Raw genomic sequence first — 42,997 nt, 5'->3', positions numbered from 1 at the left:
AAGACAGTCTTAAGTGACTGTCTTTTTTTGTTTTTCTCATACAAATGATTCCAATGTTAATTAGCGACCTCTGTAAATACAAAACACCTCATCCCAATTCCAACGATCATAATAACTACTAGCCATAGTTAATTGTTTTATCCACATAACCCCGGTTTTATCATCTGACTTAAATACAGTGGCAAAATATTTATTGGTCCTTATCCAAACAAGTGTATCACCTATATAATGTGGAGCAAAATCTCCTTCTTGTCTATTCGGGAAAGTGACCTGATTCTGCTGACCAGAAGAAAGAGTAATTTGATAAATACTCGGCAGTGGCCTTTTATTTAAATCTGCATGTGTGTCTTCTATGGCGCGGGAGACATAAATAACCTTGTTGTTTTTCCATGAAATGTCTCTATCTACATATCCTTTTGGGGTAAGTAGGATTTTTTTCAGAGAAAGGACATCAGCAACCTCTACCTGCTTATTCAGATTGGCTTCCCTTCCAACGCCCTTAACATACCCAAGAATATTTTTCGAAGGGGCCCATTGAAACCATTCTTCCTCTTTTAACATATTGACTATCCTCTGAAAGGCTCGTCCATCCTCAGATAACAAACATAATGTATTACTATCAGCTGATAAAGACGCAGTCGGAATTAATAAAAAACTAAGCCATTTTCCATCGAATGACCATTTAAATGGACTTGTACTGACATAGTATTCAGCTTCATTAACAGGAATAGTGTAAAATGGCTTAACTATAGGTTTGGTTGTTCGAAGGGTAATCTGTGATAAGATGAGATCCGAATGAATCTGTTGACTTATCTTTTGCGAAATTAGCATTCCATGACCATTTGGAAGCCAAGCGGAATTTTCAATATTTTCCGCTATTTCTGAAATTAAAAAGGGAATTGCAGGATCGAGGTGAAGCACGTATAATTCTTTATTAATTATAAAACTTATTCGATTATTATTCGGGGACCATTGGAAGTTGTTATCCACATTGGCTTTAACCTTAAAGTGATTATTCATTTTTGAGTTATACAACCAAAGCTCAAACACCCTGTCTTTTTTATTTCCTTTTAAATAGGCGATCCAATTACCATCATGAGACCACTTAGGATAGCTTATCTGCTCTCCAATGGTAACCTGCTGTTCCTTATCTCCCGTTTTAATCCATAAATCGTGATTACGGATAAAAGCTGCTTTTAACTCTTTAGACGTGTTTTGGGCGTAAGCAGTGTGACATGTGGGAATAATAATAACGAAGAGCATTAAAACTAGAATATTTTTTAACAAAGAAAACCCTCCTTTTTATATAGTGTGTACAGAAATTAGAAAGAGGTTTTGATATGAGCAAAAAGAAACTGCAATTTGAGGTACAAGAAAATGAAAGTATTGAGGATTGCTTGAATAGGATGAAACAGCAGGGATATGCTCCCATCAGGCGTACGGAAAAGCCAATTTTTCAAGAGGTAAAAAATGCCGGTGAAACCATTTATGAACCTATAGGTCGTCAAATTGTCTTTGAGGCAAGATTAATTGAGTAAAACACGAACATTATAGTTGTATTTAAAAATAATGTTCGACAAATTTGTTGACATACTAAGGTGATGGTTGGTAAGATAAAGCTATCAGATCAAACAACAATTTTTACCCTCGTATATCCATGGGAATATGGCCCATAAGTTTCTACCCAATAACCGTAAATTATTGGACTATGAGGGAAAGTCAATATGTTCGGATAAGGGCTTGTCCCTTTATTTTCCTTGCGTCTTCATGCCCGGACAAATGGCTTTCTCTTACAACGAGAAGCTATTTGTTACGGGCATTTTATTTTGCCTTATAAAGGGGGATCTAGAATGACTATACTTGTTGGTGTCATCATGGGAAGCAAATCGGATTGGGAAACCATGAAATATACATGTGAAGTTTTAGACCAGTTAGAGGTCGCCTATGAAAAAAAGGTCGTTTCCGCACATCGTACACCAGATTTAATGTTCACATATGCAGAAGAAGCTAGAAACAGAGGGTTAAAGGTGATTATCGCAGGAGCCGGCGGTGCGGCACATCTTCCTGGAATGGTTGCAGCCAAAACAACCTTGCCGGTCATTGGGGTTCCTGTTCAAACCCAAGCGTTAAAGGGGATAGATTCCCTGCTGTCCATCGTCCAAATGCCGGGCGGTGTGCCGGTTGCCACTGTGGCAATTGGAAAAGCTGGTGCAGTCAATGCGGGATTGCTAGCTGCACAAATTATCGCAACGGTAGACCAAGAACTTGCCGGCAGATTAGAGGCCAGAAGAGAAGCCACTAAACAAGAGGTATTGGAAAGTAGTGATCAACTTGGATAAGCAGACCATTTTACCAGGTGCAACGATTGGAATCATCGGTGGAGGGCAGCTTGGGAGAATGATGGCTTTGGCAGCAAGAGCACAAGGCTTCAGAATTGCGGTTTTAGAACCGTCATCGGATTCCCCGTGCGGACAAATCGCAGATATAGAAGTGATCGGTGCCTACGATGACCGCGAGGCAATCAGCCGTTTGGCTGAAGTGAGTGATGTCATAACGTATGAATTTGAAAATATAGATGCGGATACGTTAAGCTGGATTTGTGAACAAGCCTATGTACCGCAGGGGCCAAAGCTGCTCACAATCACGCAGGATCGGATTAAGGAGAAGGCAACCATCCAACAAGCAGGTGTGGAGGTGGCACCATACGCAGTCATTAGAACCTCTAAGGATTTATTTTTAGAAATAAACGAGATTGGGTATCCGGCTGTGTTAAAGACGTCGAGAGGCGGCTATGATGGAAAGGGCCAGCTCGTCATTAGAGAAGAGCTGGACTTAGAGAAGGCAGAGCCTCTTCTAGCGCATGGTGACTGTGTGTTAGAGAAATGGATTCCTTTTGAAAAAGAAATATCAGTTATTGTGACACGAAGGCTGGATGGGGAAACAGCTATTTTTCCAGTAGCTGAAAACATTCATAAGGAAAATATCTTGCACAAAACGATCGTTCCGGCGCGAATTTCGGAGGCAACTGAGTTAGATGCGATTCAAAAGGCAAAGCAAATTGCGGATTCGCTAGAGCTTGTTGGGACACTGGCTGTCGAGATGTTCGTGAACAGCGATGGTACCATTTTTATTAATGAGTTGGCACCACGGCCTCATAATTCCGGCCATTATACAATTGAGGCCTGTGAGACGTCGCAGTTCGAGCAGCATATCCGGGCTATATGCCATTGGCCTTTAGGAAGTACAGAGTTGTTAAAACCGGCCGTAATGGTCAACCTATTAGGTGAGCATCTCGAGGACCTGTATAAGGAAATTCCGGACATGAATGGCTGGAAAGTTCATTTGTACGGCAAGAAGGAAGCTAAGGTTAAACGCAAAATGGGCCATGTGACTATTTTACGTGAGAACGTAGAGACGGCTCTTAAGGAAATTGATGAAAGCAGCATCTGGGAAACTGCTAAACAAAAGATCGGGGGATAAATGAATGATTGATCGTTATACAAGACCAGAAATGGGAGCTATTTGGACGGAGGAAAATCGTTTTAATGCCTGGCTTGAGGTAGAAATACTTGCCTGTGAAGCATGGGCTGAGCTAGGGGAAATTCCTAAGGAAGATGTAAAGAAATTACGTGAAAATGCTTCTTTCAATATTGACAGAATCAAAGAAATTGAAGAAGAAACAAGACATGATGTAGTGGCATTTACCCGCGCGGTTTCGGAAACATTAGGCGAAGAACGGAAATGGGTGCATTATGGCTTAACTTCAACAGACGTGGTGGATACGGCGTTATCTTATCTCTTAAAACAGGCTAACGAAATCTTATTGAAAGATATCGAAAACTTTATTGAAATCCTAAAAAATAAAGCCATTGAACATAAATTTACGGTTATGATGGGCCGGACACATGGGGTTCATGCTGAACCAACCACTTTTGGTTTAAAGCTTGCATTATGGTATGAAGAAATGAAGCGCAACCTTGAGCGTTTTAAACAGGCAGCTGCAGGAGTTGAATTTGGTAAGATTTCCGGTGCGGTCGGGACCTATGCAAACATTAATCCATTTGTAGAGCAATATGTTTGTGAGAAATTAGGCACCAGCCCCGCGCCAATCTCAACACAAACCTTACAGCGTGACCGTCATGCCCACTATATGTCTACGCTAGCTCTGATTGCGACATCAATTGAAAAGTTCGCGGTTGAAGTTCGCGGCCTGCAAAAGAGTGAGACACGCGAGGTGGAGGAGTTCTTTGCAAAGGGTCAAAAGGGTTCTTCGGCAATGCCGCATAAACGGAATCCAATTGGTTCAGAGAACATGACAGGATTGGCACGCGTGATTCGCGGCTATATGATGACTGCTTATGAAAATGTGCCGCTATGGCATGAGCGCGATATTTCACATTCGTCTGCAGAGCGGATTATCCTTCCGGATGCGACGATTGCATTGAACTATATGTTAAACCGCTTTGGTAACATTGTTAAAAATTTAACGGTGTTCCCAGAGAATATGAAACGCAATATGGATCGTACTTTAGGGTTGATTTACTCTCAGCGTGTCCTATTGGCTTTAATTGATAAGGGGTTATCACGTGAAGAAGCTTATGATACCGTACAGCCAAAAGCGATGGAAGCATGGGAGAAACAAGTTCCATTCCGCGGTTTAATTGAGACGGAGAATAAGATTACTTCATTGCTTTCACCAGAAGAGATTGCTGATTGCTTTAACTATAACTATCATCTTCAGCATGTGGATACAATATTTGACCGCTTAGGGTTGAACGGATAAAAAAGTGGATAGGAAGGGAGCAAAGATCAGCCCTTCCTATATCCCGAAGATTCCCAATATTAAGAATAGAGGTGCGTTAGGATGAGTGAAATGCTTTACGAGGGAAAAGCTAAAAAGATTTTTACAACCGACGATGAACAAGTTGTACTGGTTCAATATAAAGATTCTGCAACTGCTTTTAACGGTCAAAAGAAGGCGACTATTACTGGAAAAGGCCGATTGAATAACGAGATTACTAGTTTGTTATTTTTAAAGCTGAAAGAGCAAGGCATTGACTCGCACTTTATCAAGCGAGTTTCAGAAACCGAGCAGCTGGTGAAGAGAGTAACGATTATTCCTCTTGAAGTTGTTGTACGCAATGTCGCAGCAGGAACACTTTCTAATCGTTTAGGAATCGAGGAAGGAAAAGAACTGTCTACACCACTCGTTGAATTTTATCTTAAAGACGATGCTTTGGGCGACCCGCTTGTGACAGTGGATCATATTCTCGAACTAAAAGCAGCAACCGTCAAGGAACTTGAAATCCTAAAGAATAAAGCACTTGAAATCAATACAATTTTATCAAGCTTTTTCAATGAGCTCGGGATTCGCTTAATCGACTTTAAGCTCGAGTTCGGCAAAGACAATGAAGGGCAAATTTTACTTGCCGATGAGATTTCTCCAGATACCTGCAGACTGTGGGATAAAGAAACCAATGAAAAGCTCGATAAGGATGTATTCCGCCGGGATTTAGGAAGTTTAACAGAAGCCTATGAAACTATTTTAGCGAAATTGGGAGGACATCAGCATGTATAAAGTAAAGGTATATGTAACATTAAGAGAGAGTGTATTAGATCCACAAGGTAAAGCCGTAACTCATTCCTTACATTCTTTAAACTATAAGCAAGTAACAGATGTCCGTATCGGAAAATTCATGGAGTTAACGATTGAAAAATCAGATCGTGACATTAATGAAGTCGTTAATGAAATCTGTACGAACCTATTAGCCAATCCGGTTATTGAAGATTACCGTTATGAAGTAGAGGAGTGTGTGACACAGTGAAGTTTGCGGTGATCGTATTCCCAGGATCGAATTGTGACGTTGATATGTTTCATGCGATTAAGGATGAGCTTGGCGAAGAAGTGGAATATGTTTGGCATGATGCCGATAACCTAGACGAGTTTGACGCCATTTTGCTGCCTGGAGGTTTCTCTTTTGGTGACTACCTGCGCACAGGCGCGATTGCCCGTTTTAGCCCCGTGATGAAAGAGGTAGTAAAAGCAGCGGAGGCCGGGAAGCCAGTCCTTGGTGTTTGTAATGGATTTCAGATTCTTCTTGAAGCAGGATTGCTTCCGGGGGGAATGAGACGGAACGAAAGCCTATCGTTCATTTGTAAACCAGTTGAGTTAAAGGTGGAAAACAATCAGACGATGTTTACAAACGCATATGGCGAAGGGGAAAGCATCATGATCCCTGTCGCGCATGGAGAAGGAAATTATTATTGTGACGAAGAAACACTAGCTAAACTGAAAGCAAACAACCAAATTGCTTTTACCTATAATCAGAATCCGAACGGAAGTCTTGCGGATATTGCAGGAATCACTAATGAAAAAGGCAATGTCCTAGGAATGATGCCGCACCCGGAAAGAGCGGTTGATGAATTATTGGGCGGTGCCGATGGTTTAAAAATGTTTCAATCGATTGTAAAAGCTTGGAGGGAAGCACATGTTGTCAACGCTTGAACCAAATCCTACTCAGATCAAAGCAGAAAAAGTATATCAGCAAATGGGTTTGTCCGACGAAGAATTTGCACTGATTGAAAACATTCTTGGACGTACACCAAACTATACCGAAACAGGTCTTTTCTCGGTCATGTGGTCGGAACATTGCAGTTATAAAAATTCAAAACCTATTCTAAAAAAATTCCCTATTACAGGTGAACGGGTACTTCAAGGACCAGGGGAAGGCGCAGGGATCGTCGATATCGGTGACGAGCAGGCGGTTGTTTTTAAGATTGAGAGTCATAATCATCCATCCGCAATTGAGCCTTACCAAGGTGCAGCAACAGGTGTAGGCGGTATTATTCGTGATGTTTTCTCGATGGGAGCCCGTCCAATTGCAATGTTGAACTCACTGCGTTTTGGAGAACTAGATTCAGCCCGCGTACGCTATTTATTCAAAGAGGTTGTTGCTGGGATTGCCGGCTATGGTAACTGTATCGGTATTCCGACGGTTGGCGGAGAGATTCAGTTTGATCCATGCTATGAAGGAAATCCACTAGTTAACGCGATGTGTGTTGGACTCATTGACCATAAGGACATTAAAAAAGGCCAGGCACACGGTGAGGGCAATACGGTTATGTACGTAGGAGCAAAAACAGGACGCGACGGAATTCATGGTGCCACTTTTGCTTCTGAAGAATTAACGGAACAATCTAATGAGGACCGTCCAGCCGTTCAGGTTGGTGACCCATTTATGGAAAAGCTTCTGTTAGAAGCATGTCTAGAATTGATTCATTCTGATGCGCTAGTTGGTATTCAAGATATGGGTGCAGCAGGACTTATCAGTTCGTCTGCGGAAATGGCCAGCAAAGCTGGAATGGGACTTGAGATGAATTTGGACTTAGTTCCACAGCGGGAAACAGGCATGACTGCTTACGAAATGATGCTGTCTGAATCCCAAGAACGTATGTTGATTGTTGTTAAAAAAGGCAGAGAGCAAGAAATCGTTGATCTTTTTGAAAAGTACGGATTAGAGGCAGTAGGTATTGGGACTGTAACTAGCGATAAACAGGTTCGCCTTTTCCATAAAGGAGAGATCGTGGCAGATGTTCCAGCTGATGCATTAGCGGAAGATGCACCGGTTTATCACAAGCCATCTAAAGAACCAAGCTATTTCGCAGAATTCCAAGCAATGGAAAATGAAGTTCCTCAAGTGGACGATTTGAAAGAAACATTAGTAAGTCTTTTAAGCCAGTCAACAGTAGCTAGCAAGGAATGGGTTTATGAGCAGTATGACTATATGGTACGTACCAATACAGTTGTTGCTCCAGGATCAGATGCAGCAGTTGTAAGAATCCGCGGCACACGAAAAGCACTGGCGATGACAACGGATTGTAATTCACGTTATGTCTATTTGGATCCGGAAGTAGGCGGGAAAATTGCCGTAGCTGAAGCAGCACGTAATATTGTATGTTCTGGTGCAGAGCCTTTAGCGATTACAGATAACCTAAATTTTGGTAACCCGGAAAAGCCAGAAGTGTTCTGGCAGATTGAAAAAGCAGCCGATGGCATGAGCGAAGCCTGCCGTGTCCTTGAGACACCAGTTATCGGAGGAAACGTTTCTTTATATAACGAAACTAGTGGAACCGCGATCTATCCAACACCTGTAGTAGGAATGGTTGGTTTAGTAACGGATCTTGACCATATTACAACACAGCATTTCAAACAAAACGGCGACCTTATTTATCTAGTAGGGGAAACGAAGGACGAATTCGGCGGCAGTGAGCTTCAAAAGCTTCTGAACGGACGTGTATTCGGAAAGGCTCCTGAACTAGATGTAACAGTGGAAAAGGAAAGACAAAATCAAGTGCTTGCGGCAATCCGCACAGGAGTCGTGCAATCTGCTCATGACCTATCTGAAGGTGGTTTAGCGGTTGCGCTAGCTGAAAGTCTTTTCGCAAATGAAAAGCTGGGAGCAGAAGTATCGATTGTAGGAAATTCAGTCTCTGCTTTATTCAGTGAGACTCAATCACGTTTCTTATTGACTGTAAAACCAGAACATAAAGATGAGTTTGAAAGATTAGTAGAAGCAGTGCAGATTGGTACTGTCACTGAAACCTCAATATTGGAAATCAAAAATGCTGATGCATCTGTACTTAAAGCATCGGTGGCAGAACTGAAGGCTGCCTGGAAAGGAGCAATCCCATGCTGCCTGAAATAAAGGGATTAAACGAAGAGTGCGGTATCTTTGGTGTCTTTGGACACCAGGATGCTGCACAGTTAACCTATTACGGACTTCATAGCTTGCAGCACCGCGGCCAAGAAGGAACCGGCATTGTTGTTTCCGATGGAAAAAAGCTTACAGGTGTAAAAGGCGAAGGGCTAGTATCGGAAATTTTTACTACTGAAGCAATGAAGGACTTAGAAGGCAGTGCTGCCATCGGTCACGTTCGTTATGCTACGGCAGGCGGCGGAGGCTACGAAAACGTCCAGCCGCTCCTATTTCATTCGCAAACCGGAAGTCTTGCGCTTGCCCATAATGGTAATCTTGTTAATGCTAATTCCCTAAAGTACCAGCTTGAATCCCAGGGAAGTATTTTTCAAACAAGCTCTGATACAGAGGTTTTGGCTCATCTTATTAGAAGAAGCGGTTATCCTCATTTGAAGGATCAAGTAAAAAACGCTTTATCGATGTTAAAGGGTGCTTACGCGTATTTAATCATGACAGAAACAGAGCTTATGGTTGCTCTTGATCCACATGGTTTACGTCCTCTGTCCCTTGGCTGCCTTGGGGATGCTTATGTTGTGGCATCAGAAACCTGTGCCTTTGATGTAATTGGCGTTGAATATATCCGTGATATTATGCCGGGTGAACTTTTAATTATTAATGAAAATGGTTTAACATCTGAGCGGTTTGCCATCAGTACCACAAAAGCGATTTGTACGATGGAATATATTTATTTTTCAAGACCTGATAGTAACATCCAAGGAATCAATGTTCATACAGCCCGTAAAAATATGGGGAAACAATTAGCAGTGGAAGCACCATTTGAAGCGGATGTTGTGACCGGGGTTCCTGATTCTAGTATTTCAGCAGCCATCGGCTATGCAGAAGCAACAGGGATTCCGTATGAAATGGGATTAATTAAAAATAAATATGTCGGCAGAACCTTTATCCAGCCGTCGCAATCACTTCGGGAGCAAGGGGTAAAAATGAAGCTTTCCGCGGTCCGCGGTGTTGTTGAAGGAAAGCGTGTAGTCATGGTGGATGACTCAATTGTACGCGGAACAACGAGCAGACGAATTGTGAACCTGTTGAAGGAAGCCGGAGCAACAGAGGTTCATGTTGTGATCAGTTCACCACCGATTAAAAATCCATGTTTTTATGGCATTGACACATCGACAAAAGAGGAATTAATTGCCTCTGATAAAAGCGTTGAGCAAATTAGAGAACTGATTGGTGCAGATTCATTAACCTTTATTAGTGTCGAAGGGATGATGAAGGCACTTGGCCAGGAAGGAACGAATGGCTATTGCCTCGGTTGCTTCACTGGGAATTATCCAACAGAGATTTATCCTGATACATTACAATACTATTATCAAAAATAAGGTGGGGAACAGCATGGCTAAAGCATATGAAGAGGCTGGCGTAAATATTGAAGCGGGCTATGAGGCTGTTTCACGAATGAAAAAGCATGTCCAAAGAACAGCTCGGGCCGGTGTTATTGGCGGATTGGGCGGTTTTGGCGGCATGTTTGATTTATCATCACTGCAATTAAAGGAGCCGGTATTGGTGTCAGGCACCGATGGAGTGGGCACGAAGCTGATGATTGCGTTTTGGATGGATAAACATGATACGATTGGGATTGATGCAGTGGCTATGTGTGTGAACGATATCGTTGTTCAAGGGGCAGAGCCATTGTTCTTTTTAGATTATATTGCGTGTGGAAAAGCCGAGCCTGAAAAAATTGAGGCCATTGTAAAAGGTATTTCCGACGGCTGCGAGCAGGCTGGATGTGCTCTGATTGGCGGCGAAACAGCTGAAATGCCGGGCTTATACAGCCAAAACGAGTACGATCTTGCGGGTTTTACGGTTGGAGCTTGTGAAAAATCACAGTTAATTACAGGTGAAACCATCCAGGCTGGAGATGTTCTGATTGGTTTAGCTTCAAGCGGTATTCATAGTAATGGTTATTCCCTTGTACGTAAAGTTTTTAATAATTGGTCATTGCTAGATTTTGTTGATGAGCTCGGCTGTACACTAGGTGAAGAGTTATTAAAACCTACGAAAATTTACGTTAAACCAATTCTTTCAGCATTGAAAAAGTTCCCGTTAAAAGGTATGGCCCATATTACCGGAGGCGGTTTTATCGAAAACATCCCGCGGATGCTGCCTGAGGGTCTTGGGGCAAAGATAGATGAAAAAAGCTGGCCGATTCCACCAGTGTTTCAATTGATTTCTTCTCATGGGCAAGTTGACTATGCGGAGATGTATAATATTTTTAACATGGGCGTTGGAATGGTCATCGCAGTAGATAGTGAAATTGCCTCCGATGTGCTTCAGCATTTCGAACAGTGCGGTGAAAAAGCGTATCAAATCGGTGTTGTGACGGATCAGGCTGGGATTGAGATTAAGGGCCAAGGTGGACGGCTATGAAAAAAATAGCAGTGTTTGCCTCTGGTAATGGGAGTAATTTCCAAGCTGTCATCGATGTAGTCAAGTCAGGCGAACTAGAGACGGAAATTTCCCTGTTAGTCTGTGACAAACCAGGTGCCTATGCGGTAGAACGTGCCAATGCAGCGAAAATCCCAAGCTTTATTTTCCAAGCAAAGGACTATACTAGTAAGGAAGCATATGAGCAAGCCATTTTAACAGAATTAAAGAGATATGATGTGGATTTCATTGTTCTTGCAGGATACATGCGCTTGATAGGCTCAACCTTGCTAGGTGCCTATCAAGGCCGGATCGTCAATATTCATCCATCACTGCTTCCAGCTTTTCCAGGTAAAGATGCAATCGGTCAGGCGCTGGCAGCCAAAGCAATGTGGAGCGGGGTCACCATTCATTATGTGGATGAAGGGATGGATACGGGTCCCATTATTATTCAAGAACGTGTAAGATTGGAAGAAAATGAAACAAGAGACAGCCTGCAAAAGAAAATACAGCAAATCGAACACAAACTATATCCAGAGATACTTCAAATGCTATTAACACAAGGAGATGTAATCAATGTCACAAAAGCGCGCGCTAATTAGTGTATCTGATAAAAATGGAATTACCGACTTTGCGAAAGAACTGGTAAGCCTAGGGTTTGAATTGATCTCAACCGGCGGTACCAAAAAGGCTCTTCAAGAGCAGGGAATCCCTGTACTTAGTGTTAGTGATGTAACAGGTTTTCCGGAAATTTTAGAAGGCCGTGTAAAAACGTTAAATCCATTTATCCATGGCGGCTTACTTTCTAAGCATGATAATCCTGATCATTTAAAACAGCTAGACGAGCACGGAATTCAGCCTATTCAACTAGTTTGCGTCAATCTTTATCCATTCCAGCAAACAATCGCAAAACCAGATGTTACGGTAGCAGATGCGATTGAAAACATTGATATTGGCGGTCCTTCTATGCTGCGCGCTTCAGCTAAAAACCATCAATATTTAACGGTTGTCGTTGATCCTGCAGATTATGCAACGGTTATTGAGGAGTTTAAAGCAGACGGTACAACGACGCTTGAAACAAGAAGAAAGCTGGCAGCGAAGGTATTCCGTCATACAGCCGCTTATGATGCTTTAATAGCTGAATACATGACAAACCTTGCACAAGAAGAAACACCTGAAACCTTAACGGTTACATATGACCTTAAGCAGACACTTCGTTACGGAGAAAATCCGCATCAGAAAGCTGCTTTTTACAGAAAGCCGTTAGGTTCAACTTTCTCAATTGCCAATGCCGTTCAGCTTCATGGAAAAGAACTTTCATACAACAATATCAATGATGCTGATGCTGCTTTGCAAATCGTAAAAGAATTCTCAGAACCTGCAGCTGTAGCGGTTAAGCATATGAATCCATGTGGTGTTGGAACTGGTCAAACCGGCTTTGAAGCATTTACAAAAGCATTTGCAGCTGATCCTGTTTCCATTTTTGGCGGCATTATTGCCTTTAACCGTGAAGTAGACGCTGAAACAGCAGGTAAGCTTCATGAAATTTTCTTAGAAATTATCATTGCGCCATCTTTCTCAGAGGAAGCATTAGCGATTTTAACAGGAAAAAAGAATCTTCGTCTGCTAACGATTCCGTTTAATGATGTAAAAAAACCTGAGTTGAAAATGACGACAATTGAAGGCGGATTACTTGTTCAAGAACAAGACCGTTATTCATTAGAGGATGCTACGATCACTGTTCCAACAAAGAGACAACCAACTGAAGAAGAGTGGGAAGCTCTAAAACTTGGCTGGAAAGTGGTTAAACACGTAAAATCCAATGCCATTGTTGTTTCAAGTAAAGACATGACGCTTGGGGTTGGCGCGGGTCAAATGAACCGCGTTGGTTCAGCGGAGATTGCTCTTAAGCAGGCGGGTGAAAAAGCAGAAGGAGCGGCCCTTGCGTCTGATGCCTTCTTCCCAATGAATGATACCGTTGAAGTGGCAGCAAAAGCAGGAATTACTGCCATTATTCAGCCTGGTGGATCGATTAAGGATGCTGATTCGATTAAAAAAGCAGACGAATACGGAATCGCCATGGTGTTTACGGGCGTTAGACACTTTAAACATTAAAATGAGGTGTAATGGATGAAGGTACTAATCATTGGCCGTGGCGGACGCGAGCATGCGATCTGCCGAAAGGTCAGCGAAAGCACGTTGGTTGAAAAGGTATTTGTTGCTCCAGGTAACGCTGGAATGGTAGATGTGGCGGAATTGATTGCGCTTGAGGAATCACAGCATGATGAGCTTATTGCCTTTGCGAAAGAGCAAGAGGTAGGCTTAACGATTATCGGACCGGAAGTTCCTTTACTTGAAGGGCTATCCGATAAATTTGAGGCAGCTGGTTTGGCTGTGTTCGGACCGCGGAAGGCAGCAGCAGAGATTGAGGGAAGCAAGTCCTTTGCTAAGGATTTAATGAAAAAATATCATATTCCTACTGCAGATTATGCTGTTTTTACCTCGATTGATGAGGCGCGTAATTATATCCAGGAAAAAGGCGCTCCGATTGTGATTAAAGCAGACGGGTTGGCTGCGGGAAAAGGTGTAACGGTTGCCATGACTTTAGAGGAAGCTCTAGCGAGTGTGGAAGAGATGCTCGTTGGTGCGAAATTTGGAGCGGCTTCTTCAAGTGTTGTGGTTGAAGAGTTTTTAGACGGCGAGGAATTTTCGTTGATGGCTTTCGTGAATGGGGAAGTAGTCATCCCGCTTGAAATCGCTCAGGATCATAAACGCGCGTATGATGGCGACCAAGGTCCAAATACTGGTGGAATGGGTGCTTACTCTCCAGTTCCGCAAATCGGTGAGGACACGGTAGCAACTGCTGTTGAGACGGTTTTGATTCCAGCAGCAAAAGCAATGGTTCAAGAGGGACGCAGTTTCTGTGGGATTTTATATGCTGGGTTAATCAAAACGGCAGCAGGTCCAAAAGTAATTGAGTTTAATGCCCGTTTCGGCGACCCGGAAACACAGGTTATTTTACCAAGGCTGCAATCTGATTTGGTTCAGGTAATCTTAGCTCTTTTGAATGGGGAGCGACCAGAACTTGAATGGGACCCGCAGGCAATGGTTGGTGTAGTTGTTGCGGCAAAAGGGTATCCTGGGGACTACGAAAAGGGTGCTGTACTCAAGGGATTAGCAGATTTTTCTGAGGAAGTTTATACCTTCCATGCGGGCACGGTTCAAAATGACGCAGGTGAGTTTTTGACAGCAGGCGGCCGGGTGCTTCTTGTTGGAGGCAAGGCTGAGACTCTTGCTGATGCACAAGCGAAGGTTTATGTGGAGTTAGAGAAATTGGATTGTGATGGCGCCTTTTATCGCAGGGATATTGGTGCGAAGGCGATTGTATCGGTGGTTCGCTAAATTTTGATAGAATAGGGAATGTCCGCATGAAAGGTTCATGCGGACATTTGTCATGACATTGCCCCTTAAGGTAATCGTGATGCTTTTAGGAAATTGAATAGATGTATCATTGCCCTAAAAGAAGAAAACAAGACACTATTAGGTAAATAAAGGTAAGTTAAATAACCAAAAACGATAAAAAGAGCTCCCGAGGTCAATGAATTGACCACGAAAACTCCCAATGAAGTTCAAGTCGGATTATAAGGCACATCCAAATCCGCTAACCCTTCCGTCTCAACCGTCCGATCAGTCGCATTCTGATGCTCTTTCACCATATCCGACCACCGTTCACATAAAGCCGTCACAGGACAATAGCGGACAATTCCCTCAGCAACCTTCATCGCGCCACAGAAAGCAGCCAACAGATAAGAATCCCTCCAAGGGCGCTTGACCATCTTTGAAGTGCTCCAAGCCACAATCGTTAATCCAAAAGTAATCCGAATTAATGCATTCAAAATCCCAATGTTTGGTGTAATTTTCAACCTGTTCACTCCTTCACAACATTTTTACAATTTTTATCAATACTTTACTGCTTTAAAAAGTAAAATATGTTAAGATAAGTATCAAAGAACTTTTGTAAGGGCTTTCTTTATTGTTAAATCAACTTATTATTATTATATAGATAGTTTTTTAGAGGAGGGACATGGTATGCTGGAACAACGCTACCGCTGGAAAAACAAACAATTACGCATGCATGTATCCGTTTTAGAAGGGAAAACATCCCCAACAATATTATTGAAAAATGCACTGTACTTAAATCAGACCTTTCGCCAATGGATGAGAGCGAACATCTGGATTTATGAAGACCGCATTGTTTATGTTGGCGATAATATGCCTTCTTATATCGAAAACTGTGAAATCATTGATTGCACCAATGAAATCATTGTACCAGGATACATTGAACCACATGCACATCCATTTCAATTATATAATCCCCTGACATTAGCCGCCTATGCATCCCAATTTGGAACGACGACGCTAATTAATGATAATATGGCGCTAATTTTACATTTAGAAAAAAGGGAAGCGTTTTCATTACTAAGAGATCTTCGCTCAATCCCAACTTCCATGTATTGGTGGGGCCGGTTTGATTCACAAACCGAATTAATGAATGAAGAAGAGATTTTTTCACATAGTAATGTAAAGGCCTGGCTTGAGCACGATGCAGTCCTTCAAGGCGGCGAATTAACAGGCTGGCCAAAACTCCTTGATGGCGATGATATGATGCTTCATTGGATTCAGGAAGCCAAACGGATGCGTAAGCAAATCGAAGGACATTTTCCTGGTGCTTCCGAAAAAACATTAGCAAAAATGATGCTGCTAGGGGCCGATAGTGACCATGAGGCCATGACCGGTGAAGAAGTTTACAGCAGGCTTATGCAAGGCTATATGGTTTCATTACGCTATTCATCGATTCGGCCTGACCTTCCAGAGATCTTAGATGATATGAAACGGTTAGGAATCGAGGCCTATGACCGGCTCATGTTTAATACAGATGGTTCCTCCTCCACCTTTTACGAGCAAGGGATTATCGACCAAATGATTCGAATTGCGATCGAAAAGGGAGTTCCCGTTATAGATGCCTATAATATGGCAACCGTAAATATTGCACGATACTATAAAATTGAACATCTTCATGGGGCGATTGCAACCGGACGTATAGCCAACATTAACTTCCTATCAAGTATTGAAAATCCAACACCGGTCTCTGTTTTAGCCAAAGGTAAATGGGTAAAGCGAGACGGTGTTAAAGTGGAAGGAATGTATGGTGAAATTAACTGGAATGAATATGGATTTAAACCAATGGAAATGGATTGGCAGTTATCGCTTGACGACCTGCAATTTTCCATGCCGTTCGGAATCAAGATGGAGAACTCCGTCATCATGAAACCTTATTCCATCTCAATAGATGCTTCGGCAGACCAACTGCCAGAAGAGTCAGATGAATGTTATTTTATGCTGGTTGACCGATATGGGAAATGGAGAATAAACACGCTTTTAAAGGGATTTGCAACAAACCTGTCAGCTCTTGCCAGCTCTTATTCTAATACCGGAGATATTATTTTAATTGGAAAAAACAGGCATGATATCATAAACGCTTTTAATAGAATGAAAGAATTGGGCGGGGGAATTGTGATGATGGAGGACGGTCAAGTAATTTGTGAAGTACCTCTAAACTTAAGTGGAATCATGTCTAGCATACCCATTGAAAAATTAATAGAACAAGAGAAAACATTATTAAAAGAATTGAAAGAACGCGACTATAAATTTTCAGATCCGATATATAGTCTTGCCTTTTTCTCAGCTACACATTTACCATACATTCGAATCACCCAGCAAGGAATGTATGATGTTATGAACAAATCAGTACTCTTTCCGTCTATAATGCGTTAAACTGTAAGTAAGTAAAGAGTTAAAGCGTGAAAGTGATTTCGGAAAATGGATAAAATAGGGGTGTTCATTTCATGAAAAAATGGGCTGTTGCCGTGGCAGCTTTCCTTGTACTACTTTCAGGGTGTTCCAGTAAGGAAACGGTAAAAAGACCTGTTAAGGAACAAAAACCGGATACGAAACATGAGAATAAACCAGAAAATGTGGCAAAAGCCGACCCTTATTTTTATCCGTTAACAGGTATTGGTACTAATACGAAACCAGATCAACGTGCTGTTGCTGTTATGGTCAATAATCATCCAAAAGCAAGACCCCAATCAGGGCTGAACAAAGCTGACATTGTTTACGAGGTTCTGGCTGAGGGTGATATTACCCGTTTCCTGGCTGTGTTTCAGAGTGAGAGACCAACAAATATTGGTCCTGTAAGAAGTGCTCGGGATTATTATATTAACCTGGCCAAAGGTTTAAATGCTCTCTACATTGCACATGGGTACAGTCCAGAGGCCAAACAATTACTCGAAAGAAACTATGTAGATAATTTAAACGGGATGGTATATGATGGTACATTATTTAAGCGATCTAGCTCGAGAAAACCGCCTCATAACTCCTATATCACTTATGACAACATTTTAAAAGGTGCTGAGCAAAAAGGATATACGATGAAAAACAGTCCGCCTGCTTTCACTTTTTACTCAGTGGAAGAGAGCAAAAAAATAACGGGGCAAGCGGCTAAGTCAGTCAGCATCACTTATTCAAAGACAGGAACTTTTAATTCAAAATTTGAGTTTGATCAAACACTCGGAAAATATAAGCGTTTCTCCGCCGGAGAGCAAACCGTAGATTTGGAAACAGGTGACCCGATATTACTTGACAATGTTTTCATAATAGAAGCGGTGCACAAGCTCATTGATTCATATGGTCTGAGAGATATTGACTTAGAGTCGGGGGGGAAAGCCTATTTGCTCCAAATGGGCAAAGTGAACGAGGTAGAATGGGCTAATAAGGATGGAAGAATTGTTCCGATAAAAAATGGAGTAGAAATACCATTCGTACAAGGGCACACGTGGGTCAATGTTGTTCCGGCCAACCCTGGACTGCATACAAGTATTTCAATTCATGCACAATAAACATTCCAATAAAGGAGTAAAGAATATGCAAATTAATAAATTACGTGGAAAAGAGCTTGATCAATTATTTCAAGCTGTACTTTCCTTACAAGATCTCGAAGAATGCTATCGCTTTTTTGATGATTTATGCACGATTAATGAAATTCAATCGTTAGCACAGCGTTTAGATGTAGCAAGAATGCTGCGCGAAGGAAACACCTATCATAAAATTGAAACTGAAACAGGGGCAAGCACAGCAACCATCTCAAGGGTAAAACGCTGTTTAAATTTTGGCAATGATACTTATGAAATGGTACTTGAACGCATTAAGGAAGAAAGTAAAGCTGAAAAAGAATAAAACAAACCGGAGACAAAAATCTTCGGTTTTTCTTTTTGTATCGGCTCTCAGGAGCAGTTGGATATGATTTCTATCATAAGATTTATGGTTTTCTTTTTTTATTACAAACGGCTAATGCTATAATGGTGTAATGGAAAGATGAATGGAGGATTCCTTCAATGTATGATATTCGCGAGTGGCGGCATGTCTTTAAACTCGATCCTAATAAAGAAATAACAGATGACCAATTAGAAACAATCTGCGAATCAGGGACAGATGCAGTGATTGTGGGCGGGACAGACGGAGTGACACTCGAAAATGTCCTCGATTTAATGGCAAGAATCCGCCGTTATACCGTTCCATGTGTCCTTGAAGTGTCTAGTATAGAGAGCGTAACACCAGGATTTGATCTTTATTTTATCCCAACCATTTTAAATAGCCGGGATCCTAAATGGATTACAGGTCTGCATCATCAAGCCGTTAAGGAATTTGGAGAAGTCATGGATTGGAACGAATTCTTTATGGAAGGCTACTGTATCTTAAACGAGGATTGTAAGGCGGCAAAGCTGACTAAAGCGGATGCCGATTTAACAGTCGAGGATGTTAAGGCATACGCGATGATGGCTGAAAAAATGTACCATCTCCCAATCTTCTATTTAGAATATAGCGGTAAATATGGTGATCCGGTAGTAGCAGCTGCAGCGAAAAAGGTGCTAGAGAAAACAACGCTTTTCTATGGGGGCGGCATCACAAGCTTTGAACAAGCAGCCGAAATGGCCAAGTATGCCGATGTGATTGTCGTCGGAAACGTGATTTATGAAGATTTCCAAAAGGCCCTTGAAACTGTAAAGGCAGTTCGATAGAAATTTGCTTCACAATGATAAAAACGCTAAAATAAAAATAAGAACAAATGTTTGTAACGGTGGTGGAATAAGTGCAATTTTTAACAGATAAGCTTCTAAACGGACTTAATCCGGAGCAGCAAAGTGCTGTTAAGGCAACTGACGGTCCACTTCTTCTAATGGCAGGTGCCGGAAGTGGTAAAACAAGAGTATTAACGCATCGAATTGCGTATTTATTAGTGGAAAAACGTGTAAACCCTTATAACATTCTAGCAATCACTTTCACAAATAAAGCAGCAAGAGAAATGAAGGAACGTATTGCTAAAATGATGGGCGGAGCGGCTGAGGAAATATGGATATCCACTTTCCACTCGATGTGTGTAAGGATTTTACGGCGCGATATCGATCGAATGGGCTTTAACCGAAACTTTACCATTCTAGATACAACTGACCAACAATCAGTGATAAAAGGGATCCTCAAAAATAAAAATCTTGATCCGAAAAAAAATGATCCTCGTGCAATCTTAGGATCCATCAGTTCAGCCAAAAACGAACTCATTGGTCCGGAAGAATATGAAAAAACTGCCGGGGGTTATTTTGAACAAACGGTAAGTGAAGTTTATAAAGACTATCAAAAGCAGCTTAGAAAAAACCAAGCGCTCGATTTTGATGACTTAATTATGATGACGATTCAATTATTTCAGCGGGTTCCGGAAGTTCTTGAATATTATCAGCGCAAGTTTCAATATATTCACGTCGATGAATATCAGGATACAAACCGGGCGCAGTATATGCTGGTAAAAATGCTTGCCAGCAGGTTCCGTAATCTTTGTGTTGTCGGTGATTCCGATCAGTCCATCTATAGATGGCGCGGCGCCGATATTGCCAATATCTTATCCTTTGAAAAAGACTATCCGAATGCAACAGTTATTCTTCTCGAACAGAACTACCGTTCAACTAAACGGATTCTTCTAGCGGCCAATAAGGTAATTGAAAATAACCTAAACCGTAAAAAGAAAAATCTTTGGACGGAAAATCCGGAAGGAAACAAGCTTGTCTATTACCGTGCAGATAGTGAGCAAGGCGAAGCACAGTTCGTAGCTGGAAAAATTAAAGAAATAACGCGCGATAAAAACTATCAACTATCCGACATTGCGATTCTTTATCGGACTAACGCACAGTCCCGTGTAATGGAGGAAGTACTTTTAAAATCAAATATTGATTATTCTATTGTCGGCGGAATCAAGTTCTATGACAGAAAAGAAATCAAAGACATGCTTGCCTATTTACGTTTAATCTCTAATCCAGACGATGACATCAGCTTGCGGCGTGTGATTAATGTTCCGAAACGCGGGATTGGTTCGAGCTCAGTAGATAAAATTGCCGACTTTGCAGCAATGCATGATATTTCTTTATATCAGGCTTTAGAGTCAGTCGAATTGCTTGGATTGAGCCCCAAAATTACAAAAGCCGCAGCTCAGTTTCGTGATTTGATTCGTAACTATACGAATATGCAGGAATTCCTATCCGTAACAGAATTAGTTGAAGAAGTTCTAGATAAATCAGGATATAGGGAAATGCTGAAGGCAGAAAAATCAATTGAGGCTCAAAGCCGACTCGAAAACCTTGAGGAATTATTATCGGTAACGAAAAATTTTGAGGACGCAAGTGATGATAAAACTCTAGTCGCCTTCTTAACAGATTTGGCGCTTGTTGCTGATATTGATTCACTTGATGAGGATGGGGAAAAGGTTGACTCCATTACCCTCATGACATTGCACTCCGCAAAAGGACTAGAATTCCCAGTTGTCTTCTTAATTGGAATGGAAGAAGGCGTATTCCCGCATAGCCGTTCCTTGATGGAAGAAGCCGAAATGGAGGAAGAACGCCGTCTTGCTTACGTAGGCATTACAAGGGCAGAACAGACCTTATTTTTAACTAATGCCCAAATGAGAACTTTGTATGGTAGAACAAGTATGAACCCTGCCTCTAGGTTTATCTCGGAAATTCCCGAGGATTTAATTGACGGCGAAGTACCGGAACAACGGACGGGCAGTTCTTTTGGCTCCGGCGGAAGATCATCCGGCGGAAGATCATTTGGATCTTCAGGAACCTCGTTTGGCTCCTCAGGTACTTCATTTGGTTCGCCAAGGAGTACGTTTACCACGCCAACTACACCAAGAAAACCTGTCATGCGTCCTGTTTCCGCAGCATCTGGCGGAGAGGATATCGGCTGGAAGGTTGGCGATAAAGCTGAACACGGTAAGTGGGGGACTGGGACAGTTGTTAGTGTAAAAGGACAGGGTGAGGGAATAGAGCTGGATATTGCTTTTCCAAGTCCTGTGGGGATTAAGCGTCTATTAGCTAAATTTGCGCCAATTACTAAGGCGTAAGGCTTGCTTGGATAATTTGAGATTACCTTTGTGAAAGGGCTGAATATATGGATCTTCAAACCGCTGCGAAAAAAAACGAGGAAATAAGAGGCCTCTTAAATCAATATGGTTATGAATACTATGTGTTGGACAATCCTTCGGTACCTGATGCCGAATACGACAAGCTCATGCAGGAGCTGTTAGAGCTGGAGGAAAAGTACCCAGAGCTAAAAACACCTGATTCTCCGTCGGTCCGTGTCGGCGGTCCGGTCCTTGATCTATTTGAAAAGGTGGAGCATCGTTCACCGATGTTAAGTTTGGGCAATGCCTTCAACGAGGAAGACCTAAGGGATTTTGACCGCAGAGTCCGTCAAGCTGTAGGCGGCAATATTTCTTATGTTGCTGAATTGAAAATTGATGGACTTGCTGTTTCATTGCGTTATGAAAATGGTTTATTTGTTCAAGGGGCAACCCGCGGCGACGGTACCATTGGGGAAGATATAACGGCAAATCTAAAAACGATAAAATCCATCCCGCTTCGTCTGCGGGAAAATGTTTCGCTTGAGGTGCGCGGTGAGGCCTACATGCCAAAGCGTTCGTTTGAAGCATTGAATCAACTGCGGGAAGAACGCCGCGAGGAGCTGTTTGCCAACCCAAGAAATGCGGCAGCTGGATCCCTTCGTCAGCTTGATCCCAAAATAGCGGCATCAAGAAAACTCGATGTGTTTTTATATGGGATTGGCAATTCCGGTCAAACCGGGGTGGTAACCCATAGTGAAGGGCTTGATTATTTAGATCATCTTGGCTTTAAAACCAATAAAGAGCGCAGAAAATGTGCATCGATTGAAGATGTTATTGAGTTTGTTAACAGCTGGGTTGATAAGCGTCCGCACCTTCCATATGAAATTGATGGAATTGTTATTAAGGTAGATTCTCTAGAACAGCAGGCCGAGCTTGGTACCACGGCCAAAAGTCCGCGCTGGGCCATCGCTTTTAAGTTTCCAGCTGAAGAAGTGGTGACGACTCTTTTAGAGATTGAGTTAAGTGTAGGGAGAACCGGTGTCATTACGCCGACAGCTATTCTCGAGCCTGTTAAAGTAGCAGGAACAACCGTACAGAGGGCTTCCTTGCATAATGAGGATTTAATCCGTGAAAAGGATATTAAAATCGGTGATAAAGTGGTTGTGAAAAAAGCAGGCGATATCATTCCGGAAGTGGTTAATGTTCTGGCAGACCAGCGAACAGGTGATGAAGTAGATTTTCACATGCCAACACATTGTCCAGAGTGTGAAAGTGAACTTGTGCGTCTAGAAGGGGAAGTAGCCCTCAGGTGTATTAACCCGAAATGTCCTGCACAAATACGCGAAGGATTGATTCATTTTGTTTCCCGTGATGCCATGAACATTGAGGGTCTTGGAGAAAAGGTGATCAGTCAGCTTTTTGCTGAAAAATTAATTGGTGATGTTGCGGATATATATAAACTAACACGTGAACAGCTCTTAGCCTTGGAAAGAATGGGTGAAAAGTCTGTCACCAATTTGCTAAAAGCGATTGAAGCCTCCAAAGCTAATTCTCTTGAAAAGCTGTTATTTGGACTAGGTATCCGCCATGTTGGAGCGAAGGCTGCAAAAACACTCGCCCAACAATTTATGACCATGGAAAAATTAGCCAAGGCCGACAAAATGGAGTTAATCAGTATCAATGAAATCGGAGATAAGATGGCTGACTCGATTGTGTCATTTTTTGAACAAGAGGAAGCGATGGAGCTTATAAACGAGTTAACGGCGGCTGGCGTTAATATGGAATATAAAGGGGCAAGACCTATTTCTGTAGAAGAATCAGACAGTGTGTTTGCTGGGAAAACGGTTGTCCTTACAGGGAAACTGGAGCAGTTATCCCGAAATGAAGCGAAGGAAAAGATTGAAGCCCTTGGCGGTAATGTCGCTGGAAGTGTTAGTAAAAAAACACATCTCGTCATCGCGGGTGAAGATGCGGGTTCTAAGTTAACGAAAGCACAAGAACTGGGTATCGAAGTGTGGGACGAGGAGAGGCTTTTAGTAGAATTAAATAAATAAGAGGTGGATCGACGTGAGAAAAATCTCATTGCTCGCTCTCTCCATGGTCTTTTTGCTTAGTGCTTGTGCACCTAATTTCCAAAAGCAAAATGAAACAGTTCAAACAAAGGTGAAGACAACGGGGAAAGCGATTATTCCTAAATATAATATCTCGAATAATTATTACCGGACGATCCTGCCATTTGAACCGGGGGAAGCGCGCGGATTAGTGGTTAACAATATTAATACAAGATATGACTTAAATGAATTTGAAATGGGCTTGATGAGAATCGCCCAGAACAGTTTTGACACGGATAAGTATTATTTTCAAGAGGGCCAGCAAATTAAGGCAGCGACCATAAAACAGTGGTTAAGCCGTCAGTATACGGCTGCACAGCTTAAGGAAAATAATATGAAAGCAGCGGACAATATTGGTTTAAATCCAGTCAATACCAGTCCGGCTGGGAGTCCGCCTTCAAGCCCGGTTTATCTTGCTCATATCTTAGAACATGATTATCTAACAAAAGACGATAAGGGTAATGTGTCTCTTGCAGGAATCACGATTGGTCTGGCATTAAACTCGATTTACTATTATAAATTACAATCAGACGGCGATACCCTAGAGAAAAAAATTCCGTTTGCAGAAATGGAACAGGAAGGCAAGAAAATGGCCGCAGAAGTAGTAAAACGTATTCGGTCCATGAAGAATTTAGGTAATATCCCAATCACAATTGCTTTATTTGAACAGCAAAGTAAAACATCAGTCGTACCAGGCAACTTTTTCACGTATTCAACGGTGGATCAAGGAAGCTCCGATCTTAATAGCTGGGAAAAGGTTGATGAAAAATACTACTTGTTCCCTTCTACCGACGCTGAAAATGACCATCGTGATGATACGATTGCCTTTCTTAACTTTAAACAAGATGTAGAGGAATACTTTCCTAATTATAATGGGGTGATTGGCAAGGCCTTTTATGTAGGTGACCAACTGCAGGACTTGAGTATCACTATTCCAATTCAATTTTATGGAAAGACAGAGGGGATTGGTTTTACCCAATATGTGACGGGGCTTGTGATGGAGCATTTCCCTAAATATCTTTCTGTTTCGGTTAGTGTAACGTCCGTGGATGGTCCTGAGGCACTCATTGTCAAAAAGGCTGATGCAACGGAACCATTTGTCTATATCTATCAATAAGACCTAGCTTTTTGCTGGGTCTTTTTCAATTTTTAAAGAGATAAGTCCATCTAAGTCTACGTTCATTGTAGTTCCTAATCATTCTTAATCATGTTAGAATGATTCTGTATGTAACCGTTTTAATACATAGGAGGGGTTAGAAATGATACAGCCATACAAGCATGAACCGTTTACTGATTTTTCAGTGGAAGATAACCGTCAGGCCTATCTACAAGCATTAAAAACAGTAGAAGGTTATTTGGGGCAAGATTATCCTCTAGTCATTGGCGGAGAAAAAATCACAACAGAAGAAAAAATCATTTCCTATAATCCAGCAAATAAAGAAGAAGTAATTGGCCAGGTTTCAAAGGCTAACCAAGAGCTTGCGGAAAAAGCCATGCAAGCGGCGGTAGAAGCATTTAAAACTTGGAAAAAAACAAAACCTGAAGTGCGCGCTGATGTCCTCTTTAAGGCAGCATCAATTATTCGCCGCCGTAAGCATGAGTTTTCAGCTTTAATGACAAAAGAAGCAGGTAAGCCATGGAAAGAAGCCGATGCAGATACGGCTGAAGGAATTGACTTCCTTGAGTATTACGGACGGCAAATGCTGTCTTTAAAAGGTGGGGTTCCTGTACAAAGCCGAGCGAATGAATTCAATCGCTATGATTATATTCCACTTGGTGTCGGCATTATTATTTCACCATGGAACTTTCCATTTGCCATTATGGCAGGAACAACTGTTGCAGCCATTGTCTCAGGCAATACCGTTTTATTAAAGCCAGCATCTACCACTCCAATTATCGCAGCCAAATTTGTTGAAGTAATGGAGGAAGCAGGCCTGCCAAAAGGAGTTTTAAATTTTGTTCCAGGCAGTGGGGCTGAAGTAGGCGATTATTTGGTTGACCATAAAGATACTCGATTCATCAGCTTTACAGGCTCTCGTGATGTGGGTCTTCGTATCTTCGAACGTTCATCTAAATTAAGCCCCGGTCAAATTTGGATGAAACGCTTAATTGCAGAAATGGGCGGAAAAGATACCATTGTTGTCGATAAAGAGGCGGACCTCGAGCTTGCAGCCCAATCCATCGTTGCTGGAGCATTCGGTTTTTCTGGCCAAAAATGTTCTGCATGTTCTCGAGCAGTAGTCGTTGAGGATGTATATGAACAAGTATTAAATCGTGTTGTCGAGTTAACCAATCAATTAACAATAGGAAATCCTGCTGAGCAAGGCAATTTCATGGGGCCTGTTATCGACAACAATGCATATAAAAAAATCCTTGAGTATATTGAAATTGGGAAACAAGAAGGTAAGTTGCTGACTGGCGGCGAAGGTGATAATTCAAAAGGATATTTCATCAAGCCAACTGTTTTTGCAGAACTTTCCCCTACATCCCGAATTATGCAGGAAGAAATCTTTGGCCCAGTGGTTGGGTTTACTAAAGCAAAGGATTTCACAGAAGCAATTGATATTGCCAACAATACGGAATATGGCTTAACTGGGGCCGTTATTACTAATAACCGCGCCCACTTAGAACAGGCTCGTGAAGACTTTCATGTTGGTAACCTTTATTTCAACCGTTCATGTACAGGTGCCATTGTTGGCTACCAGCCATTCGGCGGTTTCAATATGTCTGGTACTGACTCGAAAGCAGGCGGACCTGATTACTTGCTTCTTCATATGCAAGCGAAAACAACTTCAGAAATGTATTAGTTCAAACAAAAGAATGAACGAACCCCTTCTCTAAGTGAGGAGGGGTTTTTTTCCTTGAATTGTCATAAATTAATGGATAGCGATAACAATATGTTTTATAGGACATTTTAAAAGTGTTATCTATTGCTAATAGCAATATACCTAATAAAGACAACGAAAGAATTTTATGTAAAATTTTATACCCGCTATGATAATATTAAGAAAACAAGATGAAAAGGAAACATTTATAAAATGAAATACGTCATTAATAAAGAGCATATTTTAAAATGTCATCACTAAAAAGACCTAGTTAGTATATCGTCTTCTTGGAGGTTTTGGACCTTTGATCCCATTATATTTGTTTCATGTTACAGCAGTACCGCATAGTGAGAGCTTGCTTTGGACCTTTCTATCATGTAATGCATTTGTCGTCATCTCTGGTATTGTCTTTATGTATAAGCTGTTTACGCAAAAAAAGGTAAAGATAGCTGGTATTCTTTTTGGAATGGCATTAGCGATAAATTATATCTTAATAGCCATAATTGGAGACCCTTTTGACCTGTTAGGATAATTTGAATGAACCGAAGTTGTATCTGAAAGCAAACTTCACTAAGTGCCTGATTAATGGAACAAAATACAGATAAAAGCTTGAGAGGGGATGAAATATTGAAATATTACCGTTTGTGGGTCCTTGCTTTTTTATTAAAATTTATTGGGTCGGCTTGGGATGCATCTTATCATTTTAAATATTTATTTGAAGAATACTCTATTCCCCATATTGTTAATACCATGGGTTTTGCCTTAGGGGGCATCCTGTTATTTAAGGAGTGGAGACACTCTACTTACATGGACGGTTTTTCAAGGAATCTCATTACGATCGGATATGGGCTGTTTCTTATCGGTATTCCCCTTGATTTTACCTACCATATTGCCTATGGGATCGATTTAACGACCTGGAGTCCAACTCATTTTATTTACTATATTGCCACAGACATCATGATATTTGGTGTATGGCATGGATATAATTTGTATACATGGCATACAGTACCGACATGGAAGTCAATGCATACGTGGTTTATGATGTTCTTGCTTGAATGCTTGTTGTTTCCGAATATGCAGCAGGAAAATGGAGCGATCTCTTATGACCAATACATGCATGGAAAATCGATTGCTTCGAAGGAAATTCTTGAGTTAATCTCTGACCCCGCATCACAAATCTTTGGCGGAATCCCAGTATATGTGTATCCGATTTATTCTGTCTTAATGGTAGGGCTATTAACGGTTGTGACGATTCGTATATTACGTGATTTTACTATTCCATTTATGGGAGCCCTGTTATACATTTGTTTAAGATTTATTGGAAAAGCTATCTTTGCAGCAGTAGAATATCCTACCTCCTACGTACCGATGACAATTATCCTAATTCCACTGGCCTTTCTATTGTTTAGAAGAACCAACTGGCTCGCTGGACTCATTGGCAGTTTTGCCTATTTTCTCAGCCTTTTTGCCATTCACAAGTCTGGAATCCTTATCACACCACCGTTGGAATTATGGGAGCTAGCCCCTGTGCTCCTAATCGGCATATTAGTACCCGTCATCAATGCCATCATCAACCCCCATTTCGCACTAAGAAAAAATAAACAACCTGCATAACGTAAAAAGGGTGCCTGTCACCCTTTTTTGTTTTGGACGTTTTATTACAGTGGGTATGGTAGATATGGTAGTCTCTCACAATTGGGCATTTACATTTACTAGAAATGTCATAATTAACGTGTGAGATGTGATGAACGTCACAATTTTTTAGGGGTGTTCCCTTTACAATCTATCTATAGAGAAAAACTATTAAGTGAAAATTAAACACATTATTATTAACTATAAAGGAGCCAACCAGATATGAAGAAACTAGTAATGATTGGTAACGGAATGGCTGGAGTAAGGACCATTGAAGAAATTCTTAAACTGAATACCGAGCAATTTGAGATTACCATCTTTGGGGAAGAGCCGCATCCAAACTACAATCGTATTAAATTATCAAATATTCTTCAGGGTAACACAAACTTTGATGATATTATTATCAATCCGCTTGAGTGGTACAAAGAAAATAATATCCAGTTGTACACAGGAGAAGCCATTGTAAGCATCGATGTAGAAAGTAAGCGTGTCATCAGTGATCAAGGTCGAGAAGTTGAGTATGATGAACTCATTATTGCAACAGGATCTAATTCATTTATTTTGCCTATTCCCGGTGCAGACAAAATCGGTGTAACGGGTTTTCGTGATATCAAAGATTGTGAAATGATGATCAAATCAGCAGGCCAATACCAAAAGGCTGTTGTTATTGGCGGCGGGCTGCTTGGACTTGAAGCAGCAAGAGGGCTCCTAAACCTTGGCATGAAAGTCGATGTTGTCCACCTTATGCCGCATCTCATGGAACGCCAGCTTGACCCAATCGCCTCTTCTTTACTTAAAACAGAGCTAGAATCACAAGGCATGAACTTCTTTATGGAGAAACAAACCGTTGGAATTTTAGGCGATGAGCGTGTAACAGGACTTCGTTTTAAAGATGGTTCTGAAGTCGAAGCCGATCTGGTTGTTATGGCGATTGGAATTAAGTCGAACATACAAGTTGCAAAAGACAGCGGCATCTATGTGAACCGCGGTATTGTTGTGAATGACTATATGGAAACAAGTGTCCCTCATGTATACGCAGTCGGCGAATGTGCGGAACACAGAGAAATTGTTTATGGCCTAGTTGCCCCATTATATGAACAAGGAAAAATCCTTGCCAGTCATATTTGCGGAATCGAATCGAAACCATATGAAGGTTCTGTGACTGGTACACAGCTAAAAGTTGCTGGCGTGGACCTATTCTCTGCAGGTGAAATTTTTGAAGATGGCACTACTAAATCTATTATGGTTTACAATGAGTACGAGGGACTCTATAAACGAGTACTAACTAGAAACAACACAATAGTAGGAATTGTCCTTTATGGTGATACAAAAGATAGTACTAGATTATATAGAATGCTGACCAAAAAAGAAGATATCAGCGGGGTTTCTATTTTCCATACAGAATGTACTGGAGAAAGCAGCACGGACGATATTGCATCTATGCCAAATGATGAGTTAGTCTGCGGCTGTAACGGTGTCACAAAGGGCGCGATTGTCGAAGCAATCCAAACACAAGGCCTAACAACACTAGACCAAGTAAGCCATTGCACTAACGCGGGCCGTTCTTGCGGACGCTGTAAACCAATGGTCAGCCAAATTCTTGCCCATTCATTAGGTGATCAGTTTGATGCGGCCGCAGCTCAGAAAACAAGCATTTGCGGATGTACTACAGTAAGCCGTGAGGAATTGGTAGCTGAAATCAAGGAAAAAGGACTAACAAATGTAAAAGAGGTCATGAACGTACTTGATTGGAATAATACGGAAGGTTGTACGAAATGCCGTCCGGCGATCAACTATTATCTTGGCATGATTCATATGGATGAATATAAGGATGACCGTGATTCCCGTCTCGTGAATGAGAAGATGCATGCTAATATTCAGAAGGATGGAACGTATTCTGTTGTTCCAAGAATGTATGGCGGTGTCACAACCGCAGCAGATTTGAAAAAAATAGCTGAAGTTGCTGAAAAGTATAACGTTCCTTTAGTAAAATTAACGGGTGGACAACGAATCGGTTTGTTCGGTGTGAAAAAAGAAGACCTTCCGGCGATGTGGGAGGAGTTGGATATGCCATCTGGTTATGCTTACGGAAAAACACTAAGAACGGTTAAGACTTGCGTTGGAGCACAATTCTGCCGCTATGGTACACAAGATTCAATGGCACTTGGCATCAAGCTGGAAAAGAAATTTGAACGTCTGGATACACCACATAAAGTGAAAATGGGCGTATCTGCATGTCCAAGAAACTGTTCAGAGGCAGGTATCAAGGATATCGGCTTCGTCGGAATTGATGGAGGCTGGGAAATCTATGTCGCTGGTAACGGCGGTGTTGACCTTCGGGCCGGCGATCTGCTATGTACCGTGAAAACAGAAGAAGAAGTAATGGAAATGACAAGTGCTTACCTCCAGTATTACCGCGAAACAGCTAACTATTTGGAGCGGACCTCTAAATGGGTTGAGCGGATGGGACTGGATCATGTCAAGGAAGTATTGGCGGACGAGGAAACACGTAGAGGCTTGAACGATAGAATGGATCAAACCTTAAAAAAATATATTGAGCCATGGAATGAAGCAGTTCAAAATGAAGAAATAAAGGATAAATATTATACTAGACATAACATTTCAGTCGGGAGTGAATCCAAATGATCGAAACTATCACTCGAATTCCAGTAGCACATTATAAAAATGTAAAAGCAAGAGCTGGGTATTCTATCAAAGTTGACACGACAGAAGTAGCTCTATTTAAAACAACAACTGGTCAGGTTTATGCATTAGAAAACCGCAGCCCCCATCCAAAGGGCGGGGTCCTTTCTGAAGGTCTGATCAGCGGCGAATATGTGTATTGTCCGGTCTATGATTGGAAAATCTCATTAGTAGATGGAAAGGTTCAGGCTCCTGATGAAGGTCAGGTGAGAACCTTTAAGGTAGAAGTCAAAGAAGATATCATTTTTATAGTTTTATAAAAAGGGAAGGAAGGCTGCAGCAGGATGAAAACAGGAAAAGTATTTTTAGTAGGAGCAGGACCAGGAGATGTGGGTTTAATCACAATAAAAGGATTAGAGGCGATTAAGCAAGCCGAGGTCATACTTTATGACCGGCTTGCCAATCCCAAGCTATTAGAATACGCCGGCAGTGATTGTGAGTTCATCTATTGCGGAAAGCTGCCTGACCGTCATACCTTGCGCCAAGAGAGCATTAATGATTTCCTAGTGAAAAAGGCATTAGCAGGAAAGATCGTGGTGCGGTTAAAAGGCGGAGATCCGGGCGTATTTGGCAGAGTAGGTGAGGAAGCAGCTGCCCTGGCTGAATACCAAATTCCTTTTGAAATCGTTCCTGGCATTTCATCGGGGATTGCAGCCCCCCTTTATGCAGGAATTCCTGTCACCCATCGTGAGCATGCGGAATCCTTCGCGGTCGTTACTGCCCATGACAAATCTCAGGATGGAAAGCCGCTCCTTGATTGGGAAGGACTTTCCAGAGGTGTGGACACGATTGCCTTTTACATGGGGGTTGGGAATTTACCGTTTATTTGTGAAAATCTCATCAAATATGGGAAGCCTTCCTCTACACCGGTGATATTAATTCACTGGGGTACCTTTGGCCGGCAAAAAACGTTGCAAGGAACATTAGCTAATATTTCCGAGAAAGTGCTAAAGGCAAAGTTCAGCAATCCATCGATTATTTTGGTTGGAGACGTTATCTCTCTTCGTGAAAAAATAAGCTGGTTTGAGAAAAAGCCTTTGTATGGCCGGCAAATTTTGTTAGCACGGACAAGTTCAAGCCCAAGTGAATTAGCAAAGGAATTACTTGTACAAGGGGCAGATGTAATTGAGTTTCCAAAATGGAAAGTAACAAGGATACCGCTTGATCTCCGAAGGGTTACTAGCTTTGAAAAAATATTATTTACATCACCTGAAAATGCGGCAGAATTTTTTGCGGCTGTTATTGAACAGAAAATTGATGTTCGCAACATACGTGCGGAACTCTTTGCGATGTCTAGCAAAACGTTAAAGGCATTACGTGAGCGAGGATTGATCGGGAAACTGGCTTCGGAGATTGTCGACTCAGAAAAAATGCTGATTGTCGGTGATACTCAATTATTACAGACAAACTTTCATAAAGCAGAGGTTATGGTAACAAGCAACAAGGAGTTGGATCGCCAATTCCTGCCGATTTTTCAACGAATGCTTAAGGAAGCACAGATCAATACGATGATTTTCCCAAGCAGTGCCTCCGTTAAACCGTTTATGACAGCATTAGCAGAATGTGATATAAATGCATGGCAGCTGTTGAATGGTAAGCAGGTAATCGCTATGGGAGAATTAACGCAATCAGCTGCGATAAATGCTGGGCTTGGTTCTCCCGAGGTGCCAGTCAGCCCTTCGAAGGAAGCGTTAGTAAACTATTTGGTAGAGCATCCATTACAGGGAGTAGAGGAATGAGGACAAACTATCCGATTATGTTACAACTTGATACGAAAAAAGTAGTAGTGATCGGCGGCGGCAGGGTGGCCGAGCGAAAGGTTCGAGGTCTGCTTGGCACGGGGGCTCAGGTGGTGGTGATCAGCCCGGAAGCTACAGGAGAAATCCAAACCCTTTTTCTAGATGGAAAAATTGTATGGGAAAAAAAGTTTTTTTCAGCGGAAGACCTTCGGGGTGCGGCTCTTATCTTTGCAGCAACTGACGATAAGGACATCAATCAATCCGTAAAATCCTTGGCCGAGAAGCAACAACTGGTGACGGTTGCCGATGACCCGGACATTTCCGATTTTCATCTGCCAGCACATGTGCAGCGGGGTCGGTTAAGTATAGCGGTATCGACTGGAGGGGCAAGTCCAACACTTGCCAAGAAATTACGCGCGGAGTTAGAAAAGATATTTGATGAACGATATGAAGAATACCTTGAATTTCTTTTTACCGCGCGGCAATGGATTCTGAAGGAAGTGAAAGATCCAGCTTTAAAAAGAAAATTACTAACAGCAATGGTTAGCGAGGATTTTTTAAACAGTCAAAATCGCGCGGAGGATTTCCAGCGTTTATATGAGGAATTAAAGTAAAAGCGGGTGCCTTTTTTAAAGGCACTCGTTTTTTTGTCGTGGGCAGGAAAATATACCTATTGAATAAACGTATAGATATCAAGGTTTTGCTCCGTTCTATAAAAGTTACCCCTATAAGTGCAGGGGATAATTACCTATTTTTAAAAATTTTCAGAAAAAATGGTTCCCTTTTCCAAAATACTGTTATATAATACAAAACGAAGGTAAGTACTGTATTATAACAAAGAGGTGAACGAGTACATGTCGACGCAAACTACAGGTATTGAAGTAGTTGGGGCTTTAAAAGCCCAGTATGATGAGATTTTGACACCCGGGGCATTAAACTTAATCGAAGAGTTAGAGCGTAAATTTGGTCACCGCAGAATCGAACTGTTGCAGTACAGGGATAAACGCCAAGAGGAAATGAATAAAGGCAAGCTTCCTGATTTTCTTCCTGAAACCAAGCATATCCGGAACAGTGATTGGACAGTGGCGCCGCTGCCAAAGGATCTCCAAGATCGCCGGGTAGAAATAACCGGGCCGACTGACCGCAAAATGGTCATTAATGCGTTAAACTCAGGTGCAAAATTGTTCATGGCTGATTTTGAGGATGCCACATCACCGACATGGGAAAGTATCATTGAAGGACAGATCAACTTAAGAGATGCGATAAACCGGACAATATCGTTTGAAAATCCAAATGGAAAAACATATGAGCTTAAGGAAGAAACAGCGGTTCTCATCGTTAGACCACGAGGGCTGCATCTCGAAGAAAAACATGTGCTCTTAGATGGCAAGCCCATCTCTGGAAGCTTTTTCGATTTTGGAATCTACTTTTTCCATAATGTAAAAACATTGCTTGCAAACGGTTCAGGCCCCTACTTTTATCTGCCAAAGCTTGAGAGTCACTTAGAAGCACGGCTTTGGAACGACGTATTTGTGTATACACAGGAGAAGCTGGGGATTCCTCAAGGAACCATCAAAGCAACGGTATTGATAGAAACTATTTTAGCTGCGTTTGAAATGGATGAAATTCTTTATGAGTTAAGGGAACACTCCGCAGGATTAAATTGCGGACGCTGGGATTATATTTTCAGCTATATTAAAAAGCTTCGCCATCAAAAGGAAGTTATATTACCGGATCGCTCGCAAGTAACGATGACTTCACCGTTTATGCGTTCCTATTCACTATTAACAATTCAAACTTGTCATCGCCGCAAGGCACCAGCAATGGGTGGGATGGCCGCGCAAATACCGATAAAAAATAATCCGCAGGCCAATGAGGAAGCGTTTGCTAGTGTTCGTGCCGATAAGGAACGAGAGGCCCGTGATGGTCATGATGGAACATGGGTTGCACATCCAGGACTAGTGCCGGTGGCGATGGAAGTATTCAACCGTGAAATGCCAACGCCGAACCAAATCCATACTGCTAAACAGCAGAAGGTAACAATTACAGCACAGGATTTACTAGAAGTACCAAACGGCACAATTACGGAAGCAGGAGTCCGTACAAACATCAATGTTGGCATTCAATATGTGGCATCCTGGTTAAATGGCAGAGGTGCTGCCCCAATCCATAATTTGATGGAGGACGCAGCAACGGCTGAAATCTCACGTGCACAGCTGTGGCAATGGATCCGCCATCCAAAAGGTATCTTAGACGACGGCAGAAAAGTGACTGCCGAAATGTATGAGCAATTAAAGCAAGAAGAGTTGGAGAAGATTAAGCTGGAAGTCGGCGCTGAAAACTTTGAAAAGGGCAGATTCACCGAAGCTGTTCAACTATTTGACCGTTTGATCTTAAATGATGAATTTATTGACTTCTTAACACTGCCAGGGTATCAGCAGTTATAAGGGATTCTTTTTATAAAAATATCTAAATAGATTAATAGGAGGAATTTTAAAATGACAGATTCAAGAGCTGCTCAATTACAAGAAAGCTGGGAAATGGATAGCCGTTGGAAAGGAATTACTAGACCGTACACGGCAGAAGATGTAATCAAACTCCGCGGTTCGATTGATATTGAGCATACTTTAGCCCACAGAGGTGCTGAAAAGCTTTGGAAGCTATTAAATGAAGAAGATTATGTGAATGCCCTTGGAGCGTTGACAGGAAATCAAGCTGTCCAGCAAGTAAAGGCAGGATTAAAAGCTATTTACTTAAGCGGCTGGCAAGTGGCAGCCGATGCAAACCTATCAGGACATATGTATCCGGACCAAAGCCTTTATCCTGCAAACAGTGTACCAAGTGTGGTAAAGCGGATTAATCAAGCCCTGCAGCGCGCGGACCAAATCCATCATTCGGAAGGCGATAATTCCATTGACTGGTTTGCACCGATTGTGGCTGACGCAGAAGCTGGGTTTGGCGGACAGTTAAACTGTTTTGAATTGATGAAAGGGATGATTGAAGCAGGTGCTTCAGGGGTTCACTTTGAAGACCAGTTGTCTTCCGAAAAAAAATGCGGACACTTGGGCGGAAAAGTACTGCTGCCAACACAAACGGCGGTTCGCAACTTGATTGCGGCTCGTTTGGCTGCAGACGTGATGGGGGTTCCAACTGTACTAGTTGCCCGGACGGATGCGAATGCGGCGGATTTGATTACGAGTGATATCGATATGAATGATGCTCCGTTTATTACAGGTGAACGGACACCGGAAGGCTTCTTCCGTACTAGTGCAGGAATTGATCAGGCGATTGCCCGCGGTTTAGCTTATGCTCCATATGCCGACTTAATTTGGTGTGAAACTTCTGAGCCGAATATTGAGGAAGCTAGAAGGTTTGCGGAAGCGATTCATGAGAAGTTCCCTGGCAAACTATTAGCCTATAACTGTTCACCATCCTTTAACTGGAAGAAGAAACTGGATCAAGAAACGATTGCAAATTTCCAAAAGGAGCTTGGCGAAATGGGCTACAAGTTCCAGTTCGTTACGCTTGCCGGCTTCCATGCCTTGAATCACAGCATGTTCGAGCTTGCCCGCGGCTATAAGGAGCGCGGCATGGCAGCTTACTCGGAGTTGCAGGAGGCTGAGTTTAGCAGCGAGCAATACGGCTACACTGCGACACGGCATCAGCGTGAGGTTGGTACGGGTTACTTTGATCAGGTATCGATGGTTATTACAGGTGGTACGTCTTCGACTACGGCATTGAAGGGGTCAACGGAGGTAGAGCAGTTTAGTAGTAATAAATAAAGTTGTGTGTGTGGATCCTGCTCTCCGTATGGAGGGGAGGATCCTTTTTGTTGGTGGGAGGTTAACCTGCGGATAAGAGGAGTCAACTCGCGGCTAGGGGGCTAACTTGGGAATGAGAGGAGCCAACTTGCGGATGAGAGGGGCCAACTTGCGGGTAAAAGGAATCAATTTGCGGATGAGAGGAGCCAACTCGCGGCTAGGGGGCTAACTTTGCGGATAAGAGGAGCTAACTTGCGGCTAGGGGGCTAACTTTGCAGATAAGGGTAGCCAACTTGTGAATAAGGCAAAACCAGTTTTCATGTTTTTTGGAACAGCACTTTTTTTAAGGTATTATCATACATAATAATAGCCTTTTAGATGGAGTTGATATGCTTGGAAAGGAAAACTGTAGAGGATGTCCTGAAGCAAGGCATCTATGGACCTTTAGAAACAAAACCTGAAGAGCGGCGGAAATACCTAGGAACCTTACGTGAACGAATCATAGTCGCACTAACCAAAAGCCAGGTAGCGGAAACCAAAATATATCCACAAGTAGAGCAATTCATGAAGGAATATCCAAAGGCACAGCTTTTTCTAAATGGAAACATGGCATATGAAGAGTTATCTAAATATGTAAAACTAGCCTCAAAAAATAAAATGGAACATAAGATTGTGACCAACAAAGAGCATGATACAGACATCGGTTTAGTATTAGCCATGAGCGTTGCGATCGACAAGGAAGATATATTTATTAGCCAAAAAGTCCAAATACCTGAAAAGCTGCCAGAGAAAAAAAGTCTATTTGCTAAGTTGTTCAAGCGGTGAAACTAAGTGTGTGGTTCAAATATGGATCACACACTTTTATTTTTTTAAGATAGGCAATAAAATTAAATTTAAAAAGGTGAATGTATGACAATTAAAGGAATAAATCACTTACTTTTCTCGGTGTCTGATTTAGATAAATCAATTAAATTTTACCAAAATGTACTTGAGGCCAAACTATTAGTAAAAGGAAGCAACACAGCTTACTTTGATTTAAATGGTCTATGGGTTGCCCTTAACGTTGAAAAGGGCATCCCCCGTAATGAGTTCAACCAATCTTATACCCATATTGCATTTTCAATAGATGAGGCGGATTTCTCAAAAATGTGCAATAAACTTGAGAAGCTAAACGTGAATATTTTGCCTGGCCGGCAGCGGGATGAAAGGGATAAGAAATCTATTTATTTCACCGACCCAGATGGGCATAAATTTGAATTTCATACTGGTACGCTTCAAGATAGATTGGATTACTACCAACAGGAAAAAGGACATATGGAATTTTACTAGAAAAAAGGGTGCTCGGCTCAGGAGCACCTATTCAATTGCAACTTCAACCAATGCCTCAAGCTCCATCTCTACATTCCCTTGAATCGCGCGACTAATCATACAAGAAGTTTCGGCCTTTTGCGCCAGCTTCTTAGCCAATGACAAATCTTTTGCACCAGCATTGCTTTTCAAAACTACACATGGGCGATGGATAATTTTTTTATAGGTAAAAACGCCGCCCGTCACATCGACAATAGCCTCTGAATCCATCGTTAATGATTCCTTTTCCAGACCAGAACGCTCCAGCATCGAAGCAAGCGTAATAATATAACAGGTTGCCGCTGCTCCAAGCAGCATTTCATCCGGATTTGTACCAACACCGGGCCCGTCCATTTCGGGCGGAATGGATACCTTTGTTTTTAAATTCCCAGCCTCAATTTCGCCAATATCATTACGCAAGCCAGGCCAGTTGGCTTTTAAATGGAAGTGATGTTCGGCCATACTAATTTCCTCCAATTAATTATTTTTCATCACATTAGCTTAAAACTATGGTATGGTAGAGTTTGACACTTTAAAAATGGAGCAGTGATAATGAAGCTGATTTTTAAACTAATCCTGACACTTATCCTTTGTGTTTATATTGCTATTCTTTCAAAATTAATCCTTTTTAAATATATCCCGTTATCGCAAATTATTGAACATTTTAACTTTACATACGATGGTTACCACTGGCGTGACAATAACTTCGTTCCCTTCAAAACCATTTATTTCTACATGTATTTAGCTGATATTAATTTAATTATCCGAATTGAGAATTTAGTAGGGAATATCATCGGATTTGCCCCATTTGGATTTATTTTACCATTGCTCTCAAAAGGGTTCCAGAAACTTAGCAAGGTTACCATTACCACCTTTATCTTGAGTTTAACGTTTGAAACCATTCAACTAGTATTTGAATTTGGCAGCTTTGATGTCGATGACCTTATTTTAAATACCCTAGGTGGGATATTAGGTTATATCCCGTTCAAAATCCTTCAAGTGACAACTGTGAAAAGTATACAAAACAAAAACACCTAATGATTCTTTAAAAAGATCCACTAGGTGTTTTTTCGCTGTTTGTCACAGGAACACTATCCACTAACAATTGAATATTCTTATTCACCTTGGTGCTGTAGGTAAAATCACCATAGCAATATGGATAGCGGAAATTATCCTTGTCTCCGCCGCAATTATATAGGGCTGGTTTTTGTTTTACCTGTAGAAGGGAAAAATCCTTTGCCAGTTCCTCACTATGTTTCCCGCCATGCTGCGCTACATAGTCAATATAGCCAGCCCCCATGTTATATGCCTGTATAATCGTTGGAAAATCTACCTTTTTTTGAGTTCCATAAGCCAGGACGCGTTGAAAATGCTTTACTCCGACCTGGATACTCTGTTTAGGGTCAGTAATCGTATTTTTAGCCAAACCGGCCGATTCAGAGGCCTGCATCGGATCTCCGCCAAGGCCGTGACTTTCCTGCTGCATCAGGGCAACAAGTACAGGGGTGTGCTCCTCGAGCTGATATTTTGCTAATTCGTCATGGATAAAAGGCGTATATTTTTTTACCGCTGCAAAAGTATCAGTTTTCACGAGCGGAGGGGAAATTTGTTTTTGAAAGTGAATTTGAACCCAAGCCAATCCGCAAAAAAGCAAAAACAGCACGAAAAAGGTTTTCCATTTCTTCCGTTTTCGTTTCTTTTTCATTACAATTACTCTCCCAAATTCTTAGCTTATTTGAATATTATAAATGACGTCTCTTGACGCTGTCAGGTTTCATTTTTGTTAAAATGTTAAATGATAATCTAAAACTCTCTTTGTTTGTTAATAATGAAGAAGGAATCATTGCGGTAAAGCGAAAAAGTTTGGTATTATCAATTATAAAATAATATTGAGATAGGGGGTTAAAAGCATGTCACGAATTTCAACGGAAGAAGTAAAACACGTTGCCAACTTGGCGCGATTAGCCGTTACGGAAGAAGAAGTCGAAAAATTTACAAAACAGTTGGATAAGATTATTACTTTTGCAGAACAGTTAAATGAATTGGATACGGAGAATGTGAAGCCTACATACCATGTCCTTGATATGAAAAATGTATTGCGCGAGGACGTTTCACAAAAAGGGCTGCCGCGTGAAGAGGTGCTGAAAAATGCACCTGAGCATCAGGACGGTCAAATTAAGGTACCATCGATATTGGGAGAGTAGGGAGTGAAAAAATTGAGTCTATTTGATTATAAAGTTTCGGACCTTCATGAGTTAATACATAAGAAGGAATTAACCGTATCCGATCTCGTAGAAGAGTCATATAAACGTATTGGCCAGGTTGAAGACAAGGTCAAGGCCTTTTTAACCCTAGATGAAGAAAGAGCCCGGGCAACTGCAAAATCACAAGATGAAAAGTTGAATTCTGAAGATTCCAGAGGTTTGCTTTTTGGCATGCCGATTGGCGTGAAGGATAACATCGTTACCAAGGGTTTGCGTACTACTTGTGCGAGTAAAATTCTAGAAAATTTTGACCCGATTTATGATGCAACGGTTGTTCAAAAACTGCAGCAAGCAGAAACCGTTACAATCGGTAAACTAAATATGGACGAGTTTGCAATGGGATCCTCAAATGAAAACTCCCACTACCAAAAAACACGTAATCCATGGAATCTTGAAAGGGTGCCTGGCGGATCTTCAGGCGGTTCTGCAGCATCTGTCGCATCAGGAGAAGTGCTTTTCTCCTTAGGGTCTGATACCGGCGGTTCCATCCGACAACCTGCGTCTTTTTGTGGCGTCGTTGGAATGAAACCAACTTACGGCCGTGTATCTCGTTTTGGTCTCGTCGCCTTTGCTTCATCGCTTGATCAAATCGGTCCAATTACAAGAACGGTTGAGGACAATGCTTATCTATTACAAGCTATCTCTGGTTTAGATCCAATGGACTCAACTTCTGCGAATGTTGATGTTCCAAATTTTGCTTCTGCTCTAACAGGCGACATTAAGGGTCTAAAAATCGCCGTGCCAAAAGAATATTTAGGCGAAGGTGTGACAGATGCAGTCCGCCAATCTGTAATGGATTCATTAAAGGTCCTTGAGAGTCTTGGCGCTGAATGGGAAGAAGTTTCTCTACCGCATTCCAAGTATGCCTTAGCAACTTATTATTTGCTGTCCTCATCAGAAGCATCAGCAAACCTTGCTCGTTTTGACGGGGTGCGTTATGGCTATCGAACTCAAGATGCAGAAAGTTTAATTGAATTATATAAAAAGACACGTGCAGAAGGCTTCGGTGATGAAGTAAAACGCCGGATCATGCTTGGTACGTTTGCACTTAGCTCCGGTTACTATGATGCTTATTATAAAAAAGCACAGCAGGCCCGGACGTTGATTAAGAAGGATTTTGAAGATGTTTTTGAAAAATATGACGTCATTGTTGGACCAACAACACCAACACCTGCGTTTAAAATTGGCGAAAAAATCGATGATCCGTTAACCATGTATATCAATGATATTTTAACAATCCCAGTTAACCTTGCCGGCGTACCTGGAATCTCCATTCCATGCGGCTTTGATGCAGGTCTTCCGCTTGGATTACAAATCATTGGCAAGCATTTTGATGAAGCAACCATTTATCGTGTTGCCCATGCGTTTGAGCAGGCAACAGACTTTCATAAACAGAAGCCAGAATTGTAGGGGGTGGAAACGATGGAATTTGAAACAGTAATTGGACTTGAGGTCCATGTTGAGTTAAAAACAGAATCGAAGATCTTCTCAGCAAGCCCGAACCACTTTGGGGCTGAGCCGAATACCAATACAAGTGTAATTGACCTTGGATATCCGGGTGTACTGCCTGTCCTTAACAAAAAGGCAGTTGAGTTCGGAATGAAGGCAGCGATGGCTTTAAATTGTCAGGTTGCCACACATACAAAATTTGACCGTAAGAACTATTTTTATCCAGACAACCCGAAAGCCTATCAAATCTCGCAATTTGACCAGCCGATTGGTGAGCATGGCTGGATTGAGATTGAAGTAAACGGCTATACGAAAAGGATCGGGATTACAAGGATTCATCTAGAAGAAGATGCCGGCAAGCTGAACCACGAAAAAGGATATTCTTTGTGTGATTACAACCGCCAAGGAACGCCGCTAGTCGAAATCGTTTCTGAGCCGGATATCCGTACTCCGGATGAAGCCTATGCTTATCTTGAAAAATTAAAATCAATTATTCAATATACAGGTGTTTCCGATTGTAAAATGGAAGAGGGCTCGCTTCGCTGTGATGCCAATATTTCCATCCGTCCAGTCGGACAAGAAGAGTTCGGAACGAAAACCGAATTAAAGAACTTGAACTCATTCAACTTTGTCCGTAAAGGTCTCGAGTATGAAGAAAAACGCCAGCGGGAAGTAGTATCTTCAGGCGGGACGATTGATCAGGAAACACGCCGTTTTGATGAAGCTACAGGGACAACAATTTTAATGAGGGTTAAAGAAGGTTCTGATGACTATCGTTACTTCCCAGAGCCAGATTTACTTGATTTATATATAGATGAGGATTGGAAAGCACGGATTCGTGCTGAAATCCCTGAGCTTCCGGACCAGCGCCAAAAGCGTTATATTGAAGAACTTGGCTTGCCTGTTTATGATGCCAAAGTATTGACGGTAACGAAAGAAATGGCTGATTTCTTTGAGGCAACGGTTAGCGGCGGTGCTGATGCGAAGCTTGCTTCGAACTGGGTTATGGGTGATGTGTCTGCATACCTAAATGCTGAGGGCAAGGAACTTGATCAGGTGGCGTTAACTCCGGAAGGGTTAGCAGGCATGATTAAGTTGATTGAAAATGGAACGATTTCTTCTAAGATTGCCAAAACTGTTTTTAAAGAGTTAATTGAAAATGGCGGCGATGCGGAAAAAATCGTTAAGGAAAAAGGACTTGTACAAATTTCTGATGAAGGCACACTTCTTAAGATTATTGCAGAGGTACTTGATGCCAATCCGAAATCAGTAGAAGATTTCAAGGATGGAAAAAATAAGGCCGTTGGATTCCTTGTTGGTCAGCTGATGAAAGCTACTAAGGGACAGGCTAATCCACAACTGGTCAATAAATTGTTGCAGCAGGAATTGCAAAAACGATAAATTGGAAGCTGGCAGATTTATTCTAAAGGGTTCCCTGTTGAGGTGCTTACTCTGCCCGAATTGACAGTCGTTTTGACATTGTAATTGGCATATAAAAAAGGCAAAACTCGCCATAGT

General features: G+C 41.8%; 39 protein-coding genes and 1 riboswitch. Of the genes, 35 read left to right on the top strand and 4 right to left on the bottom strand.

The genetic code is table 11. The annotated features are described in order from the left end of the window. Positions 1-60 precede the first annotated feature (60 nt). Positions 61-1,287, bottom strand: coding sequence for a TolB family protein (locus AAHB15_RS27645; protein WP_335572310.1), 1,227 nt, complete (start codon positions 1,285-1,287; stop codon positions 61-63). A 53-nt stretch (positions 1,288-1,340) separates the two neighbouring features. Here AAHB15_RS27645 and AAHB15_RS27640 point away from each other — a divergent pair, with 53 nt between their 5' ends. The 13 genes from AAHB15_RS27640 to purD all read left to right on the top strand — a co-directional run bounded on the left by AAHB15_RS27640 (position 1,341) and on the right by purD (position 14,540). Then, a complete protein-coding gene (locus AAHB15_RS27640) occupies positions 1,341-1,538 on the top strand; it encodes an NETI motif-containing protein (protein ID WP_335572311.1) in 198 nt (65 codons plus the stop codon). An 89-nt stretch (positions 1,539-1,627) separates the two neighbouring features. Beyond that, a riboswitch (purine riboswitch) is annotated at positions 1,628-1,729 on the top strand. Between the two features lie 121 nt (positions 1,730-1,850). Continuing rightward, on the top strand, positions 1,851-2,339 hold the full coding sequence (gene purE, locus AAHB15_RS27635) for a 5-(carboxyamino)imidazole ribonucleotide mutase (RefSeq protein WP_098530807.1): 489 nt from the start codon (positions 1,851-1,853) through the stop codon (positions 2,337-2,339). Next, positions 2,332-3,480: a 5-(carboxyamino)imidazole ribonucleotide synthase gene (gene purK, locus AAHB15_RS27630; RefSeq protein ID WP_342043741.1), complete on the top strand. Its 1,149-nt coding sequence runs from the start codon at positions 2,332-2,334 to the stop codon at positions 3,478-3,480. Before purE ends, purK begins: the two co-directional genes overlap by 8 nt. Positions 3,481-3,484: 4 nt before the next feature. Then, the gene (gene purB, locus AAHB15_RS27625; protein WP_335572312.1) at positions 3,485-4,783 is read left to right on the top strand and encodes an adenylosuccinate lyase; all 1,299 of its coding nucleotides are present in this window, start codon (positions 3,485-3,487) and stop codon (positions 4,781-4,783) included. 81 nt (positions 4,784-4,864) lie between these two features. Further along, on the top strand, positions 4,865-5,578 hold the full coding sequence (gene purC / locus AAHB15_RS27620) for a phosphoribosylaminoimidazolesuccinocarboxamide synthase (protein WP_335572313.1): 714 nt from the start codon (positions 4,865-4,867) through the stop codon (positions 5,576-5,578). Continuing rightward, a complete protein-coding gene (purS, locus tag AAHB15_RS27615; RefSeq protein ID WP_098530804.1) occupies positions 5,571-5,825 on the top strand; it encodes a phosphoribosylformylglycinamidine synthase subunit PurS in 255 nt (84 codons plus the stop codon). The genes purC and purS overlap by 8 nt, the downstream gene beginning before the upstream one ends. Then, positions 5,822-6,505, top strand: coding sequence for a phosphoribosylformylglycinamidine synthase subunit PurQ (purQ, locus tag AAHB15_RS27610; RefSeq protein WP_098530803.1), 684 nt, complete (start codon positions 5,822-5,824; stop codon positions 6,503-6,505). The genes purS and purQ overlap by 4 nt, the downstream gene beginning before the upstream one ends. Beyond that, positions 6,489-8,705, top strand: a complete 2,217-nt coding sequence (gene purL, locus AAHB15_RS27605; protein ID WP_335572314.1) for a phosphoribosylformylglycinamidine synthase subunit PurL — start codon at positions 6,489-6,491, stop codon at positions 8,703-8,705. Before purQ ends, purL begins: the two co-directional genes overlap by 17 nt. Beyond that, complete coding sequence (purF, locus tag AAHB15_RS27600; RefSeq protein WP_098530801.1) at positions 8,690-10,093, top strand: amidophosphoribosyltransferase; 1,404 nt, start codon at positions 8,690-8,692, stop codon at positions 10,091-10,093. The genes purL and purF overlap by 16 nt, the downstream gene beginning before the upstream one ends. 13 nt (positions 10,094-10,106) lie before the next feature. Further along, positions 10,107-11,141 (top strand): phosphoribosylformylglycinamidine cyclo-ligase, encoded by a 1,035-nt coding sequence (purM, locus tag AAHB15_RS27595; protein ID WP_335572315.1) that lies wholly within the window; start codon positions 10,107-10,109, stop codon positions 11,139-11,141. Then, positions 11,138-11,740 (top strand): phosphoribosylglycinamide formyltransferase, encoded by a 603-nt coding sequence (gene purN, locus AAHB15_RS27590; protein WP_342043734.1) that lies wholly within the window; start codon positions 11,138-11,140, stop codon positions 11,738-11,740. Before purM ends, purN begins: the two co-directional genes overlap by 4 nt. After that, a complete protein-coding gene (gene purH / locus AAHB15_RS27585; protein ID WP_335572317.1) occupies positions 11,715-13,253 on the top strand; it encodes a bifunctional phosphoribosylaminoimidazolecarboxamide formyltransferase/IMP cyclohydrolase in 1,539 nt (512 codons plus the stop codon). Before purN ends, purH begins: the two co-directional genes overlap by 26 nt. A 15-nt stretch (positions 13,254-13,268) precedes the next feature. After that, complete coding sequence (gene purD / locus AAHB15_RS27580) at positions 13,269-14,540, top strand: phosphoribosylamine--glycine ligase (RefSeq protein ID WP_335572318.1); 1,272 nt, start codon at positions 13,269-13,271, stop codon at positions 14,538-14,540. Positions 14,541-14,767: 227 nt separating this feature from the next. Here purD and AAHB15_RS27575 read toward each other — a convergent pair whose 3' ends face one another. Beyond that, positions 14,768-15,061 (bottom strand): YgaP family membrane protein, encoded by a 294-nt coding sequence (locus AAHB15_RS27575; RefSeq protein ID WP_335572319.1) that lies wholly within the window; start codon positions 15,059-15,061, stop codon positions 14,768-14,770. Between the two features lie 166 nt (positions 15,062-15,227). Between AAHB15_RS27575 and AAHB15_RS27570 the strand changes: the two genes are divergently transcribed. The 18 genes from AAHB15_RS27570 to fosM all read left to right on the top strand — a co-directional run bounded on the left by AAHB15_RS27570 (position 15,228) and on the right by fosM (position 37,748). Next, a complete protein-coding gene (locus AAHB15_RS27570) occupies positions 15,228-16,973 on the top strand; it encodes an adenine deaminase C-terminal domain-containing protein (RefSeq protein ID WP_342043732.1) in 1,746 nt (581 codons plus the stop codon). Between the two features lie 71 nt (positions 16,974-17,044). Then, a complete protein-coding gene (locus AAHB15_RS27565; RefSeq protein ID WP_342043731.1) occupies positions 17,045-18,097 on the top strand; it encodes a DUF3048 domain-containing protein in 1,053 nt (350 codons plus the stop codon). A 25-nt stretch (positions 18,098-18,122) separates the two neighbouring features. After that, the gene (locus AAHB15_RS27560) at positions 18,123-18,434 is read left to right on the top strand and encodes a YerC/YecD family TrpR-related protein (protein WP_098530793.1); all 312 of its coding nucleotides are present in this window, start codon (positions 18,123-18,125) and stop codon (positions 18,432-18,434) included. Between the two features lie 158 nt (positions 18,435-18,592). Continuing rightward, a complete protein-coding gene (locus tag AAHB15_RS27555; RefSeq protein ID WP_335572322.1) occupies positions 18,593-19,276 on the top strand; it encodes a heptaprenylglyceryl phosphate synthase in 684 nt (227 codons plus the stop codon). A gap of 71 nt (positions 19,277-19,347) precedes the next feature. Then, a complete protein-coding gene (gene pcrA / locus AAHB15_RS27550; RefSeq protein ID WP_342043729.1) occupies positions 19,348-21,648 on the top strand; it encodes a DNA helicase PcrA in 2,301 nt (766 codons plus the stop codon). Positions 21,649-21,695: 47 nt separating this feature from the next. Further along, a complete protein-coding gene (gene ligA, locus AAHB15_RS27545; RefSeq protein ID WP_342043727.1) occupies positions 21,696-23,702 on the top strand; it encodes an NAD-dependent DNA ligase LigA in 2,007 nt (668 codons plus the stop codon). A 13-nt stretch (positions 23,703-23,715) separates the two neighbouring features. Then, complete coding sequence (locus AAHB15_RS27540; protein WP_335572325.1) at positions 23,716-24,876, top strand: CamS family sex pheromone protein; 1,161 nt, start codon at positions 23,716-23,718, stop codon at positions 24,874-24,876. Between the two features lie 142 nt (positions 24,877-25,018). Beyond that, positions 25,019-26,566: an L-glutamate gamma-semialdehyde dehydrogenase gene (gene pruA / locus AAHB15_RS27535; protein WP_342043726.1), complete on the top strand. Its 1,548-nt coding sequence runs from the start codon at positions 25,019-25,021 to the stop codon at positions 26,564-26,566. Between the two features lie 322 nt (positions 26,567-26,888). After that, a complete protein-coding gene (locus tag AAHB15_RS27530) occupies positions 26,889-27,116 on the top strand; it encodes a hypothetical protein (RefSeq protein ID WP_335572327.1) in 228 nt (75 codons plus the stop codon). A 95-nt stretch (positions 27,117-27,211) separates the two neighbouring features. After that, positions 27,212-28,198, top strand: a complete 987-nt coding sequence (locus tag AAHB15_RS27525; RefSeq protein ID WP_335572328.1) for a hypothetical protein — start codon at positions 27,212-27,214, stop codon at positions 28,196-28,198. Positions 28,199-28,438: 240 nt separating this feature from the next. Beyond that, positions 28,439-30,862, top strand: a complete 2,424-nt coding sequence (gene nirB, locus AAHB15_RS27520) for a nitrite reductase large subunit NirB (protein WP_342043725.1) — start codon at positions 28,439-28,441, stop codon at positions 30,860-30,862. Further along, the gene (gene nirD / locus AAHB15_RS27515; RefSeq protein WP_098995852.1) at positions 30,859-31,179 is read left to right on the top strand and encodes a nitrite reductase small subunit NirD; all 321 of its coding nucleotides are present in this window, start codon (positions 30,859-30,861) and stop codon (positions 31,177-31,179) included. The genes nirB and nirD overlap by 4 nt, the downstream gene beginning before the upstream one ends. Before the next feature lie 24 nt (positions 31,180-31,203). Continuing rightward, positions 31,204-32,658, top strand: coding sequence for a uroporphyrinogen-III C-methyltransferase (gene cobA / locus AAHB15_RS27510; RefSeq protein WP_335572330.1), 1,455 nt, complete (start codon positions 31,204-31,206; stop codon positions 32,656-32,658). Continuing rightward, positions 32,655-33,272: an NAD(P)-binding protein gene (locus AAHB15_RS27505; protein WP_342043723.1), complete on the top strand. Its 618-nt coding sequence runs from the start codon at positions 32,655-32,657 to the stop codon at positions 33,270-33,272. Before cobA ends, AAHB15_RS27505 begins: the two co-directional genes overlap by 4 nt. Positions 33,273-33,512: 240 nt before the next feature. Beyond that, positions 33,513-35,105 carry a malate synthase A gene (gene aceB / locus AAHB15_RS27500; protein WP_342043721.1) on the top strand — a complete coding sequence of 531 codons (1,593 nt, stop codon included), beginning with the start codon at positions 33,513-33,515 and terminating at the stop codon, positions 35,103-35,105. Between the two features lie 51 nt (positions 35,106-35,156). Beyond that, a complete protein-coding gene (gene aceA / locus AAHB15_RS27495) occupies positions 35,157-36,440 on the top strand; it encodes an isocitrate lyase (RefSeq protein ID WP_342043720.1) in 1,284 nt (427 codons plus the stop codon). A gap of 372 nt (positions 36,441-36,812) precedes the next feature. Then, positions 36,813-37,244, top strand: coding sequence for a YueI family protein (locus AAHB15_RS27490; protein WP_335572334.1), 432 nt, complete (start codon positions 36,813-36,815; stop codon positions 37,242-37,244). Positions 37,245-37,328: 84 nt separating this feature from the next. Further along, on the top strand, positions 37,329-37,748 hold the full coding sequence (fosM, locus tag AAHB15_RS27485) for a FosM family fosfomycin resistance protein (RefSeq protein ID WP_144567099.1): 420 nt from the start codon (positions 37,329-37,331) through the stop codon (positions 37,746-37,748). 27 nt (positions 37,749-37,775) lie between these two features. Here the strand turns inward: fosM and AAHB15_RS27480 are convergent, their stop codons facing one another. Continuing rightward, complete coding sequence (locus AAHB15_RS27480; protein WP_335572335.1) at positions 37,776-38,228, bottom strand: OsmC family protein; 453 nt, start codon at positions 38,226-38,228, stop codon at positions 37,776-37,778. A 90-nt stretch (positions 38,229-38,318) separates the two neighbouring features. Between AAHB15_RS27480 and AAHB15_RS27475 the strand changes: the two genes are divergently transcribed. After that, complete coding sequence (locus tag AAHB15_RS27475) at positions 38,319-38,804, top strand: VanZ family protein (protein ID WP_342043718.1); 486 nt, start codon at positions 38,319-38,321, stop codon at positions 38,802-38,804. A 7-nt stretch (positions 38,805-38,811) separates the two neighbouring features. Here AAHB15_RS27475 and AAHB15_RS27470 read toward each other — a convergent pair whose 3' ends face one another. Continuing rightward, a complete protein-coding gene (locus AAHB15_RS27470; RefSeq protein ID WP_335572336.1) occupies positions 38,812-39,471 on the bottom strand; it encodes a lysozyme family protein in 660 nt (219 codons plus the stop codon). 205 nt (positions 39,472-39,676) lie between these two features. On the opposite strand from AAHB15_RS27470, the gene gatC reads away from it, so the two are divergent. Genes gatC through gatB form a run of 3 tightly spaced genes read left to right on the top strand, consistent with a single transcriptional unit; the run spans position 39,677 to position 42,880 of the window. Beyond that, entirely contained in the window at positions 39,677-39,970 is a 294-nt protein-coding gene (gatC, locus tag AAHB15_RS27465; RefSeq protein WP_098530774.1) for an Asp-tRNA(Asn)/Glu-tRNA(Gln) amidotransferase subunit GatC, read from the top strand. A gap of 12 nt (positions 39,971-39,982) precedes the next feature. After that, positions 39,983-41,440: an Asp-tRNA(Asn)/Glu-tRNA(Gln) amidotransferase subunit GatA gene (gene gatA, locus AAHB15_RS27460; protein ID WP_098530810.1), complete on the top strand. Its 1,458-nt coding sequence runs from the start codon at positions 39,983-39,985 to the stop codon at positions 41,438-41,440. A 12-nt stretch (positions 41,441-41,452) separates the two neighbouring features. Beyond that, the gene (gatB, locus tag AAHB15_RS27455) at positions 41,453-42,880 is read left to right on the top strand and encodes an Asp-tRNA(Asn)/Glu-tRNA(Gln) amidotransferase subunit GatB (protein WP_098530773.1); all 1,428 of its coding nucleotides are present in this window, start codon (positions 41,453-41,455) and stop codon (positions 42,878-42,880) included. The last annotated feature ends 117 nt before the right edge of the window (positions 42,881-42,997 follow it).

The sequence above is a fragment of the Bacillus sp. OTU2372 genome (assembly GCF_038440275.1).
GTDB classification, from domain to species: Bacteria; Bacillota; Bacilli; order Bacillales; family Cytobacillaceae; genus Neobacillus; species Neobacillus bataviensis_B.
This window is presented reverse-complemented; position numbering and strand designations above follow the sequence as displayed.

What these genes read in the sequence shown, in the direction of transcription:
- purH (WP_335572317.1), top strand. Translation starts at nt 11,715, where the DNA reads ATGTCACAAAAGCGCGCGCTAATTAGTGTATCTGATAAAAATGGAATT.
- purL (WP_335572314.1), top strand. Translation starts at nt 6,489, where the DNA reads ATGTTGTCAACGCTTGAACCAAATCCTACTCAGATCAAAGCAGAAAAA.
- AAHB15_RS27560 (WP_098530793.1), top strand. Translation starts at nt 18,123, where the DNA reads ATGCAAATTAATAAATTACGTGGAAAAGAGCTTGATCAATTATTTCAA.
- purC (WP_335572313.1), top strand. Translation starts at nt 4,865, where the DNA reads ATGAGTGAAATGCTTTACGAGGGAAAAGCTAAAAAGATTTTTACAACC.
- purD (WP_335572318.1), top strand. Translation starts at nt 13,269, where the DNA reads ATGAAGGTACTAATCATTGGCCGTGGCGGACGCGAGCATGCGATCTGC.
- purN (WP_342043734.1), top strand. Translation starts at nt 11,138, where the DNA reads ATGAAAAAAATAGCAGTGTTTGCCTCTGGTAATGGGAGTAATTTCCAA.
- aceA (WP_342043720.1), top strand. Translation starts at nt 35,157, where the DNA reads ATGACAGATTCAAGAGCTGCTCAATTACAAGAAAGCTGGGAAATGGAT.
- nirD (WP_098995852.1), top strand. Translation starts at nt 30,859, where the DNA reads ATGATCGAAACTATCACTCGAATTCCAGTAGCACATTATAAAAATGTA.
- AAHB15_RS27555 (WP_335572322.1), top strand. Translation starts at nt 18,593, where the DNA reads ATGTATGATATTCGCGAGTGGCGGCATGTCTTTAAACTCGATCCTAAT.
- AAHB15_RS27480 (WP_335572335.1), bottom strand. Translation starts at nt 38,228, where the DNA reads ATGGCCGAACATCACTTCCATTTAAAAGCCAACTGGCCTGGCTTGCGT.
- AAHB15_RS27640 (WP_335572311.1), top strand. Translation starts at nt 1,341, where the DNA reads ATGAGCAAAAAGAAACTGCAATTTGAGGTACAAGAAAATGAAAGTATT.
- AAHB15_RS27470 (WP_335572336.1), bottom strand. Translation starts at nt 39,471, where the DNA reads ATGAAAAAGAAACGAAAACGGAAGAAATGGAAAACCTTTTTCGTGCTG.
- AAHB15_RS27475 (WP_342043718.1), top strand. Translation starts at nt 38,319, where the DNA reads ATGAAGCTGATTTTTAAACTAATCCTGACACTTATCCTTTGTGTTTAT.
- aceB (WP_342043721.1), top strand. Translation starts at nt 33,513, where the DNA reads ATGTCGACGCAAACTACAGGTATTGAAGTAGTTGGGGCTTTAAAAGCC.
- AAHB15_RS27505 (WP_342043723.1), top strand. Translation starts at nt 32,655, where the DNA reads ATGAGGACAAACTATCCGATTATGTTACAACTTGATACGAAAAAAGTA.
- pruA (WP_342043726.1), top strand. Translation starts at nt 25,019, where the DNA reads ATGATACAGCCATACAAGCATGAACCGTTTACTGATTTTTCAGTGGAA.
- purS (WP_098530804.1), top strand. Translation starts at nt 5,571, where the DNA reads ATGTATAAAGTAAAGGTATATGTAACATTAAGAGAGAGTGTATTAGAT.
- gatB (WP_098530773.1), top strand. Translation starts at nt 41,453, where the DNA reads ATGGAATTTGAAACAGTAATTGGACTTGAGGTCCATGTTGAGTTAAAA.
- AAHB15_RS27570 (WP_342043732.1), top strand. Translation starts at nt 15,228, where the DNA reads ATGCTGGAACAACGCTACCGCTGGAAAAACAAACAATTACGCATGCAT.
- purF (WP_098530801.1), top strand. Translation starts at nt 8,690, where the DNA reads ATGCTGCCTGAAATAAAGGGATTAAACGAAGAGTGCGGTATCTTTGGT.
- purM (WP_335572315.1), top strand. Translation starts at nt 10,107, where the DNA reads ATGGCTAAAGCATATGAAGAGGCTGGCGTAAATATTGAAGCGGGCTAT.
- nirB (WP_342043725.1), top strand. Translation starts at nt 28,439, where the DNA reads ATGAAGAAACTAGTAATGATTGGTAACGGAATGGCTGGAGTAAGGACC.
- AAHB15_RS27565 (WP_342043731.1), top strand. Translation starts at nt 17,045, where the DNA reads ATGAAAAAATGGGCTGTTGCCGTGGCAGCTTTCCTTGTACTACTTTCA.
- gatC (WP_098530774.1), top strand. Translation starts at nt 39,677, where the DNA reads ATGTCACGAATTTCAACGGAAGAAGTAAAACACGTTGCCAACTTGGCG.
- cobA (WP_335572330.1), top strand. Translation starts at nt 31,204, where the DNA reads ATGAAAACAGGAAAAGTATTTTTAGTAGGAGCAGGACCAGGAGATGTG.
- purE (WP_098530807.1), top strand. Translation starts at nt 1,851, where the DNA reads ATGACTATACTTGTTGGTGTCATCATGGGAAGCAAATCGGATTGGGAA.
- ligA (WP_342043727.1), top strand. Translation starts at nt 21,696, where the DNA reads ATGGATCTTCAAACCGCTGCGAAAAAAAACGAGGAAATAAGAGGCCTC.
- fosM (WP_144567099.1), top strand. Translation starts at nt 37,329, where the DNA reads ATGACAATTAAAGGAATAAATCACTTACTTTTCTCGGTGTCTGATTTA.
- purB (WP_335572312.1), top strand. Translation starts at nt 3,485, where the DNA reads ATGATTGATCGTTATACAAGACCAGAAATGGGAGCTATTTGGACGGAG.